The sequence below is a fragment of the Thalassoglobus neptunius genome (assembly GCF_007859735.1).
Taxonomy (GTDB): Bacteria; Planctomycetota; Planctomycetia; order Planctomycetales; family Planctomycetaceae; genus Thalassoglobus; species Thalassoglobus neptunius.
Window position 1 is genome coordinate 94,848 of record NZ_SIHI01000001.1, and the last position, 57,671, is coordinate 152,518.

At 52.6% G+C, this 57,671-nt stretch carries 41 protein-coding genes (1 of these 41 only partly in view); 16 read left to right on the plus strand and 25 right to left on the minus strand.

The annotated features are described in order from the left end of the window. Window positions 1–284: 284 nt before the first annotated feature. From KOR42_RS00395 to KOR42_RS00435, 9 genes are all read right to left on the minus strand, one after another. Entirely contained in the window at window positions 285–1,406 is a 1,122-nt protein-coding gene (locus tag KOR42_RS00395; protein WP_146506655.1) for an acyltransferase family protein, read from the minus strand. A 316-nt stretch (window positions 1,407–1,722) separates the two neighbouring features. Next, window positions 1,723–3,126 (minus strand): hypothetical protein, encoded by a 1,404-nt coding sequence (locus KOR42_RS00400; protein WP_146506656.1) that lies wholly within the window; start codon window positions 3,124–3,126, stop codon window positions 1,723–1,725. Between the two features lie 194 nt (window positions 3,127–3,320). Beyond that, window positions 3,321–3,803 (minus strand): glycosyltransferase, encoded by a 483-nt coding sequence (locus tag KOR42_RS00405; protein WP_146506657.1) that lies wholly within the window; start codon window positions 3,801–3,803, stop codon window positions 3,321–3,323. Beyond that, window positions 3,800–4,261, minus strand: coding sequence for a glycosyltransferase family protein (locus KOR42_RS00410; RefSeq protein ID WP_146506658.1), 462 nt, complete (start codon window positions 4,259–4,261; stop codon window positions 3,800–3,802). Before KOR42_RS00410 ends, KOR42_RS00405 begins: the two co-directional genes overlap by 4 nt. 145 nt (window positions 4,262–4,406) lie before the next feature. After that, complete coding sequence (locus KOR42_RS00415) at window positions 4,407–5,324, minus strand: glycosyltransferase (protein WP_197440726.1); 918 nt, start codon at window positions 5,322–5,324, stop codon at window positions 4,407–4,409. Between the two features lie 34 nt (window positions 5,325–5,358). Continuing rightward, complete coding sequence (locus tag KOR42_RS00420) at window positions 5,359–6,606, minus strand: Coenzyme F420 hydrogenase/dehydrogenase, beta subunit C-terminal domain (protein WP_146506660.1); 1,248 nt, start codon at window positions 6,604–6,606, stop codon at window positions 5,359–5,361. 32 nt (window positions 6,607–6,638) lie between these two features. After that, window positions 6,639–8,075, minus strand: a complete 1,437-nt coding sequence (locus KOR42_RS00425; protein ID WP_146506661.1) for an oligosaccharide flippase family protein — start codon at window positions 8,073–8,075, stop codon at window positions 6,639–6,641. Further along, window positions 8,072–9,397: a polysaccharide pyruvyl transferase family protein gene (locus tag KOR42_RS00430; RefSeq protein ID WP_197440727.1), complete on the minus strand. Its 1,326-nt coding sequence runs from the start codon at window positions 9,395–9,397 to the stop codon at window positions 8,072–8,074. The genes KOR42_RS00425 and KOR42_RS00430 overlap by 4 nt, the downstream gene beginning before the upstream one ends. 20 nt (window positions 9,398–9,417) lie before the next feature. Beyond that, entirely contained in the window at window positions 9,418–11,013 is a 1,596-nt protein-coding gene (locus KOR42_RS00435) for an exopolysaccharide biosynthesis polyprenyl glycosylphosphotransferase (protein WP_146506663.1), read from the minus strand. Between the two features lie 783 nt (window positions 11,014–11,796). Between KOR42_RS00435 and KOR42_RS00440 the strand changes: the two genes are divergently transcribed. The 3 genes from KOR42_RS00440 to KOR42_RS00450 are packed head-to-tail and all read left to right on the plus strand — an operon-like array spanning window position 11,797 to window position 17,196. Beyond that, window positions 11,797–12,357 (plus strand): hypothetical protein, encoded by a 561-nt coding sequence (locus KOR42_RS00440; protein ID WP_146506664.1) that lies wholly within the window; start codon window positions 11,797–11,799, stop codon window positions 12,355–12,357. Next, window positions 12,287–13,999 carry a Y-family DNA polymerase gene (locus KOR42_RS00445; RefSeq protein WP_197440728.1) on the plus strand — a complete coding sequence of 571 codons (1,713 nt, stop codon included), beginning with the start codon at window positions 12,287–12,289 and terminating at the stop codon, window positions 13,997–13,999. Before KOR42_RS00440 ends, KOR42_RS00445 begins: the two co-directional genes overlap by 71 nt. Window positions 14,000–14,037: 38 nt before the next feature. After that, window positions 14,038–17,196: an error-prone DNA polymerase gene (locus KOR42_RS00450; protein WP_146506666.1), complete on the plus strand. Its 3,159-nt coding sequence runs from the start codon at window positions 14,038–14,040 to the stop codon at window positions 17,194–17,196. 67 nt (window positions 17,197–17,263) lie between these two features. Here the strand turns inward: KOR42_RS00450 and KOR42_RS00455 are convergent, their stop codons facing one another. Continuing rightward, window positions 17,264–17,716, minus strand: coding sequence for an aminoacyl-tRNA deacylase (locus KOR42_RS00455; RefSeq protein WP_146506667.1), 453 nt, complete (start codon window positions 17,714–17,716; stop codon window positions 17,264–17,266). A 93-nt stretch (window positions 17,717–17,809) separates the two neighbouring features. Further along, window positions 17,810–18,796, minus strand: coding sequence for a CBS domain-containing protein (locus tag KOR42_RS00460; RefSeq protein WP_146506668.1), 987 nt, complete (start codon window positions 18,794–18,796; stop codon window positions 17,810–17,812). Between the two features lie 763 nt (window positions 18,797–19,559). On the opposite strand from KOR42_RS00460, the gene KOR42_RS00465 reads away from it, so the two are divergent. Continuing rightward, window positions 19,560–20,798, plus strand: a complete 1,239-nt coding sequence (locus tag KOR42_RS00465; RefSeq protein WP_146506669.1) for a sialidase family protein — start codon at window positions 19,560–19,562, stop codon at window positions 20,796–20,798. A gap of 20 nt (window positions 20,799–20,818) precedes the next feature. On the opposite strand, the gene KOR42_RS00470 is transcribed toward KOR42_RS00465, so the two are convergent. After that, entirely contained in the window at window positions 20,819–21,814 is a 996-nt protein-coding gene (locus KOR42_RS00470; RefSeq protein ID WP_146506670.1) for a sigma-70 family RNA polymerase sigma factor, read from the minus strand. A gap of 853 nt (window positions 21,815–22,667) precedes the next feature. On the opposite strand from KOR42_RS00470, the gene KOR42_RS00475 reads away from it, so the two are divergent. After that, the gene (locus KOR42_RS00475; RefSeq protein WP_146506671.1) at window positions 22,668–24,122 is read left to right on the plus strand and encodes a BBP7 family outer membrane beta-barrel protein; all 1,455 of its coding nucleotides are present in this window, start codon (window positions 22,668–22,670) and stop codon (window positions 24,120–24,122) included. A 138-nt stretch (window positions 24,123–24,260) separates the two neighbouring features. Here KOR42_RS00475 and mobA read toward each other — a convergent pair whose 3' ends face one another. The 5 genes from mobA to floA form a co-directional block, all read right to left on the minus strand. Then, window positions 24,261–24,905: a molybdenum cofactor guanylyltransferase gene (gene mobA, locus KOR42_RS00480; protein ID WP_197440729.1), complete on the minus strand. Its 645-nt coding sequence runs from the start codon at window positions 24,903–24,905 to the stop codon at window positions 24,261–24,263. An 87-nt stretch (window positions 24,906–24,992) separates the two neighbouring features. Next, a complete protein-coding gene (locus KOR42_RS00485; protein ID WP_146506673.1) occupies window positions 24,993–26,102 on the minus strand; it encodes an SPFH domain-containing protein in 1,110 nt (369 codons plus the stop codon). Between the two features lie 233 nt (window positions 26,103–26,335). Then, window positions 26,336–27,397, minus strand: a complete 1,062-nt coding sequence (locus KOR42_RS00490; RefSeq protein WP_146506674.1) for a 3-oxoacyl-ACP synthase III — start codon at window positions 27,395–27,397, stop codon at window positions 26,336–26,338. 444 nt (window positions 27,398–27,841) lie between these two features. Beyond that, window positions 27,842–28,045 carry a hypothetical protein gene (locus KOR42_RS00495; protein WP_146506675.1) on the minus strand — a complete coding sequence of 68 codons (204 nt, stop codon included), beginning with the start codon at window positions 28,043–28,045 and terminating at the stop codon, window positions 27,842–27,844. A 307-nt stretch (window positions 28,046–28,352) separates the two neighbouring features. Continuing rightward, a complete protein-coding gene (gene floA, locus KOR42_RS00500; protein WP_146509939.1) occupies window positions 28,353–29,264 on the minus strand; it encodes a flotillin-like protein FloA in 912 nt (303 codons plus the stop codon). 400 nt (window positions 29,265–29,664) lie between these two features. Here floA and KOR42_RS00505 point away from each other — a divergent pair, with 400 nt between their 5' ends. From KOR42_RS00505 to KOR42_RS00520, 4 genes are all read left to right on the plus strand, one after another. Continuing rightward, window positions 29,665–30,048, plus strand: a complete 384-nt coding sequence (locus KOR42_RS00505; RefSeq protein WP_146506676.1) for a hypothetical protein — start codon at window positions 29,665–29,667, stop codon at window positions 30,046–30,048. 167 nt (window positions 30,049–30,215) lie between these two features. Further along, window positions 30,216–31,322, plus strand: a complete 1,107-nt coding sequence (locus KOR42_RS00510) for a DUF444 family protein (RefSeq protein ID WP_146506677.1) — start codon at window positions 30,216–30,218, stop codon at window positions 31,320–31,322. Window positions 31,323–31,370: 48 nt separating this feature from the next. Further along, window positions 31,371–31,922: a CinA family protein gene (locus KOR42_RS00515; protein WP_146506678.1), complete on the plus strand. Its 552-nt coding sequence runs from the start codon at window positions 31,371–31,373 to the stop codon at window positions 31,920–31,922. Window positions 31,923–32,364: 442 nt separating this feature from the next. Then, window positions 32,365–33,384, plus strand: a complete 1,020-nt coding sequence (locus tag KOR42_RS00520) for a hypothetical protein (RefSeq protein WP_146506679.1) — start codon at window positions 32,365–32,367, stop codon at window positions 33,382–33,384. 107 nt (window positions 33,385–33,491) lie between these two features. Here the strand turns inward: KOR42_RS00520 and KOR42_RS00525 are convergent, their stop codons facing one another. The 4 genes from KOR42_RS00525 to KOR42_RS00540 form a co-directional block, all read right to left on the minus strand. Next, the gene (locus KOR42_RS00525) at window positions 33,492–34,016 is read right to left on the minus strand and encodes a hypothetical protein (protein WP_146506680.1); all 525 of its coding nucleotides are present in this window, start codon (window positions 34,014–34,016) and stop codon (window positions 33,492–33,494) included. Window positions 34,017–34,173: 157 nt separating this feature from the next. Continuing rightward, a complete protein-coding gene (locus KOR42_RS00530; RefSeq protein WP_197440731.1) occupies window positions 34,174–36,162 on the minus strand; it encodes a TolC family protein in 1,989 nt (662 codons plus the stop codon). A gap of 369 nt (window positions 36,163–36,531) precedes the next feature. Next, window positions 36,532–38,760 carry a site-2 protease family protein gene (locus KOR42_RS00535; protein ID WP_146506682.1) on the minus strand — a complete coding sequence of 743 codons (2,229 nt, stop codon included), beginning with the start codon at window positions 38,758–38,760 and terminating at the stop codon, window positions 36,532–36,534. 203 nt (window positions 38,761–38,963) lie between these two features. Next, a complete protein-coding gene (locus KOR42_RS00540; protein WP_197440732.1) occupies window positions 38,964–39,875 on the minus strand; it encodes an efflux RND transporter periplasmic adaptor subunit in 912 nt (303 codons plus the stop codon). A 151-nt stretch (window positions 39,876–40,026) separates the two neighbouring features. On the opposite strand from KOR42_RS00540, the gene KOR42_RS00545 reads away from it, so the two are divergent. Beyond that, window positions 40,027–42,039 (plus strand): efflux RND transporter periplasmic adaptor subunit, encoded by a 2,013-nt coding sequence (locus KOR42_RS00545; RefSeq protein WP_146506684.1) that lies wholly within the window; start codon window positions 40,027–40,029, stop codon window positions 42,037–42,039. 116 nt (window positions 42,040–42,155) lie between these two features. Here the strand turns inward: KOR42_RS00545 and KOR42_RS00550 are convergent, their stop codons facing one another. Next, the gene (locus tag KOR42_RS00550; protein ID WP_146506685.1) at window positions 42,156–43,481 is read right to left on the minus strand and encodes a formylmethanofuran dehydrogenase subunit B; all 1,326 of its coding nucleotides are present in this window, start codon (window positions 43,479–43,481) and stop codon (window positions 42,156–42,158) included. Between the two features lie 411 nt (window positions 43,482–43,892). Here KOR42_RS00550 and KOR42_RS00555 point away from each other — a divergent pair, with 411 nt between their 5' ends. From KOR42_RS00555 to KOR42_RS00575, 5 genes are all read left to right on the plus strand, one after another. Next, window positions 43,893–45,413, plus strand: a complete 1,521-nt coding sequence (locus KOR42_RS00555; protein WP_231740545.1) for a sulfatase-like hydrolase/transferase — start codon at window positions 43,893–43,895, stop codon at window positions 45,411–45,413. A 4-nt stretch (window positions 45,414–45,417) separates the two neighbouring features. Beyond that, window positions 45,418–46,806, plus strand: coding sequence for a neutral/alkaline non-lysosomal ceramidase N-terminal domain-containing protein (locus KOR42_RS00560; RefSeq protein ID WP_197440734.1), 1,389 nt, complete (start codon window positions 45,418–45,420; stop codon window positions 46,804–46,806). A 140-nt stretch (window positions 46,807–46,946) separates the two neighbouring features. Then, entirely contained in the window at window positions 46,947–48,365 is a 1,419-nt protein-coding gene (locus KOR42_RS00565; protein ID WP_231740546.1) for a sulfatase family protein, read from the plus strand. Then, window positions 48,362–49,933, plus strand: a complete 1,572-nt coding sequence (locus KOR42_RS00570; RefSeq protein WP_231740548.1) for a sulfatase — start codon at window positions 48,362–48,364, stop codon at window positions 49,931–49,933. The genes KOR42_RS00565 and KOR42_RS00570 overlap by 4 nt, the downstream gene beginning before the upstream one ends. A gap of 245 nt (window positions 49,934–50,178) precedes the next feature. After that, a complete protein-coding gene (locus KOR42_RS00575) occupies window positions 50,179–51,687 on the plus strand; it encodes a sulfatase (protein ID WP_146506688.1) in 1,509 nt (502 codons plus the stop codon). Between the two features lie 7 nt (window positions 51,688–51,694). On the opposite strand, the gene KOR42_RS00580 is transcribed toward KOR42_RS00575, so the two are convergent. Then, entirely contained in the window at window positions 51,695–52,783 is a 1,089-nt protein-coding gene (locus KOR42_RS00580; RefSeq protein ID WP_146506689.1) for a methyltransferase, read from the minus strand. Window positions 52,784–52,893: 110 nt separating this feature from the next. After that, window positions 52,894–53,745: an ABC transporter permease gene (locus tag KOR42_RS00585; protein ID WP_146506690.1), complete on the minus strand. Its 852-nt coding sequence runs from the start codon at window positions 53,743–53,745 to the stop codon at window positions 52,894–52,896. Between the two features lie 254 nt (window positions 53,746–53,999). Between KOR42_RS00585 and KOR42_RS00590 the strand changes: the two genes are divergently transcribed. Further along, the gene (locus tag KOR42_RS00590; RefSeq protein WP_146506691.1) at window positions 54,000–55,433 is read left to right on the plus strand and encodes a DUF1501 domain-containing protein; all 1,434 of its coding nucleotides are present in this window, start codon (window positions 54,000–54,002) and stop codon (window positions 55,431–55,433) included. A 101-nt stretch (window positions 55,434–55,534) separates the two neighbouring features. Here KOR42_RS00590 and KOR42_RS26380 read toward each other — a convergent pair whose 3' ends face one another. Further along, window positions 55,535–57,671, minus strand: the 3' portion of a protein-coding gene (locus KOR42_RS26380; RefSeq protein ID WP_197440735.1) for a sigma 54-interacting transcriptional regulator. Its footprint extends 902 nt past the window's final position; 2,137 of the gene's 3,039 nt are visible here — the last part of the coding sequence; its start codon lies off the right edge, out of view; its stop codon occupies window positions 55,535–55,537.

Consider the following 57,671-nt stretch of genomic DNA (forward strand, 5'->3'; position numbering starts at 1 on the left):
CAGCTTCTGCAACACCTCAGCCAGCGACTTTCCTGCCGCCAACATCGCTTGCCCCTCCTGCAACAGCTTCACAATCTGCTCAGGCTTACGTCGTCGTCGCTTCGTCATCAAAGTCTCCTCGAACCAAAATCGGTCGGTTGACTCTCATAACATCTGGATCAGAAAATGGGGAGCACGCCACGCTGACACAGCCGCGAACTCATACATGTAAAGAAGGCGAGGCTGCATCAAAGAGCTATTGCGAATGCGCACACAAGAGCAGCATGCGCTAAGAAATGGTGAGTCTACTGAACCGCAACCGCAACTCGATTCTTCTTGGCCAGGGCAACTCGATTCTGTCGAACCTTTTCAAGCGGTTCGGAAATCCAACGAATCAAAGCAGCGGAAACCAGGAAGGTCGCGACGGCCACGATGATGAGCTTGAAGTTCTCAAGGTGGAGTTTGCGGAGAAATGGCTCGGTCGAATACAGCACGAGCATGTGCGAAATGTAGATTGGATACGAGTATTCGCCGATCTTGGCATCAAGCTTTGAATACCTCGTAGAAGCAAAGAGATACGGAATCGCAAAGAAGGCAATGCTATAGAAGACCCATCGACGGGGAATGGACTCAAGAGGAACGTAGGTGTAGAAGAGGATGAAGAGCGCGAACACCGCAATCACGGGTATGCGCCATCGACTCTGAACCCAACTCTCTGCCGGGCTTCGACTGTAAAGCTTGTAAGCGAGTGTGCCCAACAGGAACATGGCCAGTTCAAAGGGAAAAAATCGATAAGACCAGGGATCTTCAAACAGCCCGAATGCATTCGCTACGAAGCCTCTCAACGCAAGACTCGCAGCCGTGATCGCAATGATCACCGGAACACGTCGGCAAACGATAAAAGGGGCGATCAGATAGAACATCAGTTCGAGGCTTAAAGTCCATGCCTGAACGACAAACAGAAAGCGGAAACACTCGGGTGACGTCGTATGGAAATCTGGTGCAAATTCAAAAGTGCCCGTACTCAAGTTCAACTGACTGAAAAAGAGCGCGTCCTGGCCGAGAAGAAATACATTTGTAAGAACCAGATAAAGACGAGACGTCCAGTCGATCGAACCCCAGTATTCAAAGTACAGCGTCAGTTTGCCCGGGTTATCCAACAGCCAATACGATGCCAACGAAGCAAGAAAGGTGCACGCCAGAACGACGAGATAGATCGGATAGAGTCTCAGAATACGGTTCGAAATGAAGAGTTTGTAACCACCGGGGCCACTGTATTTCTTTTCAAGGATCAAGGCCATGTAGAAGCCAGAGATCATGAAGAAGCACTGGACAGCTGCCATCCCGCCTGTGAGTTGCAGCCTCGATGTCGGTTCGGTGTGCACAACGAGAACAGCTAATGCAAGAACTGTGCGAAGAACGCCCATCGAGTTCGGCTTTCACTTTCTAAACAACAACGCGGAAATTGATCGCCAAACAGATCACTGTGCAGCAACGCCAAAGGAACGGGCAATTGCACTCTCTATTTGAAGCAGTCGAAACGTTGTCCCCATCTGAAAAAGATCGGAGGTGGGACAGAGTATCGATCCGTACAGAACGAGTGTCAATTTGATTAACGATGTTTCAAAACGAAATCGAAACCTGAGCAGGTTATGACGACGGAATCGATTACCACGAAGACAGAAGCACGAACTCGATCAAACACGGCGACGAAACAGGAGCTTAACTTCCCTCAGTCCAAAACTATCGAGCTGTGGCAACTTCAAGCGGTTCGTGATAGTCAGGATTGGGGACGTAAACCATTTGGGATGACATTTGAGCCATCGACTCCTTCTTCGCACAGGTATACATCGACGGAATTGTCGCCAATGTCAGGAAGTACAAAGTGGTGCTCTGTCCGAAGTAAGAAATTCCGAAGAAGTTTGCCAGGTGCACAAGAAGGCAGACTCCGAGGCACCATGCCATTTTCTGTTTTTTCGGGTCATTTCGGTACAAAGGAGTGATTCGCCCGACCAATCGAAATCCCTCGACGAGCATCCACGTGAACAGAACCATCGTCATGAAACCGCCTCGGACGCCTTCAAGAATAAATTGATTCGTGACGTCGAAGAGTTGCAGTCCCCAATGCGCGGTCGACCGCGTTCCGACAAAGGCCCATTCGAAGAAACGATTCACTGCCTGATTGATCAGATTGAAACGGTGGTAGCCCGTTGATCCCCCAACCGCACTGACACGTGCGATCAAGTGCCACACTGGCTGTTTCATCGAAACGTGCAAAGCAGCAAGCAGTGCGAAGAACGCACAGACAGCAGGATACGTCACTCCGCGAATGTACCAGAAACCAATCCCGATCGTGGCTGTTAACGCCCCGAACACGGGAGTCGAGGACGAACACGTCACAATAATGACGCAGGATGCACCGGCGCCAAGAATGGCGAGAATCCGATAGCGTTTGTCCAGGATCATCATTCCGTAAAACCACGGTAACAATGCTGCCCAGAAACAACCTGCCACAATTGGATGAGCGAACGCTCCCTGGCAGCGAAGCCGTCCCTGTCGCACTTTCGTAAACTCAGGAACTCCACCGAAGACAGAGAACAAGTTTCTCCTCGTCGACCATTCATTCAGGAAGAAACAGGAGACGACAACAGCTGCGATCGCAAACGCAGCACCAATTGACCGAACATCCGCCCAGTCTTTGATCGCAAATCGAAACGCAAAGTAAGCGCCCGCATGATCAACACCCTGCCCTGACATGGTCACGAACGCGCTCGGCGAACCGTTCTGAATTGTAAATATCAATATCTTCAGGATCGTCCATGCGATCACAAGCTTGTCGAGCCTCTGCATCCGAAAGGTGCGATAGTCGCCCCGCATCAACACTCTCAGTAGGAGAGTAATGATCAGAATTCGAGTAAAGCTGAAGTCGAGACCGAAAATCAGAACTCGCTGTGCATCCGAGACGAAACACGGGAGGAGCAAAGCGGACGCAAGTGCCCCGCGACGTGGCAGAATCAAAATTCCGAGGCACGCTGTGATGAGAAGGCCAAGTCCGACAGGATGCACGACCGTCTGGTTGGAGTACCATTGGTTCTCTGCAACTTTCCAATATCCGGCGGGCTCGTAGGCCAGAATGTTCCACAACATTTCGGGATCGTTCCACTCACGCTGCCAAACGAACGACAGAGTGAGTTCCTTCTGCTAGTGCAATTTTCGTCTTTGATGTCCAGCGATTGAACGGTTCGGATCGCTCTTTTGTTGTGTCCAGTCGGGGAAGTTGCAGGACGTTAAACGGACCAGCTTCGCTGTCGTTCTATTCACGGCAGCTGATTTCCTAAACGTTAACCGATGAACTCTTTCAATTTCATAATCAGATTCGGGTCAGGATTCCAGACTTCTTTCGCGATTGTAGACTCATCCGCGTCGGCTAATTCATCAAGCACTCGCGGAAGAGCGACTTCGTCTTCGGCAACTCGAATCCGTTCCGACCGCTTAAACCGGCTGACTGTCGCCATTTGATGGTCGTTTCGAGTTTCGTTCAAATGTCCCCGTCGCGGCATCACAACCGTGAGCTTCCCAGTCTCCAGAGCAGTGATGATGGTTCCCATTCCGGCATGTGCGACGACGACCCTCGCTCGGTCAAACGTACTCCGGTATTCGTCCGGGGTCAACGTTTCAACTGGTTCGAACGACTTTGGCTGATACGTCGATTTCCCGATCTGCGCGATCACCTCTTCCGAAATGTTGCTGTTCTGAACCCATTCATCGACAGCCTGAACGAGTCGATCGAAGGATTGCAGACTCCCGACAGTTACGAAAATCATATCACGGATCCCCAGTATTGTGCTCCCTCACTGCTCGAGAGATGTTCCCATTGTGTCAGGACGACATCTGCCTGTTTCAACGCGAGTTGCCCGGAGTACGAAAGTTCCTCCGCATTGGCAATGCTGTCGATCCACATCGTTTTCGCGCCAATCAGCTTCCCGATTCGCAGAGCAAAGAAACCCGGAGCTGCTCCCGTCGTGATCACTACGTCGGGACGTTCACTCACAACAACTTGAACCAGCGCAAGCAAGGATCGCAGCATCTTCCATTTGCTGTCGCGATTCCCTTCGGGAACGACACGAAATCGTTCTCCTTCCACCATTGAAGCATATTCCGGCACGGTGCTGATAAAGACGACGTCGCAATCTGAGAAAGCATCCCGGAGGCGGAGCAGTTGTGTCCAATGCCCTCCTCGTGATGCAACAGCGAGCACTTTTTTTCGCTTAACTTCCGCCAATGGTCATCCCTTAAGTCAGTCACGCTGTGTTTTGATTGAGACAATTCAGTAAGAACTCAGTCGAGTTGAATCGAGTCCCCCAGCGATAACATGAATTACACTCGGATAATTTATTTCAACAAACGGGAGAAATGCTGACGCCGAGCTACAAGGACGAAACGGTTTCGTGCTTGGAGTCATCAGTTGTTTTGTGCGACGCGTCCGCACTTTCTCCGTCCCCTTTTCGAGATGAGTCGTCCCGCTCCCAGTTGTATGAACTCAGGTTCGCCATCTGTTTTTTCGCCCGATACCGAACAATTAAGCTGATGATGAGATAGATCGGAAAGCGAATCAGGATATCGGGACGAAGAATCGTCCGGATGGTCTCCCAGCGATTGTCCTCAGAGTGGTGGCGTTCCAGCACGTCCGCATGGGTCGTCTTCAATTCATAAACACCCAGTCGACTGCGTGTTCGGATTTTCACCAGAGACGAAGCTGTTGATGGAGCGTAGACGAGAGTCTGACAGGTCGGAACGATCGTCCGCTCGGCATTCGTAAACTGCCCACGTACGAAGCCGTCGTCGGAGATGATTTTAGGGAATTCCTCAAACCGTCCTCGGGCTGCTTCGTTCATTCCATACGCCCCGACACCAATGCGTCCCGGTTTGTTGTAAGGAAGTCGTTGCCAGACATAGTAATAAGCTTTGACAATCCATGAAGAATCGGAGGTCTCATACCGAACGGTGGGCCAAGCTGCGCGAACGTCATCGCCTTCCATCGCAGCGATCATATCCGGAATGAAATTCGGTGTGACATCGATATCGGCATCGAGATAGATCCTCGGGAACTGCGATGCCGCTTCGTCTCCGAGATTCAATGCGTGGATCTTTGAGCCAATCTCCGTCTCGATCACTTGCACTCGCGGTGCGTACTGCTTCGCCTTCGTCGCGGTGTCATCTGAACACCCGTTGCAGACCACGAAGACATCGATTGGTTGATCTCCAATGCTCTTAAGCAATGAAGTCAACGTCCGCTCGATCACGGCGGATTCATTGTGGGCTGGAATAATGACGCTGCCGTGCATTTGAACTCCCCCTGTTTCTCCGTCGATTGACCGATTAGCGCTTGCCGAGATAGCGCCGCATGACGATTCGGCGCAGAGTTCCAACGATGGATTTGAACTTCTCATTTAACGAGAGCTGACTCATCCAAAACTGAAACATTGGCATTCCACGGTAGCGCGGAGCTCCGGCAAATAACATCCGGCAGGCCACAAGTCGCCCCCAGACTTTTCCTCGTGTCTTCAATAGATTTGGCTGAGAAGCGGGAAGAAGCTGCGGATCGATTTGTTCGGCGCGAAGGTAACCAGCTTCGATGGCTTCGCGAATAAACTTCTCGCCCGCTTCCGTTCGAGCAACGATCAGGGAATCACCTTGCTCCCCTTCCTTCGGAGTTCGATACCAGGGGTCACCAATCGCGATGTCAGCAAACTCTCCCGTGTGGTCGATGCAAACGCGGCATCTCCACTGGACATGTCGAGTCAGAATGTCTCCCCACGATTGATCGTAGGTCATTTTCTCTTCGCGACCTTCGTGGCTGACAGCTGTCGCGTGCCCGGGCCATCCCTTCCCTCGATATCGAAACGAGCGAATTTCGTTGTCGGATTCGAATCCCATCTTCTTGAGGACCGCTCTCGTTCCCGCAGTCGACGGTGTTCCCGCACAGAACAATGCGATGGTCACCTGAATTTTCTTATCGAGTTCAGGTCGTATCTTACGCACCTTCTTCAACGCAGCGACATCGCAGGGTTTTCCAATGAAGACCGCTTGCCCGTCAGCCTGTTCGATCAGATCCAAGCGTTCGCAAGGGCTCGCCGGTGAATACCGAGACCCCGCTCCTCCCAGCAACTCATCACGAGTCGTGCTGAGAACGGTCTTGTTCAGTACCGGATTCTCCGTGTCCATGACAGTATGCAAGACTCCGGAGGCAGCCTTTTTTTCCAAACCAAACAGAGCAAGCGCACTGATTCCGCCGCCACTTGATCCGTGAAAGCGAATCTCTTCGTCGGCCGCATGTCCTTCCCAGACACCGCGAACAGGTCCCCACCCGGCAATCAGATCTTTGATGTTCTCCGGGATGTCGAGATTTTCATGCTTCAGCTCTTTACCGGGACAAACTGCGACTGCGTCCTGTTCCTGCCGTCGCGTCTCCGCATTTGATTGCGTTGTCAGTCGCTGAGGTCGAATTCCTTCGTTTTCGACGTTCTCAAGCTGAAACAACTCGGGACTGACAAACGCGCATGCCCCGCACCCACAGCATAACTGCTGATTTTTGATCCGTTCGATTGTTTCGAAGCTTGACGTCATAGTACCGTTGATCGTGTCCAGATTTCCGTGTGTCAACCAGTGGGTTGAGCGATGTTTCCAGTCGACCCAACACGTTGACTGGTTCGCAAACCATTTAGGGCCGTCATTGCATGATATGCCAGCCCTGCCGTCAGTGCCGTTGCCAATCCGAAACGAAGCACTGGAAGACTCGATTCCAACATGTACCGATCGACGAGAAAGATCGTAACCACCAGTCCGAATGCAAGGATTTGCTGGGTTATACTCGGAAAGAGAGGAACGCGACGTGCGTATTTCAGCCAGAAGGCGGAAGTCGACAGAGCCAGGACTTCCGCGACAAGCATAATCAGAATCACTGCTTCGACCGAACCGCCGATCGACGCAACGCCAAAGGCAACAGGCACTCCGAGTGCCCTCACGACGTTACTCACCAGCAGACCTTTTGTTTCCGCCAGCGCCAGAAGTCCCTGAGACTGTGTTGTTCTTAACAGTCGAACGACCATCATCACTGAAATCAAAGCGACGATCGTCCCCGCTTCGGCAAACTCCTCGTCGTAGGCCAGTTCGATCAGCGTCGGCAAAACAAGAATCGCGACCGCTCCAAATGCAGCTGCCGCAGAAGCAGTAATCTGTGACACTTGTGAGTAGTGCTCGTTAAAACTCGATGCTCCACTCGGCTTGGAAAGAATTGGGAAAAATAGCGACATCAGAATTTTCGTCGCTGCCTGAATCGGGACGTTTGTAAGGGAAAAGGCCAGAGCATAGTTCCCCAGGACGACGAGACCGTACGCACGACCGATGATAAAGCGGTCCGCGAAAAGTCCCACGAACATCAGAATGCCGCTCAGCATGAGTGGCCATCCATAGTCGATCAGGCCCTTCGTGTGCTCCGGAGACCACTTCAATCGATAACGCTCTTTCGCCACAAAATGCGAGACAGCACCGCTCAAGAATGACTGTGCCAAGACGGCAACCATCACCGCCGAGTAGGAGTGAGTGACCATTCCGGCAATCACTCCCGCGACCAGGGCTCCGACCTGAGACATCACCTCGACGATGACAAACGGCCCAAACCTCATGCTCCGCTGAATCCGGATCACATCCAGGTTCATGAGCGATTTAAATATTGGGACAAGCGAAAGAAGCTGGAATGCCCAGGCTGCTTGAGGAGCTTGAAACCACTCCGCACACGGTTTTGCGACGAGAAACAGAACAAGGCCAAGGATCAACCCGCGAATCAGCATCATCGAATGAGCTGTTCCGAGAAACTCAGGGCTGTCCGCATCTGAAGATTGGACAACCTGTTTCTGCATGCCAATGTCACTGGCCAGTTCAACGGCCGACATCGTGGCGAGAAACCCGGCCGAGATCCCCATGTTCTCAGCGCCGATCAATTTGGCGAGAACAAGATTTCGCGAGAACGAGAGCCCAAGAGTCAATACCTGACCGGCAGAGACAATGGCTCCTCCTCTAAGAAGTCGATCACTCATACCTGTTCAACCAACTCTGAATGAGTGATTCCTTCCATAGCCCGGACGATGGAGTCTGCCTGTTCTTCAACCTGTTCGGCGATTCGAGGAATCGAAGAGGCGAGTGTCTCGCGAATCTCTTCTCGACGCTGGAAACAGTCCCACATGCCTTGCACGCATGTCTCAACAGGATCGTCTCTGAGTTCGATCACGCAGTCGCCGCAATCGCATGTCTCGAAGACACCTTTGGTTTTCAGGCTGTAAGCCAGTGCTCCGGTCGGCACTTGTGTCGACAAGGAAGCGATCGTCGAATGCATCCGCGTTCCACAGAACCAATCGCAATGACTAATCACCCACTTCGCACATCTTGGATCAGAGAGCGCTGGAATGACTTCCAAACGGGATTGCAGTTCCTGCGGCACCGCCTTGCGAACCGCTTCGCACGCGGTGAGGTCTGATTCAACGGGATTGTTCGGCGGGATCACGTGTGGAACGAGAACGACGCGAACCGATTCGTCGGCGAGAAACTTCCGAACCAGTTTGTCGACCAATTCGCGGTAATTCCCTTTCAAGTCGTACTGGGCCTGAGCGTCTTCTCCGCCATTGTAAATGAGTCCGCTGACATTGATTCCAACGGTTGTGAGCGAATCGTTACTCCACGCGTTCACTTGGGATTGAACAGCCTCATCCGGAGGCAGAAGCGGAAGCCCGAACGCAACATCAACTCCGAGCCGAGCCTGTCCTTCGGCCTCCTTACCGTCCATCATCTTGTTGAGTGTTTCGAAGCTTCGAGCATCCCTTGCCCACGAAGCTGTTGAGTTCTGAACGAGTTCAGAAGCGACACGAAAAGTCTCATCGGTCGAATAGGGTCCGTACGTCTGAGGCAAGAGGATCAGCTTGCCTCCTTCTTGAAGAGCCAATTGCTTCCGGACTGTCATATCTTCGAATCGTTTCGGGCCATAGAGATCAGTAAAACTGTCTCCCCCGCTGATATCGAGAACACTCTGACTGTTGCGAAATGCCTTCAGAGCGTCATGTGGAAAACCGATCCGTTGAGCCAATCGGATGAAGTTCAGGTTGTCTGTTCTCCAGAATCGACGGGAAACGGACGTGCCGATGTGAACCAGTTCCAGCTCTTCTCCATTGCTCAGGCGCGTGCTTGAGAGGAACTCTCCTCTTGAATAGTCGAGGAGTACTGGAACCCAGTTCGGGTGCCGCTTCGCGATGCTTTCGATGACCGATAACGCTAATGCGGAAACACCAAGATTTCCGGAATCGAGCGGTGCTCCCATGAGACAATAAAATTGCCCCGAATTCAGAATCTCTGAAATTCTTTGCGACATTTTTGGATTTGATCCCATCTCTATGCGGAGCCTTCACGGAGCAAAACAGTGCGGATTGTGCGGAGGATGATGTACATATCCAGCCACAACGACCAGTGTCGGATGTAGTACATGTCCCAGTAGATACGCTTCTCGTAAACACCGGCATTGCGACAACTGACCTGCCACATTCCTGTGATCCCGGGTCTCACGGTTTTGTACGCACTGAACTCATGAGGATAGTCGACGATATAACTTTGATCGTAGGTTGGCGAGTTTACGATCGGTCGCGGACCAACAATGCTCATTTCGCCGACGAAAACGTTCCACAGCTGTGGGAATTCGTCAAAGCTGGTGGTCCGAATGAACTTCCCGATCCAGGTCACGCGGGGATCATTTTTCAGCTTGTGTGTCTGTTCCCACTCTTCTCGTGCAGCAGCATTGTTCTGCAGATACTCATCGAGGACCTGATCCGCATTGGGAACCATGGAACGGAACTTCCAGGCTGTGAAAGTCTCTCCGCCCAGCCCGACTCGTTTCTGTCCGTAAAGAATTGGACCTTTCGATGACAACTTGATGGCCACCGAAATGAATGCGAGCAACGGGAACAGGACGATTCCGCCGAATACGGTCAGGGCGATGTCGATGAATCGCTTCGCCGCCACTTTCAATGATTTTGGAACAACTCCACCGACCCAAAGCCCGCAGGTTGGACCAACTGTGTAAATCTGGTCCCAAGGTCCCATGTCGAAGCTTGAGGAGGCCAGGTGAACGCGATTGGGAATCGCAAGAAGTCCCGGCTCGAGTTCTTCCTGTTCAATCGGGACTTCGTGTGAAATGAGAACCCAGGTCGCTTTGGTTTTATTCGCAACGTCAAAACAGGATCGAACGTCGGAATAGGGAATATCTGGAGCACAGTTGTTTTGCTCGTGACTCCAATAGTCTTCCGGAGAAAGCAAAACACCGACTGGCCGAAACCCGCGGTCAGGCATTTGCTTCAAGCGACGATACAAGTCCGTGGCAATTTGAGGAGTTCCGTAGATGAGAACCGGAGCCCCCCAGTAAGGAACGGCAGCCATGATCGTTCGAACGACAAAGCGTGCGGACGGGAAGACGACAATCGACAAGAGATAGGCGATGGCTGAGGCTGTCAGGAAAAAGGTCCAGCTCTTAAGAAGCATCGTCATTCCGACAGCAACGAAGATGAGCAACGCCATTCCGGAGCATCGCAGAATATTTCGAAACTCGACGACGGGATTCATTCCGAACCCGGGATACATCCCCGCGAGTCGGGCGAGCGGAAACATCAGGATCGCAGAGATAAACGCGGTCTGACTTTGAATGGTTGTCGTTGGCAATCCCAGAAGCCGTTCGGCGATCCCCGTGGCTGTCAGTAGGACAAACCACATGACCACTGTATCTGTCGCAACCAGTGGGAGCGACGTCACAACGGATTGCACGAGACTCGCGAGCGAGAGTTTCGCGTGATTTCCAAACTTGTGTGCCCCGGAGTGAACCTGGCAATAACGAGCGAGAGTATGTGCGCTTTGCTGTTCGAGAGCTTCTAACCGAGCAAATCGCTTTTGAGCTGACACAGGTCTACCGATCGTTGGGCTGGAAGAATTGGGTGTATTCATCTGACTCGAATTGTTTATCGGTACTGCCCAATTGTCGGTTCCGAGTTGGGCGGGGATGGAACGTTCCTGAAATTTGTCACGTTGCGCTGGTGTTCGTCAGTCAGTTGATTCGTTGTAGTCAGGTTATTGCGGTTGGGAGGAGCCAACCTTCGAGATCGCAGAAGCATTTTGCTGATTAAGAGACACAGATCAGGCGGGAAAGCGTAGAAATACCAAAGGTATCGCTTGTGTGGATTCTGTGTGTTGATATCTCTTGAAACGTCTACAAAGTTGCCCGCTCTGATAGATCGATCGACCATCCTCTTTGGGTTTTGAAATCATGTCGCTCTTCTTCACTATGCAATTGGCGTTGAAGTTGTGTCAAGAACTCACTGCAGAAATCACAGAGTAGTTTTCTTTGGGAAAAGTGAATCAATCGTGCATTAAGAATCTCGTTAATGTTTTCAGAAACGTTGAGTGTCTGGTTTCTGCGAGTTTTAGCGTGCGTAGTGATCATGCCGGATTGTGGCATCTGCTCAACATCATGCTTTTTCCATACCATCGATACATTTTGATCTCAGGCATGCTGCAACTTCGTCCTTGACAGAAAACTGCACAAAAGTACACTCGACCTGTCTCAAACTTACGCCACGACAGGTGAGAAGTTCAGTGAACACTACACTGCAGCAACTGCGCCAAAAGCTCGTTTCTCTGCAAAGAAATCCATCTGTCTTACCACGTTCTGCGTCACGTTCATTCCAGATAGACCAGCAATTTTTCAAGGAACTCCCTCCTGGAACAGTTGTGGAATGGATTTCCGAAAACGGAGCAGGAGCCGGAAGCCTTGTTTTTCAACTCATTCGTCCCTTGTTGCATCAACGCAACATGGAACTGGTCGTCGTTGACCCTCGACAGGAATTTCACCCAACCGGTTTGTTCGGAAATGGTGGAACATTCGATCGGATGCTCATTCTTCGCCCTCACCGGAAGGATGTTCCATGGACGTATGAGCAAGTTTTACGATCGACTGCTGGAGTTCTTGCAATCGGACCACTGGAACGAGTCCTCCCTTCAACCTACCGACGCTTCAAGCTGGCAGCGGAACACGGCGGGGGAATAGCCATGTTTCTTCGGCCTTCCAAATACCGCCATGAACCCTCCTGGGCAGATTACCGCATCCAGATCACTCCTCAGCCTGGACCGAGACAGGCTCCATTAACACGAGCGCTCCAGATGGAACTCCTCCACGTTCGTGGGGGGCGCACTTCACATCAACCTTCTCAGGTCATTATCCATGACGATGCGAGCGTTGTGCGTGTGGATTCCCAACTGGCCCATCCAGCGAGTCTGGACCGATCAGCCTGAACGGAAGAAGGACATTCTCATCCTCCAGGCAGTCGGCTCCAAAGACCAGAAAGTCGTGGCAGCCTGCTGTCCGCAAGCCAGAGCCTGCGGCATTTTGCCACGTCTTCCCGTAGCGGATGCTGAAGTCTTGCTTGAAGAGAAGACTTCGGAAACCAACCCGTTTCCGAAACCGAAACCAACTCCTTCCAACGAACAGAATCTGCCGACTGTTCAGAATCGCCTCGTTCATTTTGAAACATCTCAACCGGAGGCAGACCGCCAGGCGTTGCTCGAACTCGCCTGGGACTGCGAGCGTTTTTCTCCGTGCGTTGGAATAGAAGAATCCGATGAACCCGACTGCCTGTTGATGGATGTCTCTGGCTGCGCTCCTCTCTTTGGAGGAGAAGACCATCTCATCAATGCCGTCTTATCGGAAATGCGTAACCGCGAACTCGAGACACGTCTGGCCATCGCCCCCACCGTCGGCGCTGCCTGGGCGTTCGCACATCAACGAACTTCAGAATCGCCCACGACCATCGTTTCTGAAGACCAGTTGCCCTCTTTATTGCGCCCGCTTTCAATTCGTTACCTGCGACTCTCTTCGCGAACGGTTCATTCTCTCGAAGAACTTGGCCTGCGAACTGTCCGTCAATTGCTCCAACTGCCTCGTCGAACGTTACCTGCCCGATTCCCTTCTGAACTGTTGACGAAACTCGATCAGCTTCAAGGCAGCATGCCCGAAAAGATCATTCCCGAACGTCGACCGGAATGCGACGAACAAATCTGGGAAAGCGAAGAGACCATCAACGACAGGACAACCCTTGAGTTCGTTCTGAAAACTCAACTCGATCAATTCGTGCAGAAACTTCTGCCTTCCAGGTTGGGAGTCCGCCTTCTCTCATGTGAACTGACTGCGTTCGGGCAGCAGAGTCTTTCCATTCAGATTGAGTTGCTCCGTCCGACTCAATCAGCATCACACCTGTTGGAACTGATCACACTTCGCTGGGAACACCAAAAACTGCCTGAACAGATTTCCCGAATCCTGCTTCGCGCTGATCAAACCAGCCCTCTCAGTAAGCGTCAGTCGAAACTTTTTGACGACACAACTCTCCAGCCAGATTCGCCAGCCTTTGACCATTCTTCAAGTAAGTCTTCGCGCACTCACACGAGCAAACAGGACGACAAGCATCTCAAACAATCCAAGCGAGCGCACACACAAGAACAACAAGCTCTCGAGCATCTGATTGAACGCCTCCACAGCCGACTCGGTCCGGAAGCAGTCGCGAGGGTTCAATTCGCTGAAGAAGAACAACCGGAACTCGCAGTTCGGTTTGTTCCCGTGATGGCTTCTTTCCGAAGCCAACCGCTTTCGCCTCCTCCAGTCATCGGATTCCTGAAACGTCCACTCTGGCACAAGCAGACACCCGTTCAGATCACTGTCGGCGAACTGACTCCTGATGGATTCCCGCACGATTTTCAATGCGACAAGCAACGACATCACATCGCACACGCCTGGGGACCGGAACGCATTACGACTGGCTGGTGGAGACACGACTACATCAAGCGAGATTACTTTCACGTCGAGACCCGAATCGGTCTGCACTTCTGGATTTTTCGCGACCTCAATACCCAGATCTGGTTTTTACACGCAGCTTTCGATTGATCTTTGCCTGAATATCTTCCCGCTGGAGAAACTGCGTCATGCCTGATCAGCCCGATCCAAAACCACAACGTCCCACACTCTCTCCTCAGCCCAGAAAGAAAGACGAACCACCGTATGTCGAATTACATTGTAAAACGAACTTCTCTTTCCTCGAAGGAGCATCACATCCCGATGAAATTGTTCAACGGGCTGCTGTGCTGGGGTATCACGCTTTAGCAATTACGGACAAGAACAGCCTGGCGGGAGTGGTCCGCGCTCATGTCGCTGCCCGAAGTGCCCAATTGAAGCTGCTGATCGGTGCTGAAATCACTCTGACAGACGCTCCGCCTGCAGTGCTTCTGGCGACAGACCGGGACTCCTATGGACGCTTGTGCCGTCTGCTCACTATCGGAAAACGTCGGGCTCCCAAAGGCGAGTGCCAACTGACATTCGAAGACCTGACGACACACTCACAGGGACTACTCGCATGTGTTTTGCTGCGGCAAGGACTGGACTTTCCCCCTTCCCTGCTCTCTCAGTATCGAAGAGTTTTCGGAGATCGCTGCTACGGATTGCTCGAAAGACACTTCGACGCAGACGACTCTCACACTCTCGAACTCATGCTGCAGAGAGCGAAGACTTGCGACATCCCGGTCGCTGCCGCGAACAATGTTCACTATCACATCCCCCGTCGACGCCTCCTGCACGACACTCTCACCGCAATTCGCCATCGTTGTCGAATCTCCGAACTCGGCACGCGTCGATTCTCCAACGGAGAGCGCTATCTGAAATCGCCCACTCAGATGCGGGACTTGTTTTCGGATCTCCCTGATGCTGTCTTCCGAACAAAAGAAATCGCCGACCGCTGCCAGTTTTCACTCGACGAATTACGTTACGAATACCCTCAGGAATTGTGTCCACCGGGAATCACACGGATTCAATACTTACGTAAAGTCACCGAAGCCGGTGCTCGTGAGCGGTATCCCCAGGGCGTTCCTGAGAAGGTCCGAAAGATCCTCGAACACGAACTCGAATTGATCGAAAAGCTTCAGTATGAATCCTACTTTCTGACGGTCTGGGACCTCGTCAACTTTGCTCGCAGCCAGAACATTCTCTGTCAGGGACGCGGGTCCGCTGCGAATTCTGCTGTCTGTTATTGCCTGGGAGTCACATCCGTGAATCCCGATCAGATTGACGTCCTTTTCGAACGGTTTATCTCCGAAGAACGCAACGAAGCCCCGGACATCGATGTCGATTTCGAGCACGATCGCCGAGAGATCGTCCTGCAGTATCTCTATGAGAAGTACGGCCGAGACCGCGCCGGGCTGACCGCGACTGTTATCACTTACCGTCCCAAGTCAGCGGTGCGTGATGTGGGGAAGGCACTCGGCTTCTCACTCGACCGGTTAAACACTTTCGCTAAATCGGCTGATCACATACACGATCCGGAACTTCTCTCACAACGTCTTGAAGAGGCAGGCCTCAACTCTCAGACGCGACTCTCTCGGCAGTTTTTATTTCTCGTTCAGGAAATCCTCGGATTCCCGCGACACCTCTCGCAACATGTCGGAGGCATGATCATCACCCAGCGTCCTCTCTGTGAGATGGCACCGATTGAAAATGCTTCGATGCCCGGCAGAACGGTCATTTGTTGGGACAAAGACGATCTCGACATGCTTGGAATCCTCAAAATTGACTGTCTGGCGTTGGGAATGCTTTCTGCGCTGCACCGCAGTTTCGACCTTCTCAAAAAGCATTACGATCAACATCTCACACTCGCTGACATCCCTTCAGACGATCCGGGCGTCTACGCGATGATTCGAAAGGCCGACACTATTGGTGTCTTTCAAATTGAATCACGGGCACAGATGTCTTCTCTCCCCTTGCTTCGTCCAGAAAAGTGGTACGACCTCGTCATTCAAGTCGCCATCATTCGTCCGGGGCCAATTCAAGGCGACATGGTCCATCCTTACCGGCGTCGTAAAAACGGAGAAGAAGAGGTCAGCTATCCCGACGAACGGATTCGAAGCGTGCTGCACAAAACTCTCGGAGTCCCTTTGTTTCAGGAGCAGGCGATGCGACTCGCAATCGTGGCAGCTGGGTTTACGCCGGGAGAAGCGGATCAACTGCGAAGGGCCATGGCTGCATGGCGACGCACCGGAAACATTGATCAGTTTCGAATCAAACTCATCAATGGACTGACCGCCAATGGCTACGATCAGGAATTCGGAGAGCGGCTGTTTCATATGATTCGTGGCTTCGGACAATACGGATTCCCCGAAAGTCACGCTGCTTCATTTGCACGTCTGGCGTATGCCTCCGCCTGGTTGAAATATCATTATCCGGAAGTCTTCACCGCTTCTCTGCTCAATAGCCAGCCCATGGGATTCTATGGCCCCTCTCAACTGGTTCGCGATGCACGTCAGCACGGTGTCGAAGTACGCGGTGTTGATGTCAACGAAAGCGACTGGAATTGCACACTTGAGTTCTGCCCAAGCGTAAAAAAACGTCCCTACGCTTTGCGATTGGGATTTCGACTGATCAAAGGCTTTGCCGAAGCCCACGCCCAGCAGATTCTCTCTCAACGCAGCGAGCGCCCATTTTCAACCTTCAGCGACTTTGCGTTAAGGACGCGGCTTTCCAAACCTGTTCTGGAAAGACTGAGCAAAGCGGACGCTTTCCGATCCCTCGGGCTGAACCGAAGAGATTCTCAATGGCAATCCATTATCGAACGTCCAGAGCAACCGCTGCTGGACCAGATTCTCGACCAGGAACCGGAAGTCTCTTTGCCACAGATGAGTCCTTACGAAGAAGTCACTCATGACTATCGAACGACCGGGCTCTCACTGAAAACACACCCGATGAAATTCTTGAGGACGACTCTCGATCGCGACCAGATTCTGTCCGCGGAACAGCTTCGACAAGCTTCAGCCGATGCCTGGGTCAAAGTCGCCGGACTGGTCATACTCCGTCAACGTCCGTCGACCTCGAATGGAGTGACGTTCGTGACGCTGGAAGATGAAACTGGATTGGTCAATCTGATCGTTCCGCAAGCTGTCTGGGAACGGCACCGACGCGTCGCGCGACACGCAACCGTGCTTCAGGCTTCCGGTCCTCTTCAAAAACAGAACGAAGTCATTCACGTGCTGGCTCGGCAGCTGAAAGACTTTTCTCACTTACTGCAACAGATCGAAATCTCCTCGCGCGACTTCCACTGACAAACGCATCCCGCAGCCGGTACTTCTGCGATCGATCAACGTCCAAACGAATTACAAACGAGCGACGCTAGTTCGCGATGTGTGCCATTCGTGGATGTTCGATTCTCACGAAGTCACGATACCGCATATAAATCGCTCGACGGTGAGAATTTCCATCGAAGACGATGTGCTCTCCCAATCCAAGCTCGTCATCGACGATGGTTTCGAGTTCGTACTCGGACCCGAACGGAGGAATCGCACCCAACTCGCAGTCAGGGAACAGCAGGCGGAATTCTTCTTCACCCACCAGTTGAACGTTGACCGCTCCCAATTCTCGCCGGACTAATTCCAAATCGATGAACCGGCTTGCTGGAACAACAGCCAACACTCGACTGCCATCCACGTTCAAGACCACCGTTTTCGCGAAGTGACCTTGAGGAACATGCAGAGACTCTGCGGTCCGCCCCGCAGTGTATTCCGTCTCATGTTCCAGGACGTCGAAGTCGACTCCACAAGATCTCAATAACGATTCAACATTCATCACAAAGACCTCCCGTCAAAGAAAAAGAACTCGGGTTGAAGAACAACTCCAACACCGGGGACAGCCTTACGAATCCTGCAACATTCAGCTCGTTCAAGAGAGCGCAGTCATTTTCTGCTCAGCTCCTCCCACGGCACTCAAATAAAGAGTTCCGCTTTCTGAGCACTCAATCGGCTTGATCAACTGCAATGACGCCCGAAGAACGTCTCGCCGACTCACCTGCCCGAGCACCTTTCCGTTCTCAACAATCGGTAAACGTCGATAAGGAGTATTTAAGAAGACTCCCGCGATCGCTAACAAATCATAATCCGTTGTAATCGTCTTTGCAGAAGTGTCCATAAATGCGCTAACACTCGTCGACGGCAATTGCCGGTGAGCTTTCCAAAAGACGATCGAATCACCCGCCGAAATTGGCTTCTCACGATTTGATTCTACTTGATACCGAACGATCGCACTCAAGATTCGAGAATTCTGAAGAACATCACGTCGACTGATCTGGCCGACGATCTGATTTCCGGAAATCACCGGAAGTCGTCGATAGGGAGTCTTAATGAAGATCTGAGTCACGTCGAACAACGACGTCTCCTCACTGACCAGTCTTCCCGGATCGGGATTCATAAACGCCGCAACTTTTCCTCCCGGTACTCCATCGTAAGCACTATTGATCAGCACGCTCATACTCGTTTTTTCTGAGAACACCCCCAGAAACTCGCGGGAAGCCGTCGCAATGGGAGCACCGGAAAATCGATGGCTCAGCAAAAGGCTGATCGCGTCGAAAACATCCTGATCCGGAGAGAGACACACCAGACGTGACGTCATGAACTCACGAGCAACAGGAGTCTTCAAACTATCAGGACCAATGATCTTCGCAGTTTGATCCAGCACGCGCATACAGCTCTTCTCGGAAAAGACACCGAGATAGTTTCCTTCCTGATCGACGACCGGCATCCCTGAGATGCGATGCTTCAACAGCAAGTTAATTGCCTCCGCAGCATCCGTCTCAGGCCGAACTGTGATCAGGCGTTTGGCCATAAACTCTTGAGCCAATGGAAGCGGTGTGGAAGTAAACTCAGTCGACATAAATCATCTCCTTAGTTTTATATTCTTGACCTTACGTGTACTCACTCTGACGTTCAGGACAGCACAGAACCATGCAACATCGTTAGGAGTGCACGAGCCAGAGCAAAGTGCTCCAGTGATTCTTGGGCTGTGACATCAACAACTGCAAACCGTGAGCCGACAACCGGAATCTCTGAGTGACTGCCGGATGTCCTTCGCAATAAACGAATGCGTGAAAAGAAAATCGTCTGGAGTCGATATGAAGAATGAAGAACAGACAGGAAATGAATGAATGGATATTTTGATCGAATGAAAGCAAGTCCGATGCACAAATACGAAAAGAGCGCACGCATCCTTTAGACTCTCCGACCGCAACACTCCTTCGAAGTTGCGAGACTCTTTCAGAGTGTCCTCGGAGAAGGACCGTCGATGTGATCGGCGACGACAGCCGCCAAACACTTTGACCTTCGGTGAAACTCCGAACATCAAAAACGCTGACATAGGCAGACCTCCTCGAATTGACCGCGAGCTGACAGGCAGCCTCGCGTTCCTTTCCAATCCATGATAAAAGTCCGATGCGAGATTCATAGCAGAATCTCTCGATAATTTTTTTCGTGATTTGCAAACGGATTTTTTTCTTGACAACATGATCGACTCCTTTTCTCCGTCGCTTTTCACCTGCAAAGATTGTCAAAGTCGACGACTCAGCCCATTTATTGCATCGAGAAAATCGGAGACCGAATTGATTGCGACAAAAGAGTCTTCACGATCGGAACATCTCTCCATGAAACCAATCAATTGCACTCCGAAACTATTCTGGCAACTTGCAGCTGTGCTTCTTGGGAGCCTGTTCCTTCTGAGCGGATCGGTTGGAGCGGAGGAGACCTACGAGGCCGAATTGCTGTTCCCGCTGGAGTCCTGGCACAACCATGGATCGTGTATCGTCGAGTGCCCGAACGGAGACTTGCTGGCGTGTTGGTTTCATGGTTCAGGTGAGCGGCAGGCGGACGATGTCGAGATTCTCGGAGCGAGAAGAGTCGCGGGCCAGCCAAACTGGTCAAAGCCGTTTCCCATGGCAGACACTCCGGGATTCCCTGACACCAACTGCTGCATGATCATTGATCCCCAGGAACGCCTCTGGCTGTTGTGGCCAACGATTCAGGCGAATCTTTGGGAATCCGCGCTCATGAAGTATAAGACGTCCTCAAGTTACACTCAGCCTGATGTTCCTCCAAAGTGGGATCTCTTGAATGTGCTGCACGTGAAGCATCCCGGAAATTTCCCGGAACAAGTCCGCAGCAAAGCCATCGAATACGCCGGTGAAGCCATTGAATCGGACCTGGCCAAAGCCTGGATCGATTTCATCACTCGTCAGGCAGAAGACAAATTGACTCGAAGAATCGGCTGGTTCACACGTGCCCATCCATTGATTCTCGACGATGGCCGCATGCTCGTCGGTCTCTATTCCGACGGGTTTTCGTTCTCACTCGTTGCAATCACCGACGACTTCGGGAAAACGTGGACGTTCAGCGAACCAATCGTCGGCGGAGGAAATATTCAGCCGAGCTTTGCACAGAAGAACGACGGAACAATCGTCGCGTTTATGCGTGACAACGGCCCTCCTCCCAAACGAGTTCTCGTCTCTGAATCTCAAGATCGTGGGGAAACCTGGAGCAAAGTCACCGATCATCCAGTCTTAAATAACCCAGGCTCCGGTCTCGAAGTGATGCGAGCTCGTAACGGAGATTGGCTGTGTGTCTACAACGATCTACCGAACGGTCGAAATTCGCTGGCTGTCTCGATCTCCCATGACGAAGGAGAAACCTGGTCCGCGACCCGCCACGTCGAACGTCGGCGACAGGACGAAGGATCATTCCATTACCCATCGATCATCGAAGGCGAGGATGGTCTCTTTCACGTCACTTACAGCTACTTCATCCATACCGATCAGTACGGAGAAAAGATCGGGAAAAGCATCAAACACGCTGTCTTCAACCGTGAATGGGTTCTCTCAGACGAGTAACAGCCCGACCCGCCAAAGGATTACGACCATTTGTCGCGGATCTGCTTCAGCCACCGGTGTACTGTCCTGCGACTAGATTGGAGATGCTCGGCGATTTCGTCGTTAGTGTGCCCCTCAAGCTTCATCAGCGCCACGTTTTTGAGGTTGTCATCTCCGAGTTGATCAAGGAGTTGGCAACACGTCTCCGCCATTTCTGCTGCCGCTTGCGGAGTTGGCTCGTCGTCTGCCCATTCGACAATTCCGACCTGGCCGGACTCAGTGCCTGCCAGAAATACAGAATCCCCTCGAACGAGGCCTCCGCCCCGTTTCTGTCTTCGATCATGATGATAGTGGTCGATCACTTTCCGGTTGATGAGTGTTGTTAAGATCCGCCACAAGTTGTCTCGATCACTCAACTCCGGAAAGTTGCCTTCCATTGCGGAACTGCAAAAGCTGTGAAATGCGCTTTGAGCGATATCTTCTTCGTCCGTAACACGCCGTGAAATTCCGGCCATCTTCGTTCGTGCGAACTTCACCATCGGAAGATAGTATTTTTCAAACAGACGATGAATGGCTTCCTGATCGAGTGAGGTCAAATCCGTGAGCAGGATCGACACCGAACCGAGCGAGGACTCTTCGTCGTGAAATTCTTCGAGGGCGGCTTCTGAATTCGCGACAATGATCCGCATGTTCTTTAAATAGAACTGCTGCACAGACTCCGCGAAGAGCGATTCCCCGGGGCGAAATTTGGTCCCGTCAGGATATCGAACGGAAGCTGTTGAAGAAATATTCTCGATTGTCAGCGATCCCGTTCCGTCGGGAGTGACTTGAAGTTGATGCCGGCTAACGGTGCGGTCTTCGATCCCGGCAATAACGAGTCTCTGGTCGTCTTCGACCAAAGCGAATGGCGGCGACTCATCAACTCGTTGGCGGCCAAGTTCCAGAGGTGCGGAGAACTGACCACGAAACAAGCTTCGCTCTTCGTTGCAAATCTCAATCAGGTATGGCTCAACTTCCATACTCTCTTTCATTGTCATTCAGTTCTATTCCCGGATCGAAGTCGTGACAATCCAGTTCCGTGGTCCAAGGTGCTTCCGATGTTGCTTCGCTTTGGTGACTTGTTTGCCTGATCACCACTCGCCACCGGGTCTCTTCATGCGAAGCAGAGCAATCCAGTTCGAACAGTTTACGAAACTTCAAACTCAATCACGGGAACGTTGCTGATCTTCTCAATGCTTTCAATTCAATGCTTCTGACTTCCCTGAATGATAGGAAACGTCTCTGGAATGTTATCAGACACATCAACATCCTTGCAGACATTTGCTTCAAAGTTTATCCCTTTGACGAGAACGATCAATATTGGACTCTTCGCTGAGGCGCAGGTCAGGGAAATCCCTGTGTCTCTCCGAAGGATGAACTCTTGAGAATTCAGCCCCTCCTGCTTAGTGACAAGAACCAATCATGACCGGCAGAAATTGCAGCCATCTGCGGTTTCGAAACAGAGAGTGTTTCATTCTTACCAGTGCGATCGCTCGGGCTTGATGAAATGGGTTCGGTCGAGTCTCCACGTGCCGATTCGAGGTAACCCGCTCAAAAAACATCTTCAACCGAGGTGTTTTGAGGCCGTTCAACGCCGCAACGGATGAATTTCCCTACTCAAAACGAGCCTTCCCGTTTCATCTCAGAACGTCCGTTGAATTCCGAACGATCCATAGAAACCGAAGAATTGGTAATTTTTCTCCAGTTTCACACCCCTTTCAGGCCGATATATCGAATACCGCACCCAGTGCGCGTCGGACGTCGTTTGCCATCTCACAATCAAAATCGTTGTAACTATCAATTTGGCAAGCGGTTGTATCAAGTTGCTGAGAGACAGGTGGAAGGGAATCCATGACCGCACAAGCAAAGCTTGTTCGTTGTGTCGAGCGCGGACGAGAACTCATCAGTGCCGCGATCTCGCGATGTGATCAGCAACTACGCTTCGGGATCAAAAGTCTCGCCGTTGGAGTTCTGGCGACAGCTTGCACCTGTTCCGCCACAGAACTTATGGCGCAAGACTGGCCACCTCCCGCGTCGGCGATGCCTCCGGGTGGGTTCGCTCAACCCGTCGGCTATCATCAGCACGCAGACGAGGGAGCGTACTGTCCTCCCGAATACGCAGCCCTCGAGGCTGAGTTGTTCCCCAAAGAACGGCCCATGCATGATATTGTCATGCCGTTTGACCAGGCCATTCACAGCGTCTTCCAGGATTCCTGGATGCGACTTGAGTACATGTATGGTCGCGTCTACAAAAACGGTGGACGGGCTCTGGGAACACGAACGACCGACATCAACGGCAACACTCTCGACAATGTGACCAAACAGTTCCCGCTTCTGTTCGCAGACGGTGTGACAACGGGAGATGCAATTGTTCCCGACACCGATTCCATCGAATGGAAGCATATGGACGGCATCCGTGGAAGCTTTGGAATTCCACTCGATGACCGATCATGGTTCGAAGCAACATTCTGGGGAATCGAAGAGCAGTCTGACGCCCTCCGCGTTCCTCGCATTCCGCCCACAAGCTTGAACAACGTGTTCGGAAAACCACCGATCCAGTTTATTGCGACAACTTTCACCACTGATGGAGAAGTTGGAACTGCGATCGCTGTCTATGACCAGGACTTCAGCAGCAACTACAGAGTCAATCTCTGGTCGGCAGAAGCCAACTATGTTGAAGACCTCCGAATCCCATTCGACGGATGGAAGCTGCAGTCCATTATTGGCTACCGTCATGAAGAGTACTCCGAGCAGCTGAACTTCGGCGGAACGTTCACGAATATCTCCGGATATCTGGACGATGGTGTCGACATCACCGGGCCGCTTGCCACTCCACAAACCAATAACATCGACTCCAAGGTCCATAACTTCCGACATGCTCTTCAGTTTGGAATTCGATCTGAGATCAAGCAAAACTGGTTGACAGTTGGTGTGGAACCGCGAGTTGCATTCGGAATCGCACAGGTCCGCCGTCGCGTGAAAGCGGTCAACGTGGTTCAACCCGGAACACTCTTCGAAGCCAATCCTGACCCGGTTTACACTTCGGATCGCATTATCCAGTTCGCACCATCTGCTGACCTGAATCTCTATGCGAAGATCGACGTCAACCGCTGGTTGAAATTCAAAGTCGGCTACAACCTGATCTGGCTGGGACGACTGGGAACTGCTGACAGCAGCTTCACACTCAATCAGATCTCCAGCGACGATCCGCTACTTCCGCCGACAGCTGACGTTCGCGTCAAGCAAGGTTTCGGAAATGCGATGATCTCAGCCCTGACACTTGGTGGAGAGATTATTCTCCCGTAAGACGACTTTGAGGAAATTCGCCGTCGGCCAAACTTGCGCGGACGGCTCAACTCCTTCTTCGTACCGTTTCACCCACGAGATCGACTCTCATGATTTCATGAATGGCATTCTCAAGCAAACCTGAACCTGCTGGTTGAATCAGCGGTTGTTGTCTTGGGTTTCGTTTGAGAAGCCAGCTTCTCTCAACAGTTGAGTATATTCATCTGGAGAGTTCATATTCTTGAGCGAGTTCAAATCGGGATCGAATTGCTTGAGTCGTTCTTCAGAGATGCGTTTCGCACGACACCCATCGACGAGTCGTCGCGGGCGGCGCTCTCCCTGATTGTAGAGTGCCTCAACCCTGTCTCTTAAAGACATGTGATAGACAGCGGAAAGCGGATGCAGGTATCCGTCCGCTTCGGGAATTGCCATCTCAAAATCGCCGAGTTCCGCAACGATCCCGCTCAGGAATTCTTCCCGGAGCATGGGGACATCGCACCCACTGAGAAAAACTCGGTCAGTCTCAGAATCGAAGAACTTCATTCCCATCAAGAGCCCGGCGAGCGGTCCTTGAAATTCTTCTTCGTCTCGGATGATCTCACAGGCTGAGCCGAGATCCGGAAGCTGCTGACCTGCCGCAGCGACCACCACGATCTTCCCAGCGACTTTCCCGATTGTCTCAGCGACAACTTCCAGGACCGTCCGCTCTCCAAATGGCAACATGTGCTTGGGACGTCCCATCCGGGAACTGCGCCCTCCGCACAAGAGAATTGCGCCAAGAGTCGACTGATCATGTGACGTCATCGAATCCATCCACTCGTCAATCGCAATGCTTCGCCCCCCTGACTTAGAGTTGGACGGCGAAGCATGCCAGGCTCATTGATTATGGATTTACGAAGCTGGAGGCGGTGGTGGTGGAGGACTTGGCGGTCCGAAGATCATTGACAACTGAGCGACCTCACCTGCTGGCGTCCATTGTCCAATTGCGGGCGACCAGACAAGTGTCGCGCGGTTCACCTGCCCTGCCTGCGCGCCTTGAGTCATCTGATTCATATCAAATGGCCCCTCACTTTTTCCGTTCACGGCGATATGCCAGACAGCAGCTGGAAGTGGAGGAGGCGCGGCCGCTGCGGGTGCAGTTCCTCCCATGCCCGCTGCCATTTTGTTTGCCATGGCGAAGCCCATCCCGAGTCCCATTCCTTCGGCTGCGCCACCGCCGGAAGGGTTCTCTGCCGCGGCGGTCATCGCTTTTCCCATTTGGAATTGCTGGAATCGATCGAGATCTCCAATCACTCCCATGCTCGTTCGGGTATCCATTGCTTTCTCAACCTCTTCAGGCAGAGAGACATTCACAATGAACAACTGGGGCACGTTGAGTCCGTATTCGTCATCAACCCGTTCGACCGTTGCGAGGCGAAGCTGTTCGGAGAGCTCTCGATAATTCGCTGCAAGATCGAGAGCGCTGATGTTGGAACTCCCGACGAGATCAGCAAACGCGGACGCAATGATGGCCCGCATGAGCTCATTGATTTCATCAACTTCGAAGCTGGAATCCGTTCCGATTAACTCTGTGAGAAGTGCTTTCGGATCGACAGCCTGCATCGTGTAGGTTCCGAAGGCACGGAGTCGGATCGGTCCGAAATCCGCGTCCCTCATCATGATCGGATTGGGTGTCCCCCACTTCAGATCAGTGATCTGGCGCGTGTTGACAAAGTAGACTTCCGCCTTAAATGGACTATCGAACCCGTATTTCCAACCCGCCATTGTGCTGAGGATCGGAAGGTTGTCGGTCTTCAATTCATAGTGTCCGGGACCGAACGAATCGGCCAGTTCGCCGCGATGAACGAAGACCGCCATTTGCCCCGGACGCACAATCAACTGTGCGCCATTTTTGATCTGGTTGTGATAGCGGGGAAACCGCCAGGCGATCGTATGCCGTGAGTCATCGACCCACTCGATAATATCGATCAACTCGGCTCGAAGTTTGTCGAACAGTCCCATCGTAAATGTTCCCAACTAATTCTAAGGGAAAGAGCAATCCTGAGATGCACGATGTCATCGTAATCGCACACAGAAACAACGTCCAATGACTCGCGTCGGATCAAACTTTTTGGGGAAGCAGCTCAGCGGCGGAATCCACCCTATGAAAGAAAACTCCCAATCGGTCGCGGGTCCATTGCGTCAATTCGATTGACTGTTCGCATGAAGACTGCGCACATCAAAACGGCCGCTGACTATTTGAGCGTCGTCTTCCAATCGACTCCCAGCATCACCGAATTCAAACCACTTCCAATTCCCAACAAGGCGATGCGGTCACCGGGTCCAGCGAAACCTTCCGAAATCCCTAACGCAGCCGCGGTCGGTAGAGCAGCGGCTCCTGTGTTCCCCATATACTCGACTGTCGGAAAATCGAGAGCGGGCGAAAGGCCGAGTTGCTCCAGAAGAAGCGTGCGATGTGCTTTCCCCACCTGATGAGTGAACGTCCGGGTGACATCCTCATTCGTCCAGCCCAACTCTTGCTTGGTCTGCTCCCACGTCTTCGCTGCGAGGCTGACTCCTGCATGAAGGAGTGCTTCTGAGTCGGTGTTCATGAGAGGACGCGAGTCGCCCGTCGAGGTTGAATCAACTCCACCTTCGCATAGATTTGCAAACGTCGTGTCAGCCAGACAGGCCCCGCCCAACAAACGGTTTCCGGTTTTGCTGATCGACTCATGACACAGAACAATGGCCGCTGAACCCGAGCCAATTGTCAGTGACGCGAAGTCCATCTTGATCGATTTTCTCGTCACCGCAGGATCTTGAACCAACTTGTCCACGGTCGCTTCGACGAGCGGGCGACCGACTTCCGTTCCGACAACAATTCCGGCTCGAATCCGCCCCAGTTCGATGAGGTCGGCGATGATCAGCGCCCCGTTGAGAAGTCCGAGACAGGCATTGCTGACATCGAACACAAAGCTGTCCTGCGGAAGACCCGCCCCGGAATGCACTCCTGCGGCGGTCGCTGGCTCCATTTGATCTCGGCAAACCGATCCATGAATCAATGCCCGGCATTCAGCGGGATCGAGACCCGACTGCTGTAGCGCCAGCTTGACCGTCTCCACACTGATTTTTCCGGGAAGTGTTCCCGGCGGATAAAACCGTCGTTCCCGAATCCCGGTCATGAGTTCGAGTCGACCTTCTGGCAGCGAGAGCCGTTCGTAAACCGGTTTCAGGCGGGCTTCAATCTCTTCAGAGGTCACGATTTCCGTCGGGGGATGAGCGACAAAGGCTTCTAAACAAACGTGCTGGTACCGCATCTTCGCGAGATTTTCCTTCAAAGAGAGTCACAGAATGGAAGCGAGTTGCCGGATGTCGCCTACCAACTGAGCAATTTGATTCAGAAATTTGGTGTGTCAATGTCCGCGAGATCGTCACTCGCATCGGAGAGAACTTCTCACTGCGACAGACAATACCGTCTCACCACGACAACTGAAACAGCTCGGTCGAAATCATGAAAACCGAGGATCAACGCCCCGATAAAAAAGAACAACCCTGAAATGCATTTGCACCTCAGGGTTGGGTGGACCATTCAGGTGAGTCGATCGCGATCGATCATGGTCATCGACCAGCAATCTTGATGCTGCACTCGACATGGTAAACCGAGGACAGCTCAAACAAGGAACGTTGCAGGACTCAAACGCTTATTAAGCAACATTCCCAAGAATGAGGCGAAAGCACAAAGATGCCTTCACCCAATTGGTTCAAACAGTGGCAGCTTCGACAATTTTGGCTCCGTTGAGCAGTGCTTCAACGCGAGCAATTTCGTCGTACTGTTCTTGTCGTTCCGTTTCGACTTCCGGACTCCAGTCACGTGCATCCAACGCAATAGAGCTACGGACGTATCGCAATCCACGCAGGAGCAGGTCCTGCTGTTTCTTGGTGAGTTGGATATTTCTGTCAGACATTTTCAGGGCTCACAATTTTTTCCCCGCGACATCTCAGTCAATCGATTCGTCGTCCCTGATTTCACGAAAAGACGTCTGGGGTGATATTCTCAGGTCACATCCTTCAACAAGTGGATCTGACCTCTTCTACATCGTAACTTCTCATAGGCTGCCTTGCCAATCATTTGGGGATGATGAGCAACCTCGATAATCGGCAGAACCTGCCACTCGACTCAGTTGCTGATCACCGTCCATGTCCATCAACGGCACACACGTGCGTTTCAGTTTGCCTGACCATTCCAAACGGTCAAACGCTCGACCAGACGATTTACGACTGGACAGCTCGCAACGAACCTTTCTGATAGGCATCCGCCATCGCTTTCGGAATTTCCGCCTCAGCGAGAACCACTTTGGCGCGGTTTTCCTGAGTTCGTGCTTGCATTTCCTGTTCCAGAGCAACTGCTTCTGCCCGTCTCTCTTCCGCTCTTGCACGGGCCACTCGCATGTCTGCTTCGGCTTGATCGGCCTGCAAACGAGCTCCGACATTGTCCCCAACATCGATATCCGCGATATCGATCGAGACGATTTCGTAAGCGGTTTGAGAGTCGAGACTCTTCCGGAGCACAGTTTGTGCGATGAGTGCCGGATTTGCCAGCACGACCTTATGTGTTTCTGAGGAACCAATCGCCGAAACGATTCCTTCACCGACACGGGCAATCACAGTTTCTTCAGTCGCTCCACCGACGAGCTGTCCAAGATTGGTACGAACAGTTACCCGGGCTCGCGCTTTCAACTGAATTCCATCTTTGGCGACACCATCGAGTGTGGTTCGACCATGTCGGGGATCCGGGCAGTCAATGACCTTGGGATCGACGCTTGTTCGCACCGCTTCCAGAACGTCGCGACCGGCCAGATCAATCGCTGAAGCTGTGTCCCAGTCGAGTTCAATTCGAGCACGATGAGCAGCAATCAACGCTCGAACAACTCTCTGAACGTTTCCGCCTGCCAGGTAATGTGCTTCGAGAGCGGACGTCGAGATGGCTGAAATCCCCGCCTGCACGGCGCTGATTTTGGCGTCGACGATGGTGTTGGGATTTACCTTCCGCAATGACATAAAGATCAGTGTAAACGGACCAATGCGAGCACGCGTCACAAATGCGCGCAACCACAAATTGAAATACTTCCCGAACATAAAGACGAGAATGAAGCCCATTAAAACGATGAAGAACACGCCAATCATCGCTGCAATCGCCCACGGATCCGGGCCTTGTTGTGCGAGCACAGGGATGTTGACAAGTGCCAGATTCTTCACGTTTGTCTCCGTCACTGGTGGAATTTCTGCGTGTGTTGGTCCGCCAATTGTAAGTTTAGCTCCCAAAATTGCAATTTCGGGGCTTCGGACGGGGATGTCCGGAAGTGACCAACGCTAACAATGATGGCTTACGTCTCCGCTCTCAACGATCCCAAGGCTAAGAAATATCAAACTTTCTGAATCCAAAAATGTGGAATTTGTGAACTCATCTTGAGTTTACGATTTGAGATTGGAGAATACGGATAGGTCAATTTTGATTCATCAACAGAACGAGGAGCCATCTCCCCAATTTTGATGAATCCGTTCCAAGCCTTCTGAGGAGAAAAACATGGATGAAAAGGCGCTCAACCGTTCGATTCATCGTATTCCGGACACTGTTGATGCACGCGTCGGAGTCTCCGATTCGTGGGAACTCTCACCGGAATCAGCGGGGGCGACAACTCCCTATTTCAGTCAAGCGACGATCTCAGCCCACCAAGTCGAATCACAGATCCAGCGACTGCTTCTCGAAATGGAATCGGTTCACTTCTGCTGTCTCGAAGTTCATCACCTCAGCGATGGCAGCGACGGAATCTGCCTGACTGGTCGAATCGAAACGGACGAAGATTTCGACATGCAAACGGTTCAAGACAAACTGCTCGACCTGGGAATCTCCAACGTCTGCAATCGACTGGTTTCCGTCCCAGCCAAACCGCGACTGAATGACAACTGAAGCAATTGATTGAGCGCATCGCCGCTGAACCGGACTGAACTTGAAAAGTCTGGTAGTGACTGAAAGGGCGTGGACTTCGTACAATATGGTGGCCCCTTCAGTTTGGAGTCGAAAGATTGCAAATCTGAAGGGATCCCGCTTCGAAGTTTCAAAGTGAAGGGATCACGATGACACGCACAGTCGAACGCGATCTCCGCCGATTCAACGAAATCGTCCGGGGCAAAATTCGCAAAGATCTCCGCCGCTACGTGAATCACGGAGAGATGATCGGCCGCAAAGGACGCGAGACGGTCAGCATTCCGGTTCCAAACATCGAGATTCCGCACTTTCAGCACGGGCAGAAAGGCTCCGGAGGAACCGGGCAGGGAGAGGGTGATCCCGGACAACCAATTGGCCGCGGAGAGGATGAAGGCGAAGGCATCGGTCCCGCCGGAAATGAACCGGGCCGCCACATTCGTGAAGTTGAAGTCAGCTTTGACGAACTGGCTGAGATGCTTGCTCAGGATCTGGAACTGCCCAACATCATCCCGAAAGGGCAGGACTCCATTCAGGCCATCAAAAACAAATACAACACGATTTCCCGAACAGGTCCCAATTCGCTACGCCACCTGAAACGGACTTATAAACAGGCTCTCAAAAGAGAGATGGCAAGCGGGACATATCAGCCTGAACGTCCGATCATCATTCCCGGTCGGGACGATGAACGCTATCGCAGTTGGACCTCTGTCCCCCAACCGCAAGCAAATGCAGCCATTTTCTACGTGATGGACGTTTCCGGTTCCATGACTGACGAACAGAAGGAAATCGTTCGCATCGAGGCCTTCTGGATCGACACGTGGCTGAAGAGTCAATACGACGGAATCGAACGTCGCTACGTTGTACACGATGCCGTCGCTCATGAAGTCAACGAAGATACGTTCTATCGGGTCAGAGAATCCGGCGGAACGAAGATTTCCTCCGCTTACCACAAAGTCGATCAGATCATTCAGAGAGACTTTCCACCAGAGCTTTGGAACATCTACATCTTCCAGTTTTCAGACGGCGACAACTGGGGGGAAGACAGCCAGGCATGCACGAAGTTCCTCACCGACGAACTTCTCCCGGTGGCAAATCTCTTTTGTTATGGGCAGGTTCGCAGCCCATACGGAAGCGGCGAATACATCAAGGATCTGAAGCGAATTCTCGAAGCCAATGACAATCTGATTCTCAGTGAAATTGATAGCAAAGACGGCATTTACGATTCAATCAAACTGTTTCTCGGCAAAGGCAAGTAAGCCTTGATGATCAGTCTGAATTCGTGCCCGAGCTTCAGATGAAGGAAGGTGTACGTTGTGTCGCTGATCGGACAGACCCATGAAAAATTGCACGCAATCGCCGATGCGGTGGCAGAGCGACTGATCAAACTTCAAACGCGAGTCGTCTTCGCCGAGAGTTGTACGTCCGGTCTCATCGCGGCAACTTTATCGAGATACCCGGGAGTCTCAGACGTTCTTTGCGGAAGTTGTGTCACCTACCGAAACGCCACCAAGCAACAATGGTTGGGTGTTGACGGAAACGCACTCGACGATCCAAACGTAGGACCAGTCTCTCAGATTGTTTCTGAGCAGATGGCGAGAGGAGTCCTGTCGCGAACCCCGGAAGCAGAGATTGCCGTCTCGATCACTGGTCACCTCGGCCCCAATGCTCCGGAAAAACTTGACGGAATTGCTTATTCCACAATTTGCTTTCGTTCCGATCGCGACGCTTTGACTCGTCAGCTCCAATTGGACGGGGAGACCGAGATTCATCTGGAAAAGCGATACTTTCGTCAACTCTCGGCTGCCCAGCAGGTTCTGCTTTTCCTGAATGAGGAACTCGATTCGTACGCGAAATAACGTCCCGTTGATCGAACCCGAAAAGACCGTTCTCTCGTTCCTCTCCTACATCTCTTTGAACGCGCGATAACGACGGCACTCTGATTTCTCAGCGTGCTCTTCTGTTGCCAAATTGCGACGATGACTCTGATCTTGAGTTGAGAATAACCGTCAGAGAATTCTCTGCACGTTGCATTTTGTGAACTAGACTCTCGAATAACCTGCAAACACTGCGTGCGCAAGCTCGCATTAGAATATCGCGTGTGCATTGAGAAAAACTGGTGACTACGAAGAGATCGAAGCGAATTCCGCAGCAAATCGCCTCAGATACGAAGACTGACTCCAGACATATCGCGGCCAACATCTCATGTCGATGAGTCGCACAATTTCGAGAGAGCCAGCTGAGGCAGGCACTCATCCCCCATTCACTGATTAATCGTCAAAGCAATCACTGGGCATCACCATGGACGACCCAAACCTCATTGATGAACTCCAGCGCGAAGTCGAATCTAAAGAGGCCGTCATTCTGGCGCTGACCTCTCAATTGGAAACGACTGCCGAGCAACTCGAACGGATGCGTCGCACTGGCCCCGTCGGCGGACAAAAAGAGTCCGGATTCGGCCCCGGAGTCAATGCGCAGATCCGTGACTTTCTCGCCGAATTCGACGAGTCATCTCCTCTCGAACACTTTGAACGCATTGAAATCGGGATCGAACAGATCCTTGAAATTCTCGCCGGTTCGAACACGTCCATCGCCGAGCTTCGCAAGCTGCCAAAGTCCGAGTTGGAAAGCACTCTCTCAGACGATGAAGAGACCGAAGAGGAATTAGACGCAGAAAAGTCCCCCGAAGAGGCGGAGGAGGACTTTTGGGCTGCCACCAAAGCTCGACTCTTACAAGAAGCCGAATCTCAAGACGATGAAGAAGAGATGGGCGTGCTCTTCTCCGGTGAGAAGGAAGACTCTTCTTCTGAGAGTGCCGCGAAGAATGACGGTGGAAATCAAGCTGAAGCCAAAGCCAACGTCGTTCAACCGATCGCTATTCCTCCGGAACCCGAAGAACTTCCGGAACTTCCCAAGCCAGTCACCACGATCACCGACGCCAAAAAACTGGAAGAGGCAGTGACCGAACGGGACCAATTTATCTTCTATCTCGTCGCCCGACTGCGTCGAGCTGAGTCGTACCCGTTCCCTCCCATCAACTGGGAGAGTGTTGTGTCAGTCCCCGAGGACCTCAAGAAGTCCGTCATGGTCCTCGAAAAACATCTCAAAGATCACTTGCGACAGTCCGAACTCTCCGTTTCTCTTGAACGTGCCGCGCTCACTCGAGAGCGATCGAAATTGTGTCAGGTCAAGAGCCAGCTTCAGGATGAGATTCAGAAAATGGTCGCCATCTCCAACGCGCCGACTCGTTCGACTCCGGAAGAGAGAATGAATCGATTGTTCGACATTCCGAAAGACACCGGTCCGAAGACGTTGGAATAGATCATCTTCTAAATTGGCCTGACGATCGTTCGAAGAGAGGCCATGAAATCGGAGCATTGAGTCAGCGACAGGACGACAGCGACAGATCCGCTGCTCAAAGCTGATTGCTAATTCTGGGCGACCAGATGGCACGCGACGCACGCTTTCACGAGTGCTTCTTCGCCGATTGCTCCTTCACCGGGCCCGGTTTCAACTTCGGCTCCCCACAAGCAAGCTGTCTGCGTCTGATACGCATGGGGACGGGCCTCAGATTGAACCACTGAAAGCCCCGCCAAACAGGTCGCGACACCGGTCAAAAAAGCGGCCAGATACTTCCACGTCGCCGCTCCCCCGGCTCGACTCGTCGCAGATGATTCCCGATGAGACGATGCAGTGGTCACGAAGCGTGCAGGCGCGAGGCGTTGCTGCAATTCGACAGCTGCGGAATGAGCGAGTTTCTGGTTCTCAGCTGACGGACTTTGTTGAAGGTCGATCTTCGGTTGTGAAACGTTCCGTCCCTGTTCCGCGGACAGCATCGGTGAGATCACATCCACAAAGCATCGACAGCGTTCACAGTGATCAAGATGGGCGTCAAAATCCTTCGACCTTGGCCGGTCTTCAAGAATCACATCCAGGAATTCATCACAATTCATCGGTCAACCATTCGCGATGGGTTCGCGTGAAACGAGTGAGCGTCATACGCTAAAGAATACTCGTTCGGGGATGAATTGGCGAGACCAAGTGCAAATTGGCTGCGGAAACCTGAAACTCCTCTCACCCCCAAATGAACCCCACAATTGCCCCTCATTGCTATTCGATGGCACCATACTCCGGATGAATCATCGGTTTCGTAATCATCTTCGGTGCAGGATTCGCATACTTTCGAGCCTCGAAGTTCTCCTCAGCATCGATGTAAGCTTCCGGATTCCAACAACCTTCGATCAACTCGATACTGCTCGCTCTGAGAGTTTGACCGGTTCGAAAACTGAGGTCCGCCAAAGCGACATTGTATTGCGTGATCGCCCTCGCCAGATTCACTTCTGACTCAGCAACACGCATCTCAGCTCGCAGAAGCGGTTCGAGTTCCGGATCGTTGTCGATCGCATAGCGGTATTGAGCAAACGCCAGACTTCGTGCCTCTTCAGCCGCCAGGTACTGGTTGTAGGCGTTTCGACTCTCTTCGTACGCGAGATCGATCGTTCGGAACGAGTCTGCGACTTCATGGCTCAGCTCGACTTCCTGTTCAGCCAGAACTGCTCTCGCTTTGGCAAGTTGAAGTTCCAGTGACTGAACCTGAGTTTTGGCGAAGCGGCGTCCGATGGGAACAGAGAACTCAACCCCCACATTCCAGCCAGTTTGGCCGGCATTCAACATGGACTGATAATAGTTTTCGACAGCCGGAGGTATTTGCGGACCGTCGGCACCTCGCCCGAACAGTTCATCTCCGAAGCCGTTAATCCGGTAGCCACTCACGAAATCGAGGCGGGGCATCAGCAGATTTTCGGCCGCTCGAAGTTGAAGTTCGAAGCTGCGAATCGACCATTTCTGCCGACGAACCTCGGGACGTTTCACGAGAGCGTCAGTCATCGCAATTTCCCAGCTTGGAACGAACTCAGCAGTAATGGGTTCGTCGATCGGACGAATCACTCTGCCATCGTTCACCGGGAGCCCCATCAGTCGGCGCAATTGCGCTTCCGAAGAATAGATCGAGTTTCTTGCACGATCGACTTCTGCCTTCGTATCGAGATAGATGCTTCGCAAATTCAGTTCCGTGCGTCCCCCGGGTCCGGTCCCAGCCTGACGCTTGGCTTCTGCAACCTGGAAGGACTTGCTGGCCATCTCTTCGATTCGACCTTGAAGGTCGAACGTAATGTAGTCCAAGTGCAACCGCCAATAGAGTTCTTCGACGTCGTGAACGAGTTGCTGGACGGCCTGTTCGAACTCGGCCAATTCCATGTCGTTCTCAATCCGAGCGATCACGACACCCTGCTGAACCCCTGTGACCCCTTGAATATTTTCTGAGATCGGACCGGCAATTCGCGTGTACTCAACACCTCCCCCCGCCAGCAACGGTTGCCGAAAGTGGAGTGACGTTGATCCTTCGTAGACCGACGGAAAGAGTTGCGGTTCTCCAGGTCCGGAAGGAATGTTCCGACCTGTACGCACCACGCTGTGAGCCAGTGTCAATTGACCACCAGTCGCCAGGCGCTTGAAGAACGAAGCGTTCAACGAATCGGTCGACTCTTGCAAAACCGTTCCGGCCAGTCGTCCGAGTGCAATGGTGTTGTTCTGAATCGTATTGTTCTGACCGTAAAGAAGCTGCGTCGTGAACTGTGTATCGAAGTCAGATAACGCTGCTTCGACACCACGCTGCCCGAACAAAACTCCGCTTTCTTGAATCGCGGGATCGAACACCGATTGAACGAATTGCGGATTCGCCAGGATTGGATTTCCGGGACTTAAAAACTGCCCCGAACTTCGAATCACGTGGCTGTTTAAAAGGGCTGTCTGAATGGCCTCTGCCAGCGTCAGATCCCAGATTTCGTCTTTGGTGCGATCTCGAATTCGACGCGGCGGAACAGCGAAGTTCACCTTTGAAGAAACGGGACCTTCCAGATCCGTGTACGCAATCTGCGTCGCTCGATCGAGGTAGTCTGCGGAATGCTCAGTCCCAAAGTATGTTGGCAACTCTCCGCGTTGACGACATGCGGAGATCATCGTCAGGCAACATCCAGCCACAATCCAGAGAGAAAGTGGCTTGAAGTGCCTCCAGCGTGTGTGACGACCGCGAGGTGTCATGACAGTCCCTGATTCGATTCCATCCCACCGTGAGGTGGCGCATTCGGCATACTCCCCCCGAGTGCGCACGACCATGCTTTCAGATACTTCGTGTCATGGCCGCTCGTGGTCTCAGCCTATTTGGCAATTTTGACCGTCAATTCCTCAGAATCGATAAGACCGGTTTCAAGATGGGAAGACGTGTGAGAGTTGTCCTCCGCGGCTCTCAAAATCCGCAAAACTTTGCCCGCTTTCAGAAACAAGACTCAAGCCACCAACGAGACTGCTTTCGAAAGACTCCCGTCGCATCAACGTCACGAGATGTGTCAACGTCAGTGCGAAAACAAAGGTGATCCTGAGACGGGCTCGCCGTAGAGAATAACTGTCGACTCAGAGTCGGAAATGGAAGGTTTGACGGAACCATCTCCAGAACCAGTCAAAGAGAGTCCTTTCCGCCACAACAAAGCGAGCTGTTCCGCGCATACCTGTTCGCAAAAACTCAGGCGGGGCATCGAATTCGACCTTGGCCTGATAGACAGGAACCGCCAGCTGCTCTCGTCCCTCTGCATCGGTCACAGTTGCAAGAGGCCCTCCGAATTTGTTTGACAGAGCCGGAGGCGCGTACTCCAAATGCCGATCGGAAAATTCGATCACGCGTCCTTGCCAGACACGTTCCGGAAGCGAGTCGACCTTCAGTCGTACTGCTTCGTCGAGCCCCAGGTCTTCACGATCAGACTGGTTGATCAGGAGAATAGCGAGATATTGTTCGTTGGGAGCGATACTGCAAATCGAAGTCTGTTCATCGAGATAGGCTCCGATATTTTCTGGCGACAACGGGCTGCCATACCATCCTTGAAGTGGACTCGTATGCCCCTGACGGTGAGTTTGCGGTCGTCGATTGGGAGCGACCACCGTACCCGCCACCGGTGCCACAATCTTCAGATCTTCCAGCTGCTCTTTGACATCTACATGATGCTCTTCGATGGTTTCGAGTCGGCGTTCCGCAAGGCGTTGACCGTCCGGGTCCGCGAGTTGCCGGTACATTTCCGGCTCGAACCCCTGAGCTTGCTCTTCGACCGTCAGTGAGACTTCTTCATCGATCAGTTGCGGATTCTTGAGTAACGCAATTTCCTGCCCCGCGATCACGCGATCACCAGGACGCACAAGAATCTCTTCCACAAAACCGGGGACGGCAGAATAAACATGCGACACGTTTTCCGGCTCAATATAGAACGCTGCCTCTTCGAACCAAGGAAACGGAACGAAGAGGATCAATGCAGTGAGTCCCACGGCGATCGTGCTAGTGACGAAAACCTTGACGCGGCTAATGGGATCTTGACGAGGTCGAGACATGAGCTTGTAAAAATTGACGACCATTCCGACGGCAATCGACACGAGAGACCCGACCGCCAGAAGGATTCCAAGACTCTGAAGTCGATACGGTTTCAGTACGGTATACAGGAAAATCGTGATCGCAAACAGGACGAACCAGCGGTAAAGCGCCGATGCGATCGCGAAAAGAACAAACCACACCTTTCCAGTGGTCGGCATAAAGGGATCGACCGGGCTCTCAATCCCGAGTGTCCACCAGGAGAATGTCTGCGCAAGCATTTTGGTTGCTTTGCTCCGGAGGTTGGGAATCTCCAGCCAGTCCGACATCATGTAATAGCCGTCGTAGCGAAGCAGCGGGTTGGCATTGAAAATGACCGTCGTCACCGTCGAGACGAAGAAGACATTCAACGCGAGATGATTGATCAGCCCCGGCTTCGTGTTGTACCAGACAAACAATGCAACCGCCGCGAGGATCGTTTCGAAGTACATCCCGGCCGCACCGATGATGATTCGCTTCCACTTACTCTTCAGCATCCATGAATCAGTCACATCGCAATAGAGAGTCGGACTGAAGACCAACAGCATGACTCCCATTGAGTGGCATTCCGCACCGAAGTGTTTACACGCGATTCCGTGTCCAAACTCATGCAGAATTTTTGACAGGGCGAGTGTGATCCACAGATAGATCAGATTCGGCCATCCGAAAAACTGCTCGAATTCCGGGAGGCGCTGCCGGACTGCATCGAAGCGAATCGCCAGAAACAACCACGATGTCGCAACGAACGTCATCAAGACGAATCCCGCAGGCGGGGTAAACATCCAGCCGAACCAGGGTTCCAGTCGCTGGAGCGTTCTTTCGGGATCCCACCCCGGGAGTTTGATGTAAAGCGGATTCATCAATGACTGACGAATCTTTTTCCATTTCTCATTACGCCCCCGATCCAGAACCTGTTCGCCCTGCCCCAACCGGGAACTGCACAACAGCCCTTTTTCGTGCAGATCGGTGACGAGGCTTTGAACGTCCCGAGTGGTCACATGCAGCGTCGGAAACTTTTTGAGCAACTCATCCCGGATATCTCGTAAGCTGCGCTCCCCATCCAGAAGTAGAAACGTTGCGTACTGTTCCGGTTGCAGTCGATAGTATTTCAACCCGACCGGGTCTTTGATCACAGGATACGGAACATTGCGGTATTCAATTTCCTTGATGTCCAGATCCGAACGTCCTCTCAATGGAACGGGACGCTCCGTTGTCGAAACGAGTGCGGACTGTGTTGTCTGCTGGTGCATCAGATCTTCTTAAGAACGGCAGAAAATTCCCGAATCAACTTCTGACCACATTTTCGCGAGAGAAAAAGCGACTCTTTTCGGTGTGCACACCAACACAGATCGACTTCCAGTTTGCTCAAAACTGTGATTGCGGACGAAAATTGAAGCTGATGTCTCGATTCTGGTTTCGATGCACCACTCGGGAAGCGATCGCCGGGAATTGATTACTCGCTTTGCGATTTCTGTGGCTGCGCGTCCTCATCGATCAGAATGGCCATCGTCGGATCGAGGCCTTCTCTCAACAGTCCATCGGGATTGGAAACTTCCGCCCAGACTCGGACATTCCGAGACAGGTTTTGTACGGACACATCAACGAACCCGAGTTGCCCGGTATACGGTTTCGATGCCTTCATCGAATTACTTCCCGGAACCTGAAACGTGACTCGCACCGGCATTCCGACACGAACCTTCTCGACAGCTTCGACGTCGACAAAGCCTTCGATCCGCATTGTCTCAGTATTCACAACCTGGACGATCGACTCACCTTGCTGAACTCCTTCCCCGATGCGTTTGAAAACACGAGTCACCAATCCTTTGTCCTTGGCATAGACATGATAGGTACCGAGTTCCGCTCGCGCCTGTTCGGCCGCAAGGAGATTCAAGTGCTGTTCGTAACGGGCCTTTTCGACTTGCAGTTGCGCGGCTTCCGCATCGAGCCGCAACCGCGTCATATGGGTCGACGGGTAAACCGGGTTTGACGCAGAGGAAATCCTGTTCGCTTCAACTGCAGCATCGTATTCCGCCGCGGCAGCCAGTGCGGATTTCCGGGCTGACTGGATTTCGATATCAGTGCTTGCTCGCGCTTCTGCAAGCTTCAAGTTGGCAGCAGCGACTTCATCCTGAAGTTTGACGACGACTTTTGTCGCGTCAATGATCGCACCTTCGCGTGGAACATACGCAACCACGCCGGGACGCTGAGTCGAATACGTCGTTCGATTGACAAAAGAGAGTCGACAATCTTTAACGGAAACTTCCTCCGCAACCAATGCTCCCGTTGAATCGGGAAGAATCAATGGCGAACTGAGCACACAGAAAAGACAGAGACTATAGGTAAGCAGCGGGGTTCTGGTGTGCATCGTCGCGATTTCGACCATATAGAGATTTAAGCGAATTCGAGTTGTCTACATAGCATTCTGACACGCCATTCACAACAATTCGAGCCACTCGCCCGAATGGCGTCAACATTAATCTCAATTCCACCGCGGACCAATACTACGACCCTCTTCGATGTCAAAACAGACTCCAAGCCAGGACAGTCTCGACTGGATCCGCCAACAGTGTGACCGATTTCTCGACGAATCGCCGACTTATGCGGCTTATGTTCGGGACGTTTTTCAGTTTGTCGCGGAAACTCCTTCGATCGACGCGGTCGCAATGATCGCATTTTCCAAGTCGAATGAACCGAGAGTCGTCGCCGAATCAAATCTGGGCACGATCAGCGAAGACGAATTCTTCAGCCTCGATCTCGACAACATCTCAATGATGGGCTCATCGCTTCGAGAGGGGAAACCGAAGCTGATGATGAACCGCGTGCTTCCCGAAGCGCAATTGAAACCACACTCGCTGGCGATTGCCCCGATTGTCGTCACCGCCAATCCTCCCCATGTGGTGGAAGTTCTGACGCTGAGTGAAGCAACTCCTCACGAAGAAGCTTTTCTCCGGGAAGTCACTGAGACTCTGGCAAGCTATTTCATTCGCTATCTGACGAACAAGAAGGATAGCCAGGAGGCAGTGACCGACGACACTTTCTGGCAGCGTTTCGATTCATTCCTCCTCCGTCTGCAAAAATCGCTCGATCTCAAGAAGACCATTTCCGTCGCAGTCAATGATGGTCGTGTTTTGACAGGTGCGGACCGCGTTGCGATTGCCCTCAAGTACGGAAAACAAACCAAAGTTCAGGGGATCAGTGGGCAAGATGGAGTCCAGCATCGGGCGAACCTAGTTCAATCGATGGCCAAACTGGCGGAAGTGGCGATTAAGATCGGCACTCCAATCACCTACAAAGGTTCAATCGAAGACTTCCCTCCGGAGTTGGAGAAACCTCTCGCCGACTATCTCGCGGAGAGTCGAACGCGAATGGTCATGTTGCTGCCACTGAAGGAAGCCGCAGATCCATTTCGCGAGGACGCCGACGCAGACGATCAATCTTCACAGGACAGCCCCCCAGTGATTGGCTGTCTGATCGTCGAACAAGCGACGGAAGCGCGCCCCAAAAAACACGTCGTGGAACGGACCGACCTGATTCGAGATCATATCGAAGTCGCCATTCACAACTGCCACTCTCATGAGTCGATTTTCCTCTTGCCCCTCTGGAGAGGCATCGGACGGACGCTTCGATGGTTCAAGGGACGTCGAGTCTGGATCGCGGCGGCGATTCTCGGAAGCATCATGGCTGTGGCCACGGCACTCGCTGTTGTTCCGTGGGATTATCGAGTTGAGGGAAATGGACAGGCAATGCCCGTCACCCAACACCGCGTTTTCGCTCCCTGGGACGGAGATGTCGTGGAGGTCTTCGTTCGGAGTGGTCAAACCGTCCAGGCAGGCGATGTCTTGCTTCGGATTGAAAGTGACGAACTCGATTCCGAACGAATCGCAGCCCGCACCGAATGGCTTGAGAAAGACAAACTTGTTTCCGCTCTCACTTCGCAACGTGCAGAGGCAATCAAACGAGATGATGAAAGCGAATTCATTCGAATCACCGCCGAACTCGCCAAAGCGACCGTCGAAAGAGAGGGGGCGAAAAACCGTCTCGATCTAGTCACTTTGCGAATCGAAGACCTCACCGTCGAAGCCCCCGACGATGGAGTGATCGCAACATTTCAAGTCGATCAGGTCCTTCAAAACCGCCCCGTCAGACGCGGCGATTTGCTCGTGGAAGTGATGCAACCCGAAGGAGACTGGCATCTTGAAGTCGACGTCCCTGAATATCGAATGGGACATGTGATGCGTGCCTTTGCAACGCTGAACTCAGACGAGCTTCCCGTCGAGTATGTCCTCGCCACTTCGGTCGAAACCAGCCACGAGGGGATCCTCCAGCGCGGCGAAATCGCCACACGTTCTACGGAATCAGAAGACGAAGGAACCGTCTTCGAGGTCTTCATCGACATCGACCGCGAAGACCTGCCCAATCTCAACATTGGGGCTGATGTCAGTGCCAAAATCAATTGCGGAAAGAAGAGCCTCTTCTACGTGCTCTTTGGAGACGTTGTCGAATTCCTGCAACGACATCTCTGGTTCTGATTGCGGCATCACGAGATTGTCACTCAAGTGAAAAACTTGAGTGGTTCTCAAATAGCAACTGCTCGATCACCAATTTCGAAACGATTCAGCGAATAAGATTTCCAAGAGAAACGTCGTTACTCCCGAGTCAGCCCGGTCAACAGTTCATTCAAGATCTCGACATCGGTGGGGAGATCCGACTCGAAAAACGAACGCAGCGGAATGGGTGTATCATCCATTCGATACGCTGTTCCGGGGCTGTGAACTCCGTACATCTGGACTGCAATTTCAATCGTCGGAGTGAATGGCAACTCAGTCGACTGATGCGTCAAAACAATTGTGGGAATCTCGGAAAGGGTCTCCACTGCCTCTTGGGTAAGTTGCTGAACGCCTTCAGCACCGACCATCAAACACAGGTCGACTTCACGATTTTCCAGCACGTCGCACGCACTGAATTCCCCGGGCTGATACCGAGGGAAACCGCGTGACAGGCTTACACTGAACGGATAACCCGTCTGCCAACAAAGGACATTGTCCGCCCCGGCGACATCGCCAAATCTCCTCATCCTGCGGACCACCCAGCGCGTATGACGATGTAAGTCTGTTGCCAGTTGCAGGACTGCTTCCACATTCAAGTGAGCGAGCGATCCTTGTGAAAGGCCCTGCCCGAAGAACAAAGCTCCGTAGTGGCAGGAGGCCATCTTCTCCGCCAGTGAAACAAGTTCCTCTCGACGCACGCCGCCGTAATTCTCGTCAGAAAGCGTGAGCCCTTGAACCAACCCGCGTAGCGCCCAGAGGACCTCGAAGTCACTCCCGGGGTCAATCTTCACGAACAGATCCGCCTGCCGGGCAGTTTCGGTTTCAACAACATCGACGACGATCAGGAAGGCTTTAGTGCCATCTGTTCGATTCGGTGTGTCCGTTCCGCAGCGAGTATACCGGTCGAGATGCCGTGGATGACTTTCGACCGGATTCGATCCCCAATAGACAACGACGTCAGCCCGACTTTTAACTTCTCCCAGCGAAGAGGTACTTTCTCCGACTCGCTGAAACGCAAGCACAGATGGGGCGTGGCCCGTTGAGGCTGATGAGTCAATCACTCCTCCAAGTCGATCTGCCAACTGAATAGCAAGCCCCTGCCCTTTTGTACTGCTTGACGACAATCCATACACGAGGGGATGGCACGCGTCAGACAGCAACGTCCGACCCAACTTGAGAGCAGTCTCAAGCGAAGATGCCTCCCCGCGAACCGTGCAAAAGTCCTTCGACTGTCGATCGCGATTGAGAATCGACTCGAATTTCTGGAACCATGTCGATGCCTTGTCGCACGCATGTTTGGTCGACTCGACCCGGTTGTTGACAACGGTCAAACTCAGATCGTCACAAACGCATCCGCAAAGCGTACAGGCGACATCAGTAAAAACTTGCTGGCTATTCATCCCATCCTGTCGAGTTCGCAACACGTCCGAATCATCAATTCTTCACCGCGTCAAGAATCAGCCGGGAAAAGTTTGACGTGTCGTTTGCGATTGGATTCGGTAAAGCTGTCAATTCTTTCGTGGGCTCATTGACCATCTTCTTACCCTGTGGTCAGAGAAGTTTCAATTCCACTCCGCTGAAAGTATTGCATCGAACTCAGTTGATAATTTTGCTTCGACAGCATCTACTCATGATAGAGCATTTTCTGTTCTGGTTTGCACTCACTCGCACGAGCAAACTCAGCCTTTGACCTGATGAAAAAGTTCAAGCGAGTGCACAGGAAAAAGCAACTTGCTCTTGAGCCCGCCTCGAAAAAGAGTCCCTCCCCGCAACTTCCCCAACGTTCTGTCCGTTTTCTCGCCACCGTGCGTTCTCCAAGGCCCACCCGCATCAACATGATGAAAGCGTTTTCAATACGAAATTCGAAACGTCTCGGCGAACAACGATTCGTCGCGAGAATTACGACTCTCATCGGGATGCTGTTCGCCGTTCACTTGGGCGGTCAACTCAGCCTCGCGGACGAACCACCAAACATCGTCCTGATCATCGCAGACGACATGTTTGCCGACGACTTCGGATTTATGGGCAATCGCGATGTCCTCACGCCGCACATCGATCGCCTCGCTGCCAGATCAGCGAGATTCATCAACGGATCGGTTCCCACAAGCGTTTGCAGCCCGTCGCTCGCAACAATCCTGACCGGGCTCTATCCCCATCAAAGTGGTCTTCACTTCAATCATCCTCCTCCGGGGAATTCCGCATTCAACCAAATGAGTTTGGTAGACGAATACGAAAGAACGCGGAGTGAGAGCTTCGAAATCATTCGGAACCTTCCAACCCTCCCGCGTATTCTCGCTGACGAACGTGATTATCTCAGCCTGCAAACCGGGAAGTTCTGGGAAGGAAAGTTCTCGAACGCCGGATTTACAGACGGAATGACCATTTTCGAACCCGTTCCCGGTCAGTCATTTGGCGGCAATCGCACGCTCAAAAACAAGCAACTCGCTGCTCATGGGAACGGAGACTGGGGCCTCAAGATCGGCCGAGAAACAATGGCCCCGATCGAAACATTCCTCAACGATCATCCATCGTCGCCAAAGCTCATCTGGTACGCCCCATACCTTCCTCATCAACCACACGATTCCCCGCAGCGGTTTTACGATTTATATCGGAATCGTGATTCCGTCCCGGAACACAAGATCCCCTACTACGCTTCCATCACTCAGTTCGACGAGACAGTGGGCCAACTTGTCGACATCATCGAAGAACGCAATCTCACCCGGAAAACTCTTTTCGTGTTTGTGATCGACAATGGATGGGAAGCAAGTGAAGAGCGTTCGAGAAGTCGACCGGAGGAATTCGATCATACGCGAACGAGTAAGCGATCCCCATTTGAACCCGGACTTCGCACACCGATCCTGCTCTCGTGGGACGGCGTAACTGTTCCCGAAACGCACGATCAACCGGTCAGCAGCATCGACATCCTTCCGACAGTTCTCTCAGTTTTCAATCTCAACGGCTACGATTCCCAGCTTCCCGGAGTCAATCTCTGGAAGGCAGCTTGCGGAGAAGAAACACTTGATGCCGATCGCGTTCTTTTCGGAGAAATCTATCCCGGAGATGCCAAGACACTTGGACATCCTGAGGATCACATTGCATACCGCTGGGCGAAACACCGATCGATGAAACTGATCGTTGTCCACGAACAGGACGACTCCGCCCCATGGGGCCGCTATCTGACAGAAGACGCTCTCTTTGATCTGAAAACAGATCCGAATGAAACGACCAACTTGATCGATGTTCCCGCTTACCGTGAGCAGGCTGACTTGCTGCGATCACAGCTTGATCATTGGTGGGACGGCAACACCAGCGAACTTCTCTTCTCTCCCTCGACGTCAACTTCATCGGAGAAATAGACGCGTGTCTCGAAACAAAATTTCCCCCACATTTCTCGTCTTTGCAATCACATTCCTGCCGAGTCTTGTCGCTGCCAACGACGAACTTTGGAACTGCGGGACAGCGACAGTCTGCATTACTCCTCAACAGCCAATGACCATGGCGGGGTATGCGTCGCGCGGTGAGAAACACGCCACCGACACGCTCAACGATCTTTGGGCAAAGACACTGATTCTGGAGGATGCATCCAATCGTCGAGCCGTTCTCGTCACTCTCGATTTACTCGGAATTGATCGCAAGTTGTCTCAGAGAATCTGCAAGTCGATCATGGAAAAGCACGGCCTCGATCGCAGCCAAATTGCGATTTGCAGCTCGCACACTCACTCCGGGCCGGTCGTCGCGGGAACGCTTCGCCCCATGCACGCTTTGCACTTCAATGAATCGAACCTCAACCTCACTCTTGAGTACTCAGAGTTTCTCAAACAGTCGATCGAAGACTGCGTCGATCAGGCATTCGAGACGCTTGCTCCGTCATCGCTGAGTTGGGGAAGTGGTTCCGCAACGTTTGCAACCAATCGTCGGAACAACACAGAGAAGAACATTCCAAAACTCAGAGCTTCCGGGAAACTTGCCGGTCCTTATGACCATGACGTTCCCGTGTTAATGGTTCGACAGGACGGGAAAATGAAGGCCATCGTTTTTGGATACGCTTGCCATTGCACTGTTCTCAGTGGATTCGAATGGTCGGGCGACTATGCCGGGTTCGCTCAATCGGAACTCGAGGATCTTTATCCCGGTTGCGTGGCGATGTTCTGGGCCGGCTGTGGAGGAGATCAAAACCCGCTTCCACGACGCAAGGTCGAACTCGCTCGGCGATACGGTTCCCATCTTGCGCACGCGGTCAGTCAGGTGATTGAAGGAAGCACTCACGATCTTTCTCCCGAACTGCAGACAAGCTATCGGGAAGTCGACATCGCATTCGGAACTCTTCCCACACGGGATGAACTTCAAGCGCAGTCTGCATCGCAGAATCGCTACGAAGCAGCACGCGCCCGCTCATTGATCGAACAGATCGACAGCGGACAGGAACTCTCTCCGACCTATCCTTATCCCATTCAATTCTGGAATCTCGGCGATGAGATCAACTGGTTCTTTCTCGGAGGAGAGGTTGTGGTCGACTATGCCCTGTCGATCAAGTCGAACCACGGAGAGACGAACGCGGACCTGACAGACGTGTGGTGCACAGCGTACGCGAACGATGTGATGGCCTATATTCCGTCGCGTCGAGTTCTGCTCGAAGGCGGCTATGAGGGGGGCGGAGCCATGATCTATTACGGGCTTCCGACAATTTGGGACGAAACCGTTGAGTCGACAATCCTCGACACGGTTCACCAACTCATCAACGAACGCTAAAGTGAAATTCAGCGCCAAACAACCGTTCTAAAAACGGACAGGCGCTGCACTTTTCGTCTCAAACGAAATTCCCCGTGAAGACTTTGGCCCTGAACTTTTTCGCGACGCTGGTTCAACGATCGCTCTCCAGAAAGATTCCCATGATTCATTCCCCACTGGCGAAATGCCGAACTGTCTTGGCTGCGACATGTTTCTTCGTCCTCATGGGGATCACGATCCAGGCGGACGCGGATGATTCAAAACCGAATTTCGTGTTCATCATCGCGGACGATCTCACGTTTCGTGACCTCGGTGTTTATGGAGGACAGGCTCACACCCCGAACATTGATCATCTCGCAACTCAGGGAATGCGGATGACTCGATGCTTTCAGACAGCCCCCATGTGTTCTCCAACTCGACACAACATTTACACCGGACAATACCCAGTCAAGACGGGAGCCTATCCGAATCACACGCAAACCTACGACGACGTTCAGAACATCACACACTACCTGCCGCCCCTCGGCTATCGAGTCGCGCTCTCCGGAAAGAAACACATCGGACCGAAAGAGCTCTTCCAGTTTGAATACACGGGAAAGAAGAACAATCCCGACATGGAAGCCATCGAGCAGCTGTTCTCAGAATGCCAGTCGACCGAGACTCCCTTCTGCCTCTTCGCTTGTTCGAACGAACCACACACACCATGGAACAAGGGCGACGCATCACAGTATCCGCCTTCGGAAATTAAGCTGCCTCCATACATCGGAGATACCCCCACTGCCCGCGAGCATTTCAGTCGTTACCTCGCCGAGATCACCTATTTCGACACCCAGGTTGGCGACATTCTGAATCTGCTTGAGAAGAACAATCTCGTCGACAACACTGTCGTCATGGTGGTTTCGGAGCAGGGAAACTCTCTCCCGTTCGCGAAATGGACCTGCTACGACAACGGGCTTCAATCCGGGATGATCGTCCGCTGGCCGGGTCACATCGCTCCCGGTTCCACGACCGATGCCATGGTTGAATACTGCGACGTCACTCCGACCTTTGTCGACATCGCTGGTGGCGAACTGGCTCCGGAACTCGACGGCAAAAGCATGCTTCCCGTTCTGTTGGGAAAGACAGATCACCATAAGGACTATGTCTTCGGTGAAATGACCACGCATGGAATCATCAACGGCACAGATTGCTATCCGATCCGCTCAGTTCGATCCGAACGCTTCAAGCTGATTCGAAACCTCAATCACGAAGCCGAATTCACGAACGCGTGCACAAAAACAGAACCTTTTCTGTCGATGGTCGAAGCCGCCAAAAATGGAAACGAAACGATCGCCGCACTCGTGGAACGCTACCAACATCGCCCCGAAATCGAATTCTACGATGTCGTCAATGACCCCCTCGAACTCAACAACCTTGCTGACGATCCGCAATACAAAGACGAAATCGACCAGCTTGGCCAAGTCCTCGACCGCTGGATGAAGCAGCAGGGAGATGAGGGAATCGAAACCGAATTGTCCGCAAATTCACACGTCCAAAAGAAGAAGAGAAATCAGAAGAACACGAAAAGGAATTCCAAGTGATCAGTCAAGTGAAGTCTCCCGCCGCGAAACCGTTTTGTCCGGCGACAGGAACGAGTCGAGTCCCTCTGTCGAGCTGCATCCTCGCCCTCCTCGTAGGACTGTGGTGCGTCCCTGTGTGTGCAGCGGATCCGTCTGAATCCACGCCGAACATCATCCTGATTTTCGCTGATGACCTCGGATGGTCTGATCTGGCTTGCTATGGCAACACCTTGCACGAAACGCCTCACCTCGACCAGCTTGCTCGTCAGGGAATGCGTTTCACGAATGGATACTCAGCTGCCCCGATCTGCTCAGCTTCCCGAGCGGGACTGCTGACCGGAAAAACTCCCGCCCGCGTGCACTTCGAGTTCGTGACGAAAGAGACTGCCGGCTCGCAGATTCCGCAACCGGGTCAAACGCTTCGCAGCCCGCCGTTTACTCTCGATCTTCCGCTCGAAGAAGTGACCATCGCTGAAGCACTGTCGCAACTCGACTATCAAACGTACTTCTTCGGGAAGTGGCACCTGAACGCCCATCACAATGGATACCTTGGCTGGAGCCCGACACACGGTCCCCCCAATCAGGGATTCGAATTCGCAACTCAAGACTTCGGAGGACACCCCTACAGCTACAAAAAGTCACCACCGAAGCCCATCGAGAAAGTCGGCGAGTATCCTGCGGATTCGCTCGTTGATGCAATGTGTGAAGCGATTCAGAAAGAACATCAACAGCCTTTCTTCATGATGGCGTCACACTTCTATGTTCACACTCCGGTCAAGACTCCGTGCAAATGGCTCATCGAGAAGTATTCCGAGAAGCTGGAGGAGTCTTCTCCGCACCGAATGGCCCGAATTCGATATGCAGCATTTGTCGAAACACTCGATCACTACGTCGGCCAACTTCTTCAAGCACTTGATGCCAGCGGGCTGGCTGACGAAACCGTCGTCATCTTCACTTCCGACAACGGAGGCCATCCTGAATTCGCATCCAATGCTCCACTTCGCGGTTCAAAATGGAACCTTTACGAAGGCGGAATCCGCGTCCCTCTGATCGTTCTCTGGCCGGGGACTGTCGAGCCCGGAACAACTTGCGACCAACCTGTCGCCGGGTACGACATCACTCCGACATGTGTTGAAATCGCAAGCGCAGACACCACGACAAGCAGTAACTCTGCGAAATCCGTCCTCCCTGAATCGATTGACGGTGTGAGTTTCCTTCCAATGTTACAGGACCCTCAGACCGACCTGACTCGAGACCTCAATTGGCACTTTCCGTACTATCATCCAGAAAGAGGTTACACCGATTCGCTAACAGAAATCGGAGTGAATGATTTCGCTGTGAGTCAGACTCGACCTCAATCCGCGATCCGTTCGGGGAAATACAAGCTCCTGTATTTCGACGAAAACGACCGCTCGGAACTTTACGATCTGAGCACCGATATCAGCGAGCAGAATGATCTTTCCGCATCACAACCGATGCGGACGATGATGCTCCGCAACAGGCTTATGGAATACTTGTACGAACAGCCCGACGGGGCACAGGCACGTCGAGCGACGCCACTTGATCGAAAGACCTCGGAGAAGAACTGAAGGAAGCGATCGGCTTCGATTTGGAGGCTGTCTGCCGTCGATCGCGAGGCTGCGCGAAACCCGTAGTTCTTCTGGACTTCATCGTCAATCTTCAGTGAAACCGAGAACTCATCAGCGCACGCCATTGAGACAAACTCAAGACGCAGTCAAAATCCAATCTGAAAAAGTGCCCGACAGCTCCTTCAAGTTGTCCAGCACGAATCACTTTTGCCCACTCAAACTGCGCTCAATCGAGAATCACAACGATGAACATCCGTTCGATCCCGCTCCGATTCGTGTTGCTGTTCCAAGTCACCATTCTGTTCGTGACGTCAACAGCCGCCTGTGCTGCTGAGCGTCCGAACGTCCTTCTGATTTTGGTGGACGACCTGAAACCCTCCTTTGGAGCCTATGGAGAAGAATGGGTCCATTCTCCGAACCTCGATCGGCTCGCAGAACGGGGCATGCGATTCGACATGGCGTACTGCAATCAGGCTGTCTGCGCCCCCTCTCGAAACAACCTGCTGGTTGGATCACGTTCGACAACATTGGGTGTCTACGGCCTGGGAACCAATTTCCGAAAGTCAGTCCCGGATGCGGTCACCCTTCCGCAGTATTTCAAACAGCACGGCTATCACTCGTCCGGGATCGGGAAGGTCTTTCACATCGGCCATGGAAACGTCGGAGACGACAAATCCTGGAGTGAGCCTTTCCATCCGGACAAAGTGATCGATTACGTGCTTCCTGAAAGTACAGGCGGAGAATTAACCCGCGAAGAGGCTTACTTCAGTAATCAGGAACTCGGAAACATTCGGTCACTGCCGCGTGGAGCCGCTTGGGAAGCAGCCGATGTTGAAGACAACGCATACGCCGACGGAAGAATCGCCAATGAAGCCATTCGCCAGCTCAAGGACGCAAAAGAACGAGATAAACCTTTCTTCATGGCTGTCGGTTTCACCAAACCACACCTTCCGTTCTGCGCTCCCCAAAAGTACTGGGATCTGTACGACCTCGAAGAACTTCCAGGAATTTCCATCCGCGAGTACCCTGCCGGATCGCCCTCGTACGCTGCGAAATCCCCGCTCGGAGAACTCAATCAATACAAGCCGATTCCGCAGAGTCCTCCTCTGACTCAAGAGCAGGAAACGACCCTCATCCACGGATACTACGCCGCTCTCAGTTACATGGATGCTCAACTTGGCCGCGTCATCGATGAACTCGACGAACTCGGACTCGCTGACGAGACATTGGTCGTCCTGTGGGGAGATCATGGATACCACCTCGGAGACCACGGAGCCTGGACGAAACACACCAACTACGAACAAGCCAATCGAATTCCGATCCTCGTTGTCGCACCGGGCACGACGACTCTCGGAACGAGTTCGGCAGCACTCGTCGAGACAGTGGACATTTTCCCCACACTCACAGAACTGGCAGGACTGCCCGCTCCTCAGGACGCGAAATCAGTCAAGCAAACGATTGACGGGAAGAGTCTCGTGCCGTTGTTGAAAAATCCCGAGTCGCGCCATCGCGGATACGCTTATCACTGTTTCCCCCGGGGAAAACGACTTGGAAGAGCGATCCGCACAGACCGTTATCGACTCGTGGAATGGAAGCCGTTTGGTGCTTCGGCAGACCAGGCAGTGTACGAACTCTTCGACTATGTCGATGATCCTCTCGAGTCCAAAAACCTCGCAGAAGATCGTCCAGACATTGTTCAACAACTCAGTGCCATTCTCGATTCACTCCCTGCCCCGAAAGCACGGGTCCGATAAAAAAGAACTAGCTTCCCCGTTGAATCGCCGAGACGATCGCATAGCCACGACACTCAGTCGTCGTGGCTTCGTCGAAGAGTTGTTCCATTCGAGCCTGAAGCCACTCTTCGTTCTTGGTGACAATCTGAATTCTTCCACCGGGTCGCAGTGCCTTTAACCCAGACTGAAGAAAGATTTCTGCGATCTGAAAGTGAGAATAGTACGGAGGATTTCCGAGGACGACGTCAAACTGTCCCTGCATGTCATCGTCTTCCGATCCGATGGCTCCATCATGGGAAAGCGTGGCATCTACGTCACTGATTCCGTTAAGTTCGGCACCTGCCAGAGCACATTCGAGAGCACGCGGGTTCGAATCGACAAAGTGTACCGACACATCAGAAGCCCGCTTGGCCGCAGCTAGCCCCACGACTCCCGCGCCGCATCCAATATCCAGCACACGATCGCCCTCTTCGATTTCCATCGACTCCATCAGTGCGCGAGCACCGAGATCAAGCCGTCGATGACTGAAGACTCCGGGCCGACTGACAGCTTTAATCAGCTGTTCCCGATCACGAAACGCGAACTCACTGCTGAAATCCTTAAGCTTCTTCAGTGGCTTGAGCTTCTTCAGTTTGTAAACCACTCCCTTCCGCTTTGGGATTCGGGTGAGGTTCTTTCCGAACTTCTCAAGTTCGTGATGAAACCAGGTCTCCTTTTTCTGATCGATTGTCACGACGAGAATTCCGTTCATGGCAAGTCGATCATAGGCCTGTTGCAACCAGTCGCGCGTCAAACCGGTCTCGCCCGAGCGTGACATCGGAAGCACACACAAATCGAATTCTTCCTCCGGCAAATCGGCCGAACAATCCAGCAGAACATTCGAGTCGCACTCGTCGATCAGTTCGGCAGTCTCCGAAGCTGCGAACGCCTCCAGAACATGGCAAACAACGCGTGCATCTTTAAGACGATCCGCGAGATGAATCGCCGTCTGCCCGCGACCAGACGTCAGACACAAAATTCGCGATGCAGTGAGATCAAGAGACGCATTTGTCGCAAGTTGTTCGGAAATCGGAATGCCGAATCGCGAGTTTTCAAGAGTCGTTTCAAGCTGTGTCATTTGGGTCCGTTACGAAAATAAAGAAGGAAAATTTTCCGACACTCAATCCCGATGTCGGCGCACAGCGAAGCGAGTCACCAGGCACTTTGGTCCACGAACGTCGCTGCCAATCAACCACCAAAAGCACTGTACCGCTTGACGCCTCGTGAAAACGCAACGCGGTTTAAGATCAGAAGACCGATGATCCAGGCGACTTCGATCACCAGAACCTGAATGAGTTCGGGGCCGGTGTATCTGTCCAACAGAATTGCCGCTGGCACATAGGCCAGATACTTGAACGGAATAAACTCGATCCAAACCAGAATCGGTTCCGGGAGAAAATCGAGCGGAATCATGTGTCCCGACAAAAAGTAGTTGAACATCATGTAAATAAAGAGAAGTGAACTCACTTCCAGAAACCAGAACGAAACCAGCCCCAGTAGCGATTCGATCAGGAATCCCATGAGAAATCCCATCACCAGCGACGCAAGAAATGCCAGAAAGACCCAGCCTCCAGGCCACTCGGGAAGAAACCCTCGACACAAAAAGAAAACCAAAGCAAACGGTCCCGCAGCCACCGTGTAGTAGACGAGTTTATGAGCGACTCGGTGCCAGAAGAGGTACCCCAGCAGATCGATCGGTTGTGTCAGAAACTTCTTGATCGTGCCGTCTCGAACCTGTCGAGCGATCCCGCTCGCGAGTCCCGGCATACTCGAAAACGCCCGGGCCAGCATCGCCAGCAGGTAATACGCAATCATCTCTTCGTAAGAATATCCTGCGATCGACTTCGTTTCGGACTGAGTTCCGACAGAGAAAATCGCCCCCCATAGAAAAATCTGGGTCACAATCGGCAAGAACCGAAACAGCGTCCCCATCGCGAAATCGGCGCGATACATCAACCGTTCAGCGATTGCGGTCCTGAGAATCATCAGGGACACGCGGAATCTCGCGAAGGGATGAATTGCGGATTCGGAACTCATCATGTTGCTGGAACTCTCAGCTCATTATTCAGACAAAACGCAAGCAGCAGGCAGAGAAACATTCTTCCGGAGAACAATGTCCCGGGACAAACAGATTTCTCAAAACGACTCATGATAGAGTCCGCTGCGTTTGCATGCGAGTCGGAACCATCTTCCGCTGTGAAACGTCCGGCAAGGCGAGAATAGCAGTGCATCTCACAGCAGTTGAAGATATGATATCCACGGATTCCTATATCTTCGACCAGTAGAATCTCTCCATGCAAACTCCCCCGCCCGATCTTTTCAGCCCCGGCCTTCCCCTTGTCCGTCGAGAAATGTTTCAACGCGCTGGAGCAGGTCTGGGCAGCTTGGCGCTGACGGCACTGTTCAATCAGGAAGCTCAGGCCAAACCAACTCAAGAAGGCATCCAACAGATTGCCCCACGGGCGAAGAACGTCATCTTCCTTCATATGGTGGGAGCCCCTTCACACCTGGACCTGTTCGAAAATAAACCACGACTAAAGGAACTCACCGGAGAACTGGTCCCGGATCATCTCTGGGAAGGTTTGCGTCTCGCGTTCATCCGCGAGCAACCCAAACTGCTGGGCTCGAAATACAAATTTCAAAAGCATGGAAACTCAGGAATCGAACTTTCTGAATTGATGCCACACCTTGCTTCGGTTGCTGACGAACTTTGCGTGATCAAATCGCTCCATACGGAACACTTCAACCACGCGCCGGCCCAACTCTTCTTTCAAACCGGTTTCCCACGTTTCGGACGTCCGTCACTTGGGTCATGGGTCAATTACGGGATTGGTTCAGAGAACGAAGACCTTCCCGGGTTCGTTGTGCTCATTACCGGAAACGTTGCCGGTGCCGGAAACAGCCTGTGGGGCAGCGGATTTCTCCCCAGTCGTTTTCAAGGAATTGAGTTCCGAACCAAGGGAGACCCTGTCCTCTTCCTCTCCAACCCGGAAGGCGTCACACCTGTCGATCGAAAACGAATGATCGACACCATCAATCACCTTAATCAGATTCAACTGGCAGACGTCGGAGACCCGGAGATCGCCACGCGAATTGCCCAGTACGAACTTGCATTCCGAATGCAGTCCGCGGTGCCCGATTTGATGGAAATCGATGGCGAATCGAAAGAAACGCACGAAGCGTATGGAACAGAACCGGGCAAGACGAGCTTCGCCAACAACTGCTTGCTCGCTCGTCGCCTTGTGGAACGAGGAGTCCGCTTCGTTCAACTTTACGATCAAGGTTGGGACCATCACAACAACGTCTTCAAGAACGTTGAAAAGAAAGCCAAGCAAGTGGACCAGCCCATCGCAGCCCTGATCGCTGATCTCAAACAGCGCGGGTTACTCGATGAAACACTGGTCGTTTGGGGAGCTGAGTTTGGACGCACTCCCATGCTTCAGGGGAATGCTGAGAAGGGCGTTCCGGAAAACGCAGGACGTGATCACCACAAAGACGCTTACACGGTCTGGATGGCAGGCGGAGGCGTCAAACGCGGATTCACCTACGGAAAAACCGACGAGATCGGATTTCATGTCGTCGAGAATCCAATGCACGTCAACGACTTCCACGCCACACTTCTGCACTTACTCGGCGTCGATCACGAAGCATTGACGTTCAAATTCCAGGGACGCGAATTCCGTCTCACCGATGTCGCTGGAAAAGTTGCGCACGACATTATCGCGTGATTACAACGATCTCTCAGTTCCAATCGTGATTGGTGTGGGCAAACGCAGCAGCGAGCAAAATAAGTGAAGTCAGGCGACCGTCAAGCAACGATGCAACTGACCTAAACGATCTTGTACTTCTTCAACTTGCTGAAGAATGTACTCCTTGGCATTCCAAGCATTCGGGCTGCCTCAGCTTTATTTCCCTGACATTGATCGAGGGCTTCGCGCAACTGGCTCGCTTCCGCTTCGGAATCGCCCGCCGTCCGACGCGCGACCGAACTGTGCGGGACGGTGACTGAGCCGAGTGACTTCGGCAATTGGACCGAACGACTTCGTGGAGCCGACTGAGACAGCTCCTCGGGGAGATCTTCAACATGCACGAATCGGTCCTCCGCCAGCACGACCGCACGCTCGATGACATTCTGCAATTCGCGAATATTCCCGGGCCAGTCGTATCTTTCGAGAACTTTCCGAACGGAATCATCGAAACCGACAACCTGCTTCGACGCCTTTTCGGCAGCCCGTTTCAGGAAGTGTCTCGATAGCTCGTACAGATCCTCTCGCCGATGCCGCAGTGGAGGAACTTCCAAACTGATGACGTTCAACCGATAGAACAGGTCTTCCCGGAATTTGCCATCTTCGATCAGTTGCTCAATATCGCGGTGTGTTGCAGCGACAACACGAACATCGACAGAGACAGATTTCGTCCCGCCGACCGGTTCGAATGCTCTTTCCTGGAGAACACGAAGAAGTTTCACCTGCACTTCCAATGAGATGTCACCGATCTCATCAAGGAACAGTGTTCCCCCGTCAGCAAGTTGAAACCGGCCCTGTTTATCTTCTCGGGCATCGGTAAATGCCCCTTTGACGTGCCCGAACAATTCACTCTCGAGAAGTGTGGGCGAGAGTGCCGCACAATGCACGCTGACAAGCGGCCCGCTGCTCCTCAAACTATTTTCATGCAGTGAGCGGGCGAGAAGTTCTTTCCCCGTCCCGCTTTCACCGCGAATCAAGACAGAAGAATCACTGGCAGCCACTTTTCGAACAGTGTCCAGAAGCGTCGACATCGCTTCACCCGTGCCAACAATCCCGGCCCGATGGAACGTTTTCGCTTCCGTAACGGGAGTGGTTGACGTGGACATTGCACCCAACTCCTTCTGGAGCGCGGAAAGCTGCCGTTCCTGATCAGAGATTTTCTCGATCTTCAGTTTCAGATCCTGATTCAGCCGCGACACATCCTTCTGAACGGTCGCACAGTGCAAGGCAATTGAGGCCACTCGCGCCATGGCCGTCACGAAAGCAACATCTTCGGCCGAATAACTTTTGTGGGTCGGCTTGGCTCCCAGGACGAGAATTCCAGCCAGAGCGCCTTGAATTTCCAATCCATGAATTGCCTCTGCCCCCAGTCGCCGAATCAACTCCTGAAGAGGTGAACTTGCATGCGGAGTTCGCTGCCAAACACGATTCATTTCGAGCGCACTGAAGACTTCCTCTTCAAGAACCACCTGAACGGGAAAGTTCGATCGGCCCGACGCAATCAGCATTCGAAAGACCGACCGTTCCGACTTTCGAAGATAGAGCGCCGCTTCTCCAACGTGTAACACATCACGACAGGAATCAAGGAGACTCGCAGAAACCTGTTCCGGTTCAAGAACCCCGGTGACCACGCTGTTCATCCGTTTCAACGCTTTGTCGAACTGATACTTCTCGCTAAAGAAATGGCGGTCGAGGTTTCTTTGCAGCGCATCTCGCGTCCAGGTGAGCACCAGAACTGAGATCATCAGAACGAGAACGAGTGGAATCGTTCTCCCGAAAATCGCCAAGTCCTGATGAAGCGCAGTCACAGCCCCGATGGCAATCAACGCACAGAACATCAACACCAGAGCAAGGCTTAAGCTGTAGTACCACACACCTCGACTGACCATCTGATCAACGAGAAGAAGTTTGTACTTCGCGATCCCCACAGCATACGCAAACATGAACGCGACACTCGCGAGAAACATGGGGAGCCTCGCCCATCCCAGCGCAAATTCCACCGGATGAAAGAACCATAGATAAACCGTGTAGGCAACGGGAATCAGAGAGAAGAGCGCCGCCCCGAGAATCGAACGAACCTGATTCGCCTCGAGAGCGTTTCGAGTCGATCGTACGCTTTGGACCAAGAGCCCCACACACCCCGCGAAACAGACCACTGCGAACAAAACCGCAACCTGCGCCGCGCGACGCAAGAACGGCATCAACTCTCGAACAACATTT

What these genes read in the sequence shown, in the direction of transcription:
- KOR42_RS00465 (WP_146506669.1), top strand. Translation starts at nt 19,560, where the DNA reads ATGAAACCAATCAATTGCACTCCGAAACTATTCTGGCAACTTGCAGCT.
- KOR42_RS00580 (WP_146506689.1), bottom strand. Translation starts at nt 52,783, where the DNA reads ATGACACAGCTTGAAACGACTCTTGAAAACTCGCGATTCGGCATTCCG.
- KOR42_RS00530 (WP_197440731.1), bottom strand. Translation starts at nt 36,162, where the DNA reads ATGACACCTCGCGGTCGTCACACACGCTGGAGGCACTTCAAGCCACTT.
- KOR42_RS00540 (WP_197440732.1), bottom strand. Translation starts at nt 39,875, where the DNA reads ATGCACACCAGAACCCCGCTGCTTACCTATAGTCTCTGTCTTTTCTGT.
- KOR42_RS00485 (WP_146506673.1), bottom strand. Translation starts at nt 26,102, where the DNA reads ATGGGACTGTTCGACAAACTTCGAGCCGAGTTGATCGATATTATCGAG.
- KOR42_RS00395 (WP_146506655.1), bottom strand. Translation starts at nt 1,406, where the DNA reads ATGGGCGTTCTTCGCACAGTTCTTGCATTAGCTGTTCTCGTTGTGCAC.
- KOR42_RS00415 (WP_197440726.1), bottom strand. Translation starts at nt 5,324, where the DNA reads ATGCACGGCAGCGTCATTATTCCAGCCCACAATGAATCCGCCGTGATC.
- KOR42_RS00455 (WP_146506667.1), bottom strand. Translation starts at nt 17,716, where the DNA reads ATGAATGTTGAATCGTTATTGAGATCTTGTGGAGTCGACTTCGACGTC.
- KOR42_RS00585 (WP_146506690.1), bottom strand. Translation starts at nt 53,745, where the DNA reads ATGATGAGTTCCGAATCCGCAATTCATCCCTTCGCGAGATTCCGCGTG.
- floA (WP_146509939.1), bottom strand. Translation starts at nt 29,264, where the DNA reads ATGATTGGCGTGTTCTTCATCGTTTTAATGGGCTTCATTCTCGTCTTT.
- KOR42_RS00555 (WP_231740545.1), top strand. Translation starts at nt 43,893, where the DNA reads ATGATGAAAGCGTTTTCAATACGAAATTCGAAACGTCTCGGCGAACAA.
- KOR42_RS00460 (WP_146506668.1), bottom strand. Translation starts at nt 18,796, where the DNA reads ATGTCGACTGAGTTTACTTCCACACCGCTTCCATTGGCTCAAGAGTTT.
- KOR42_RS00400 (WP_146506656.1), bottom strand. Translation starts at nt 3,126, where the DNA reads ATGTTGTGGAACATTCTGGCCTACGAGCCCGCCGGATATTGGAAAGTT.
- KOR42_RS00405 (WP_146506657.1), bottom strand. Translation starts at nt 3,803, where the DNA reads ATGATTTTCGTAACTGTCGGGAGTCTGCAATCCTTCGATCGACTCGTT.
- KOR42_RS00535 (WP_146506682.1), bottom strand. Translation starts at nt 38,760, where the DNA reads ATGCACCAGCAGACAACACAGTCCGCACTCGTTTCGACAACGGAGCGT.
- KOR42_RS00450 (WP_146506666.1), top strand. Translation starts at nt 14,038, where the DNA reads ATGCCTGATCAGCCCGATCCAAAACCACAACGTCCCACACTCTCTCCT.
- KOR42_RS00525 (WP_146506680.1), bottom strand. Translation starts at nt 34,016, where the DNA reads ATGAATTGTGATGAATTCCTGGATGTGATTCTTGAAGACCGGCCAAGG.
- KOR42_RS00490 (WP_146506674.1), bottom strand. Translation starts at nt 27,397, where the DNA reads ATGCGGTACCAGCACGTTTGTTTAGAAGCCTTTGTCGCTCATCCCCCG.
- KOR42_RS00510 (WP_146506677.1), top strand. Translation starts at nt 30,216, where the DNA reads ATGACACGCACAGTCGAACGCGATCTCCGCCGATTCAACGAAATCGTC.
- KOR42_RS00575 (WP_146506688.1), top strand. Translation starts at nt 50,179, where the DNA reads ATGAACATCCGTTCGATCCCGCTCCGATTCGTGTTGCTGTTCCAAGTC.
- KOR42_RS00495 (WP_146506675.1), bottom strand. Translation starts at nt 28,045, where the DNA reads ATGTCTGACAGAAATATCCAACTCACCAAGAAACAGCAGGACCTGCTC.
- KOR42_RS00590 (WP_146506691.1), top strand. Translation starts at nt 54,000, where the DNA reads ATGCAAACTCCCCCGCCCGATCTTTTCAGCCCCGGCCTTCCCCTTGTC.
- KOR42_RS00425 (WP_146506661.1), bottom strand. Translation starts at nt 8,075, where the DNA reads ATGAGTGATCGACTTCTTAGAGGAGGAGCCATTGTCTCTGCCGGTCAG.
- KOR42_RS00420 (WP_146506660.1), bottom strand. Translation starts at nt 6,606, where the DNA reads ATGACGTCAAGCTTCGAAACAATCGAACGGATCAAAAATCAGCAGTTA.
- KOR42_RS00430 (WP_197440727.1), bottom strand. Translation starts at nt 9,397, where the DNA reads ATGTCGCAAAGAATTTCAGAGATTCTGAATTCGGGGCAATTTTATTGT.
- mobA (WP_197440729.1), bottom strand. Translation starts at nt 24,905, where the DNA reads ATGACGTCACATGATCAGTCGACTCTTGGCGCAATTCTCTTGTGCGGA.
- KOR42_RS00475 (WP_146506671.1), top strand. Translation starts at nt 22,668, where the DNA reads ATGACCGCACAAGCAAAGCTTGTTCGTTGTGTCGAGCGCGGACGAGAA.
- KOR42_RS00435 (WP_146506663.1), bottom strand. Translation starts at nt 11,013, where the DNA reads ATGAATACACCCAATTCTTCCAGCCCAACGATCGGTAGACCTGTGTCA.
- KOR42_RS00445 (WP_197440728.1), top strand. Translation starts at nt 12,287, where the DNA reads ATGACGATGCGAGCGTTGTGCGTGTGGATTCCCAACTGGCCCATCCAG.
- KOR42_RS00505 (WP_146506676.1), top strand. Translation starts at nt 29,665, where the DNA reads ATGGATGAAAAGGCGCTCAACCGTTCGATTCATCGTATTCCGGACACT.
- KOR42_RS00520 (WP_146506679.1), top strand. Translation starts at nt 32,365, where the DNA reads ATGGACGACCCAAACCTCATTGATGAACTCCAGCGCGAAGTCGAATCT.
- KOR42_RS00470 (WP_146506670.1), bottom strand. Translation starts at nt 21,814, where the DNA reads ATGACAATGAAAGAGAGTATGGAAGTTGAGCCATACCTGATTGAGATT.
- KOR42_RS00565 (WP_231740546.1), top strand. Translation starts at nt 46,947, where the DNA reads ATGATTCATTCCCCACTGGCGAAATGCCGAACTGTCTTGGCTGCGACA.
- KOR42_RS00545 (WP_146506684.1), top strand. Translation starts at nt 40,027, where the DNA reads ATGTCAAAACAGACTCCAAGCCAGGACAGTCTCGACTGGATCCGCCAA.